We start from the raw sequence: 56,814 nt of genomic DNA, 5'->3' as shown, positions 1-56,814 counted from the left end.
CTGCAATTTGTGGGAGAGTATGTCGCCGCCTTCTTTTAGAAACCCTTCATCTAACGATGAGGGGTTTTTTGTTTTTACATTTTTGCCACTAAGTTAAGAAGGCACAAAGATAAGGATGATTAAAAGCTGAGAACTGCGAACCATTTTGGAGTTTACTTTTTATTAAAAAAGTTTTAATTGCTGTTCACTAAATTTGAATTCAGCTATGAAATCAGAATATTGTTTGTTAGTTTCATTGAATTTTCTGAGTGTAAAACCATCACATAAAAATTTAAAATCTGCATCGTGATTTTTAAATAATTTAGAGGCTCTTTCCATTCTTACTTCATCCAACTCACGAGCTATGGTCATGTGTGATTTAGGATTTTTTATTTTAAAACCAAAATGATGATGGATGTTTCTGATTAAATTATTAAGATATTTTTCTGAACTATTATCAGGTTTAATATAATATGCATAAGAACCAAAGGAAGCAAAACCATTGAAACCAATATCATGATTAGGTTGATTGTTACAAAAGGTTGAAATTCCATTAATCCAATGAGGTAATTGATTTGAATCGGAGTTAAAACTCATTATAGTGATATGGGCTAGAGAATTATCACTTCCAAATCTACCAATTTCTTTTCCTAATAATTGTTTCCACTCCTTCACACAACTTGAAATTTCTGCACTAGGCATAACAGCTAGTAAATATTGCGGTTTTTCTTCATTCATAAATTTGAAAGAGTAAAAGTTTTAGTTTGGTTATATTGTCTTAAATGGATACTGACAATCTTTTACAATAATGCATTGATCACATTTTGGATTGGTTGGACGACAAGTTTCTCTTCCGTGAAAAGAAATTGCCATTCCGATTTCGTTCCATATTTCAGATGGAAGAACTTTCATGAGTTGTTTTTCGATTTTTATACCATCTTTACTATCGTCAGTTAAACCAATTCTTGGAGCGACTCGGATAACGTGTAAATCCGCAATAATTCCTTCTGCTTTTTGATTGGTTTCACGGAGAATTACGTTGGCAGATTTTCTGCCGATTCCTTTTAGAGCTATTAGATTATCAAGATTTGTTGGGATATTTTTATCTTCTTTGACTGTTTTGGCAATTTCAATGAGCCAGTTTGCCTTAGTACCATAATTTCTAACTTTGCTAATAAATGGAAATAAAGATTCCGGATTTGATTCTGCTAACACATCTATACTAGGAAAATTTTTAAATAGCTCTGGTGCGATTTTGTTGATATTGGCATCTGAATCTTGAGCAGAAAGCACAACCATAATTAGTAATTGATATGCATTTTGGTAATCCAATGGATGCTTTTTTCCTTTGTATTGGTTAATTAAAGGGGTTAATTTTTCTTTCCAATTAGGTGTTTCTTCAAAAAGATTCATAGTTTATTCCTTAAAATCAATCGACAACGAATTTACACAATAACGAATTCCGGTTTCTGTAGGACCATCATCGAAAACGTGGCCGAGATGACTTCCGCAGCTAGCACAAAGAATTTCGGTACGAATCATTCCGTGTGATGCATCTTTGATGTATTCTACTTTTCCTGGGATGGATTGATCGAAAGATGGCCAACCACAATGAGCATCGAATTTGGAATCGCTTTCAAATAGAACTTCGCCACAAGCTGCACAACCATACTTTCCTTTTTCAAAATGGAGGTTGTAATGTCCGGTGTGCGGAAATTCAGTTCCTTTTTGACGAAGGATTTTATATTTTTCTAAGCCTAATTGGGCTTTCCATTCTTCTTCGGTTTTTTGGATTTTGTAACTCATTTGGTTTTTGGTTTGAATTTGACAGAAACAGAGTTGGTACAAAAACGTTTTCCGGTTGTTTCTTTTGGACCGTCGTTGAAAACGTGACCGAGGTGACCGCCACAGTTTGCACACATGACTTCTACACGTGACATGCCATAACTGTAATCATTTTCATAGATTACAGAACCTTTGATGGCTTGGTCAAACGATGGCCAACCGCAATCGGATTCGAATTTGGTTTCGGAAACAAATAATGGATTTTCACAAGCGGCACATACGTATTGTCCTTCTTCAAAGTGATTCCAGTATTCTCCGGTGAAAGCTCTTTCTGTTCCTTTTTTACGTATTACTTCGTATTGTTCGGGAGTGAGTTCGGCTTTCCATTCGGCTTCGGTTTTGACAACTTTTAAGGGTTTTTTAGTTTCTTTTTTTTGTCCTTGACACGCTGTTAAGGTAAAGATTGACAGGATTAAAATTAATTTTTTCATAGTTTTTTATTTTTTTTGACACGAATTTCAAGAATTGACACGGATTATGAATTTCACAGAGCTTAGCTTTGGTTATATTTTTTAAACGGATTTACTTCGTTTGTTCGCTTTGCTCGGGTCACTAATTATCACGGATTAAAATTTCATAGAGCTTAACTTTTTTATTTAGCCACGAATTACACTAATTAGCACTAATTTAAAACGAATAAAATTTGTGAAATTCGTGTAATTCGTGGCTAAACCTAAATTATCATAATTAGTCCTTTTTAGCACATATTCTAGCCCAGATAGTAGCGGAAACCCCGCAGGACTGAAAGCCAATTTTTCTTCGCTTTTTGGGGCGACCAAAGAAGCCACGAAAAAGCGTTAGAAAAATGGCTTGAAGGCCGAGGAGTTGCAGCGAAAAGCTGGATTAGCTTCTGATAAAGTTACTAATTTCATTGATTACTTTTTCGTTTCCTAGTATTTTTCTATGTCCTAAATGATTGGTTATCATTAATTTACTGTTTTTTAAATGGCTATGAATGTTGTGAGCACATTTTACATTTACATCGTGATCGTCGTTGTCGTGGATGATAAAAACCGGTGTTTCGATGTTTTTGGACACGACCGATGTGGAATAATTGTTCATTGGTTCGCCGAATTTCTTTTCAAAATGTTCTCGCATTCTGTCGCCAATTTGTGGTTTTAGACCTAAATTTCGAATAAAATCGGAGATAATATCCTGAATTAAATCACCACTACCTATAATTACGGCTTTTTTGACATTCAGGTTTTGTTTGATGGCGTTGATGATGGCCATTCCGCCCAACGAATGACCGATGGCAAATTCAAACGGACCATACTGTTTTTCGAGGACGAGAATACTGGCGATAAATTCGGTCATAATAGACGAATTTCCTTTGCTTTTGCCGTGTGCCGGAGCATCAAAACTGATGATGGAATAACCTTGCTCAATGAGTTCGTCAGCAATTTTGACTAATTGTGTGCCACGACCTGACCAACCGTGAACGAGCAAAATCTTTTTCGGGCTGTTACCGTATTGGTAAGTTTTGATGGTTTTATTGATGGACGGAATTACAACATCGTGTTGGATACTTTGTTTATCCATTTGAAATTCACGTTTCGGAATTTTGTGTTTTATGGGTGTTGTAAAAAGTTTTGCAGCAAATAGAGTGGCTAATTTTGGTGAAATTGCTTGCAAAAATTTAGCGGTTATGAGAATTGGCTTCGGAATCTGCAAGGATTGATTGTCAGATTTGGTTTTTTTTGACATTTCAATAAATTTTAACGCAAGGTATGATTTAAAATTATTTTTTATAAATTTAGAGTTCATAAAAATTACTTAAAATGCAAAATCAGACGCGTATCATTATTGAAAGTGTGAAGCCTCAGTTAGATGGAGGTTCTTTTTATATTAAACGTATTGTAAATCAAAAAGTTATTGTATCAGCTCACCTTTTTGCCGACGGTCACGATGTGGTGGAATGTTGTGTGAAATTTAAACACGAAAAAGATAAGAAATGGAGCGAAGTGCGAATGTCACCCACCGAAAATGATGAATGGGAAGCCGAATTTACGGTTGAAAAACAAGGTTTTTATTCTTATTTTATTGAAGGTTGGGTAGATTATGCGTTAAATTGGCAACACGGAACGGAACGAAAAATTAACGATAATCAACACGTTAAATCGGAGTTGTTGGAAGGAGCTGAGTACTGCCAAGCCATTTTGAAAGAAGTTACAAAAGAAGAAAAAGTATATTTGAATACAGCCATCAAAGCGTTCCAAGATGCCAAATTATACGATTCAGCGATAGCCATTGCGTTGTCGGATGAATTGCATCAAATTTTTAAAAAATATCCAACTCGAACATTAGCAAATTCTTCTGCAGAATTGAAGGTTTATGTAGATCGAAAAAAAGCGTTATTCAGCACTTGGTATGAATTTTTCCCGCGTTCGGCCTCAGAAACTCCCGGCAAGCACGGAACGTTTAAAGATTGCGAACGATTGTTGCCACGAGTGGTGGAAATGGGTTTTGATACGTTGTATTTTCCGCCGATTCATCCGATTGGAGAAGTAAATCGCAAAGGGAAAAATAATGCTACTACGGCTGAAAAAGGCGATGTGGGTTCGCCGTGGGGAATTGGTTCAAAGTTTGGCGGACATAAATCGACGCATCCGGAATTGGGTACAATTGATGAATTTAAGGCATTGGTTAAAAAAGCCCAATCGATGGGAATTGAAATTGCGATGGATTATGCGTTGCAAGCCGCTCCTGATCATCCGTATGTGAAGGATTTTCCGCAATGGTTTAAATGGCGACCGGACGGAACGGTGCAATATGCCGAAAATCCACCTAAAAAATACCAGGATATTCAACCGATTTATTTTGAAAGCGGCGATTGGAAAAATTTATGGAAAGAATTGTTAGACGTGGCTTTGTTTTGGATTGAAGAATGCGGAATTAAAGTCTATCGTGTTGATAATCCACACACGAAACCCTTTTATTTTTGGGGATGGTTGATTGGAGAGATTAAGAAAAAACATCCGGATGTGTTGTTTCTGTCGGAAGCTTTTACGCGTCCGAAAATTATGAATGAATTGGCGAAACAAGGTTTTTCGCAATCATATACTTATTTTACTTGGCGAAATACGAAAGCTGAACTGATTGAATATATTACTGAATTAACGCAAACCGAACAAAAGGAATTTTTTCGACCGAATTTCTGGCCAAATACGCCTGATATCCTGCCATTTGCGTTGCAAACCGGAAATGAATCGGTTTATTTACAGAAATATTTTTTAGCGGCTACCTTGAGTTCAAGTGTTGGGATTTATGGTCCGGCTTATGAATTTTTGGTTCATCAACCGATGGCAAAAGGAAAAGAAGAATATTTGAATTCAGAAAAATACGAAGTATATCATTGGGATTGGGAAGCGAAAAATAAATTGACTACGTTGATTACTCGCATCAATCACCTGCGAAAACAGCAAGAATCATTGCAACAAACCAATAATATTGTGTTTTGTAAAACGGATAGCGAACAGTTGATTGCGTATTATAAATTTAATGATGCCAAAACCGATCATACGTTGATGGTTTGTAGTTTGAATGCACAAAATCCATTGCAAGCTGTGGTTCGTTTACCTTTGGATGAAATTGGAAATCAACCGGTTAAAGTTACTGATTTAATCACCGGAAACAGTTATTATTGGGATAGAGAATGGAATTTTGTTGAATTACATCCTGCCTTACCTTTTCATTTATTTAAAATTGAACGATAATGAATACAACCAACCAAGATACTTTTACCAGTACATTCGAATTTAAAACAACGTGGGAAACTTGTTTTGAAGATGATGATTTTGTCAAGGTTTTTTCTTCGGATATTTTAGAAAATTATATCATCAACAAACGATGGTATGGCGGAAAAGCGAGTACGTTAAAGTACATCGAGGTGGTTGATCAGTTTAAGATAACTTCAAAGAAAAACACCTATTATGGTGTGTTGTTGGAAGTGAATTTCAAAGAAGCTTTTTACCAACATTATTTTATGCCGTTGGCTTTTATGTCCAAAGATGAATTGGATACGAGCACTGTAATTGCTCCTGTTGTAATGGGAAAACAAACCGGTTATTTAGTTGATGCATTACATCAAGAAGATTTTCGTAAGTTGTTGTTTGATAATATTGTAAAGTCAAAAGAAACACCCGGATTGAAATTGGTTTTTCACAAAGGTTCAACTATAGAAAAAGAGGATTATCAATCTTCTCGTTTTATGGGATTGGAGCAAAGCAACACGTCAATTATTTACAATGATTCGTTTGTGTTGAAGATTTTCAGACGCATTTATGTCAGCACAAATCCCGATTATGAAATCAGTCGTTTTTTGACGGAACGCATGCATTTTGAAAATACACCACGCTATACCGGAAGTATTAATTTGGCTTTGGCCGAAGGAAATATTACGCTCGGTTTGATGCAAGAATTGGTTTCGAATCAAGGCGATGCGTGGAAATTTATGCTCGAACAAATTGATGGTGTTTTTGATAATTTGAAACGCAAAAAAATCAAAATCGATAAATTACCCGATATTGCGATGTTTAAGCGGTTGCGAATAAATGAAATTCCGCCCGAAATTATTGATTGGGTGGGATTGAGTTTGTTTTTACGCATTCAAACATTGGCTTTGAGAACAGCAGAAATGCACATTGCGTTGGGAAGCGATATTCACGAAACGGCATTTACACCAACTACTTACAACGGTGATTATACGGTTTGGTTAAAGAACAGAATGTTGTATCAGTTTCAAAACCGATTGAATATCATTGAAAACAGTTTGCATAAATTAGATGGATTGGCGTTGGAATTGGCTCATCAGTTTATGGAAAATAAGAAGTTAGTTCGGAAACATTTTGTTGATTTCGATTGGACAAAGATGAAATCGGAACGCATTCGTATTCACGGCGATTATCATTTGGGACAAGTGTTAGTGAATGGCGATGATTTCTATATTTTAGATTTTGAAGGCGAACCTGAAAGCACTATTCGCGACAGAAAAGTAAAACAACCTCCGTTGAAAGATGTGGCAGGAATGTTCCGTTCGTTTCATTATGCCATTTATGCGACGATTTTTAACAACAAGGAAAAATATCCGTTTGAACAAGAAGAATTGTTTAAAGCCGGAGAAATTCTGTATAAATATTTTGTGGGTGTCTTTTTGGAAACCTACATCGAAAAAGCTCAATCCGGCAATTTAAACATTGGTTATAACCACGAAATCGACTTTTTATTGAAGTATTGTTTGCTTGAAAAAGCGGTTTACGAGTTGGGTTACGAATTGAATTCGAGACCACGATGGGCAGTGATACCGTTGCGGGGGATTCAGAGTATTATGAATTATTAAGTTAGAATTTAGAAATCAGAATTTAGAAATCAGAATTTAGAAATCAGAATTTAGAAATCAGAATTTAGAAATGGATTTAAAGTATTTTTACATATTATACACCTTCACTCAAATATTTATATATATAATATTCTACTATCTATTTTTATCATTAGAAATTTTTAATTTTAATTTATCTCTTGGAATAACTTCTCACTATTTTTTTTATGTTGTAATATTATTGTCCGTATTAATAAATTTTACATTTTATCTATTAAATAAACTCAACTTTACCGTAGTTTATGTTTTTATTGGATTACTATTACTCATAACATCATTGAACTTTTTACATTCTCCTAAACTTGTATTTATTTTATGGATTATTACATCAATAAGTACATTTTTATCCTATAAAGTATCTATTAAATTGAAAAATAGATATGAATATTAATAACAATAATATGAACCAAGTACAACCACATTCCTTATTCACCGATTTTGACATCGCATTATTCAAAGCCGGAAAACATTTTAGATTATACGAAAAATTAGGAGCTCATCTCACAGAAGTCAATGGCGTAAAAGGCGTTTATTTTGCCGTTTGGGCACCGTCGGCACGTTCGGTATCTGTCGTGGGCGATTTTAATTATTGGATTCAGGGCGAACATCAGCTGAATGTGCGTTGGGATGCTTCCGGAATTTGGGAAGGATTCATTCCAAACATTGATAAAGGAACAAAATACAAATATAAAATACAGTCCAATAACAACGGCATCATCACTGAAAAAGCGGATCCGTTTGCGTTGTATTGTCAAAAACCACCGGAAACTGCGTCAGTTATTTGGGATTTGGAATACAAATGGAAAGACAAAAAATGGATGGATTCCCGAAAGGATAAAAATGGTTTAGACAAACCGTATTCGGTGTATGAAGTGCATTTGGGTTCGTGGAAACGCAATTTAGAGCAAGATCGTTCGCTGACGTATTTAGAATTGGCGGAAGATTTGGTGAATTATGTCAAAGAAACCGGTTTCACGCACGTGGAATTTATGCCAATTATGGAATATCCGTATGATCCTTCTTGGGGTTATCAGTTGATTGGCTATTTTGCCCCAACTTCCCGATTTGGAAAACCCCAGGATTTTATGTTTTTGGTCGATAAATTGCACCAAGCCGGAATTGGTGTGATTTTAGACTGGGTTCCGTCGCATTTTCCCGACGATGCTCACGGTTTAGGATTTTTTGACGGTTCCAATTTATATGAACATCCCGATCGAAGAAAAGGCTATCATCCCGATTGGAAAAGTTTAGTTTTTAATTATGGTAGAAATGAAGTGCGTTCGTTTTTGATTTCCAACGCCTTATTTTGGTTGGATTATTATCACGCCGATGGTCTTCGTGTTGATGCCGTAGCTTCGATGTTGTATTTGGATTATTCCAGAAAAGAAGGAGAGTGGGAGCCGAATATTTTTGGCGGAAGAGAAAATTTAGACACGATTAGTTTCTTAAAAGATTTTAACGAAGCGGTTTATTCCAATTATGAAGGAGTTCAGACAATTGCAGAAGAAAGTACTTCGTTTCCAATGGTTTCCAGACCAACATCGGTGGGCGGATTAGGATTTGGTATGAAATGGATGATGGGATGGATGCACGACACACTGCAATATTTCAAACGCGAATCGATTTACCGAAAATACCATCAAAATGATTTGACTTTTTCGATGACGTATGCGTTTTCCGAAAATTTTATGTTACCGCTTTCGCACGATGAAGTTGTTTACGGAAAAAAATCCATTTTAGGACGAATGACAGGCGACGAATGGCAGCAATTTGCCAATTTACGTTTGCTTTACGGTTATATGTTCACGCATCCGGGAACAAATTTATTGTTTATGGGATCTGAATTCGGTCAGCGTGCCGAGTGGAAATTTGACGGAAGTTTAGACTGGCATCTGTTAGAATACGGTTATCACGAAGGTACACGAAAATGTATTTCAGAGTTGAATGAATTGTATAAAACGAATCCCGCTTTATTTGAAAATCAATTTAGCCCCGAAGGTTTTGAATGGATTAATTATTCCGATCATCAAAATGCGGTGCTGAGTTACATCCGTAAAGGAAAAAATGAAAAAGAAAATTTAGTGGTGGTTTGTAATTTCACACCGGTTGTTCGAGAGAAGTATCGAATCGGATTGCCTTCCAAAGGAAAACTAACTGAAATTTTTAATTCTGATAAAGTTGAATATGGCGGAAGCGGCATCAACAATAAAAAAGCAATCAAAATTGAAAAAGAACCTTGGAATGGTAGAGATTTTTCGGCAGAATTGACTTTGCCGCCGTTGGGTGTTACTGTTTTTAAAATATCATAATGTATAAAATCCCTCTGAATAAGAGGGATTTCCATTTTATCCATAAACGCAAACGTTTGAGTTAATAAAACCTCAAATTAAAAAGTGATTAAAAGTTTCAACTTTGTAAATTTGACAATTATAATCCAATTACTATGATTACAAATACTGAATTAGAACATAAAGGCGATCAGTTTCCTTCCAAGATAGTGTCATTCAATCAAGATGTTGACAATGTTTTTTTCTACACAGAAAATAATGTGGTACTTAAAATCACCATTCTTCGTGATAGTATGATTCGATTTCGCTATACAACCAAAGGTTATTTCAACAAAGACTTTTCGTATGCTATTGACAAAGGTCAGTCGCATGGTTACAATGAATTGGCTGTGGAGGAACACAAAGCTTTTTATACGATTACGACCAGCAAAATAGTTTGCAAAATCAATAAACAGAATGCAAAAGTTTCGATTTTTGATTTAGAAGGTTTTCAAATTTTGGATGATGAAATTGGTTTTCATTGGGAAGAAAGTTATGAATTTGGTGGAAACATAGTAAAAATGAGTAAGAAAGCCAATGATGGCGAATGTTATTATGGGATGGGCGACAAAGCTACGCATCTTAATTTAAAAGGAAAACGAGTTGAAAACTGGGCAACCGATCAATATGCGTTTCATAGAGAACAAGAACCTTTGTACAAAGTAGTTCCGTTTTATATCGGTTTACATCATAACAATGCATACGGAATATTTTTTGACAATACCTTCAGAACATTTTTCGATTTTTGTCACGAACGCAGAAATGTAACCAGTTTTTGGGCTGAAGGTGGCGAGATGAATTACTATTTCATCTACGGTCCGAAAATGAAAGATGTGGTCACAAATTATACGCATTTAACAGGAAAACCGGAGCTTCCGCCAATGTGGACGTTGGGTTATCATCAATGTAAATGGAGTTATTATCCTGAGAGTAAAGTAAAAGAAATTACTTCAACTTTCAGAAAATTGCAAATTCCGTGTGATGCCATTTATTTGGATATTGATTATATGGAAGGATTTCGTTGTTTCACTTGGAGCAAAGAATATTTTCCCGATCCAAAACGAATGGTCGCTGAATTGGCGAAAGACGGATTTAAAACCGTTGTAATTATTGATCCCGGAATTAAAATTGATAAGGATTACTGGGTTTATCAAGAAGCTTTAGAAAAAGATTATTTCTGTAAACGTGCCGACGGACCTTATATGAAAGGTAAAGTTTGGCCCGGCGAATGTAATTTCCCAGACTATACAAATCCCGAAGTCCGTGAATGGTGGGCAGGGTTATTCAAAGAATTAATTTCGGATATTGGTGTAAAAGGTGTTTGGAACGATATGAATGAGCCAGCCGTAATGGATGTTCCGGGAAAAACCTTTCCAATGGATGTCCGTCATGATTACGATGGAAATCCGTGTAGTCACCGAAAAGCTCACAATATTTATGGAACGCAAATGGCAAGAGCAACCTATGAAGGTGTGAAGCGATTTGCTTATCCAAAACGACCGTTCATCATTACTCGTTCGGCTTATTCAGGTGCTCAACGTTACTCTTCATCATGGACAGGTGATAACGTAGCAACTTGGGAACATTTGTGGATTGCCAATATTCAAATGCAACGCATGTCAATCAGCGGAATGGGTTTTACCGGTTCTGATATTGGCGGTTTTGCCGAACAACCTTCGGGCGAATTATATGCTCGTTGGATTCAGTTAGGCGTGTTTCATCCGTTTTGCAGAACACATTCTTCAGGAGATCACGGCGAACAAGAACCTTGGTCGTTTGGCGAAGAAGTAGTAGATATTACTCGAAAATTTGTCAATCTTCGTTACCAATTGCTTCCATATTTATATACGATGTTTTGGAAATATGTGAATGAAGGCGAAGCGATGCTGAAACCTTTAGTTTACTTTGATCAGGAAGATGTTCAAACCTTATATAGAACAGACGAATTCATTTTCGGTAATCAAATTTTGGTTTGTCCGATTTTAGAACCAAATGCAGTAGGACGACGAATGTATCTTCCGAAAGGAAATTGGTATAATTTTTGGACTAATGAAGTTGTTGAAGGTAAAAGGGAATTATGGGTGGCGACCGATTATGATCAAATTCCGATTTTCATTAAAGAAGGAGCCATCATTCCAAAATATCCTGTTCAACAATATGTAGGAGAAAAAGAGTTTGAAGAAATAACATTGGATGTTTATTATAAATTCGGCAAAGAAAAATCCGTTTTATATGAAGATGCTCAAGATGGTTACGATTATAATAAAGGAAGGTTTTCATTAAAGACGTTCAACCTTACCGGAAAAGAAAAAGAACTCATTATTCAGTTGCATCAGGTGGGAGAATTTTTGACTAATTATTCAAAATTTAGAATTAATATAATTGGTTTACCGTTTAAAATTTCTTCCATCGAAATTGATAATGAGAAGGTTTCATTAGAATCGGCTTCTTATGATGGAAAAAATTCGTTGTTAGTTGATAAATTCTTTACGGAATTGCATATTGTTGGCAAATAGATTACTAATTTTGTAAAAATATTAGCCAAATTATGAATAAAATGAAAAGAATTATTGCGTTTAGTTCGTTTAGTGCTTTAGTACTAACTATGGGGTGTGCCACCAATCCGTTAACCGGAAAAAGCACATTAGCTTTGGTGGATAATAGTTCTATTTTTCCATCTGCATTTCAACAGTACGACACTTTTTTGAAAGAAAATAAAGTGGTCACTGGAACTGCGGAGTCAAAGAGGGTAGAAGCTGTTGGTATAAAAATTAAATTAGCTGCCGAAAAATGGTTAGCTGCAGTAGGTCAATCAGATTATTTGAAGGATTATCAATGGGAATACAAATTAGTAAAAGATGACGCTGTAAATGCTTGGTGTATGCCAGGAGGAAAAATTGTTGTGTACACTGGAATTTTACCTGTTACGAAAGATGAAGCAGGTTTAGCAACAGTAATGGGTCATGAAGTTGCTCACGCACTTTTAAACCACGGTCAGCAAAGAATGAGTGCAGGAATGTTACAACAAGCCGGAGCAGTAGGAGTTGGTTTGGCTGTTGGTCAAAAAAATGAACAAACTCAGGCCATTGCTATGACGGCTTATGGAGCTGGATCTCAAATGTTTGGGATGTTACCATTTAGCCGAAGTCACGAAAGTGAAGCCGACAAAATTGGTTTGATATTAATGGCAATCGCTGGTTATAATCCCGAAGCATCGGTTCCTTTTTGGGAAAGAATGGGAGCAGCGTCGGGCGGACAAGCTCCGGCAGAATTCATGAGTACGCACCCTTCACATAACACTAGAGTTTCAAATCTAAGAAAATGGATTCCTGAAGCAAAGGCGGAAGCTGCAAAATACGGTGTCGTTTTCAAATAAAAAAATAGTATCTTCGAAGCTGTTCTGAAAAGAGCAGCTTTTTTTATGACCAAAAATTTCATCTATGGCAATACTTGCAAAAGGAAGTAAGAAATTAACCAACGCTTGGGCTTTTTATGATTGGGCCAATTCGGTTTATCCATTAGTTATTTCATCATCCATTTTTCCGTTGTATTACGGGTTTTTATTTCCGAAAGAAAATCCGAATATTCTTTTTTTAGGGTATGAGTTTAAAAGTACGGCACTCATTAGTTTTGTCACAGCGTTTGCATTTTTATGTGTTGCTTTTATTTCTCCCATTTTATCAGGAATTGCCGATTTTGCAGGGAACAAAAAGCGATTTATGCAGTTTTTCTGCTATTTAGGAGCCATTTCTTGCATTGGAATGTATTGGTTTACAGCGGATAATATTTATTTTGGAATAGGGTGTTTCTTTTTTGGATTGATTGGTTTTTGGGGAAGTTTGGTGTTTTATAATTCGTATTTACCCGATATTGCATACAAAGAACAACAAGACAGTTTGAGTGCAAAAGGGTATTCGTTTGGATATGTGGGAAGTGTTATTTTACTGGTCATTAATTTGATGATGATATTAGGTAAAGATGGAGAAGAAGCCTTACAAGCCATGCGAATGGCATTTGCAATGACCGGAATTTGGTGGATTCTTTTTGCTCAATATGCTTTTTATTTCCTTCCGAAAGGAAATAAAAACGAAGATAAAATTACGAAAGATGTTGTTTTAAACGGATTTCGAGAACTGAAAAAAGTCCAAAGTCAATTATACCAAAACCTAAGACTTTATCGCTACTTGGTTGCTTTTTTTGTGTATAGTATGGCAGTACAAACGGTGATGTTAGTTGCGACTTATTTTGGAGAACAAGAAATTAATTGGTCAACCGATAGTGAAAAAACAACCGGTTTAATCATTAGTATTTTAGTGATTCAATTGGTTGCTGTTGTGGGTGCGACTTTAACTTCCAAAGCTTCAGAAAAATTTGGAAATATTCCAACGTTGATCGTGATTAACGCCATTTGGGCAATCATTTGTGTGTTTGCTTATTTTGTAACTGAACCCATTCATTTTTATGTCACAGCAGGTTTTGTGGGATTAGTGATGGGCGGGATTCAAGCACTTTCTCGTTCTACCTATTCTAAATTTTTACCAAAAACAGAAGATACAGCTTCTTTCTTTAGTTTTTATGATGTAGCCGAAAAAATCGGAATTGTGATTGGAATGGCGATTTATGGAACAATTGATCAAATAACAGGAAGTATGCGAAATGCCATTGTATTTTTGATGGTTTTCTTTGTAGCCGGATTGTTATTGTTGCTACGAGTACCAAAAAATGAAACTATTGAAGTAGAATAATTTTTCAGAAGATAGTTCACAAATGTTAAATAAAATAAGCCACGAATTTCACGAATTAGCACGAATTAATCTATTCAATTTCGTGTAATTTGTGTAATTCGTGGCAAAAAACTTGATATGCTTTAAGTTTTTAGTGATGAACTTAAATCATCTTAATTTTCCCCGAACCAGCCACTTTTGTGTCAATTTTTTTAGGATTTCCTTTGTATTCAATATCTCCTGAACCGGCTACACGGGCTTCAATTAATTCTGAACAAGTGGTTGAGATATTTCCTGAACCGGAAAGCGTTGCTTTGCTGTTTTCAGATTGTAAACCAAACGCTTCGATATCTCCTGAACCGGAAACAGCTAATTCTAAACTTTTAGTTTTTCCGTTTAGAACAATATCTCCTGAACCGGATAATCGGGCTTCTATATTTTGCGAATTAACACTTAATTTAATATCTCCTGAACCTGATAAATTTGCTTCAAAATTTGCTACATTGATTATAAAATTAGAAACAATTCCACCAGAACCAGCCAAACTTACTTTTGAAATTTCTTGAACCGGAACTGTAATTTCAATTTTTTTTCCTTTAGAAGGATTTAGATTATATCCTTTTTCTGTACGAATTTTCAAGTCGCTTCCTTCGTTTTCAACAATTATAAATTCAAGTAGATTTTCTTCTCCTTTAATGGATATTTTACCTTCTTTTCCTTCCACTAAAGTCACATTGAAAAATCCTGCGACACTTATCGATTCGTAATCAGAAGTTGTAATTTCTTTGGAAGCTACAGTTCCATTCCCATTAATTTTTTCTTGTCCCCATTGTGCCGAAACAATTGAAACGGTAAAAACAGCTACTAATGTGATAAATTTTTGCATTTTGTTTGATTTTTGATTGATTAATTAGATAAATTTAAGTTTACATTTCCGTAGTTTGATGAAATTGTCATTTTATTGGATCCACTTTTTTTGTAATAACCTTTGTATGATTTGGCGGATTGCGTTTCCACTCTTGCACTATATTCCAACGGGGCTTCACTTTTAAAATTGGCATATTTAGTAGAAACATCAAAGTCAAAATGATAATTGACACTATGATTCACTTTAATATTGGTGTAACCCGATGAAATTGATATGTTACTCGCTTTTGCCGAAACGCCATTCAATGAAAAATTACTGTAATTTGTAGTTAGTTTCAAATTATTTTCAATTTCATCAATTTTAATGGTTAAGTAATTCCCGCTTCCTTCCACATTATTCACTTTCCCCATGGCAATTTTTCCGTAATTACTATCGTATTTTAAGTTATTTCCGTTAAGAACAACCACATCCGTGTAACTGGAATTCAAATCTAAATTGTTAAAAGAGCCAACATTTAAACTCGAATATTTAGCAGTAACTACTGCATTTTTTAAACTCTCAATGGTTGATTTTGAACAATAATCAATTTTGATGTTATTGGAAGAATTATTTAATTTTCCCATCGAAATCTTTCCGTACTTGCAAAGAATATCGGTACTTCCGTTTAAATCGTGCGTGACAATATTACCGTACTGATTTTCAATTTTCACACTTCCGTTTTTCGGAATTTTCACGGTATAATTCACTTCCATACTGGTTCTTCTGCCTGAACTACTTACTTTATCAAAGATCGTTTTAGCCGAATAAAGACTTTTAGTTCCGCCAAATTCAATTGAAATGGAAGCCAATTTTTTGTCAACCCAACTTTCATCGTCACCGCTGACGGTAATGACTACGTCAATTTCAATTTGATCTTCTGCCCAAGTAGTTACAAACACATTTCCGTATTTGTTGTCAATGTCAACAGTAGCATCAGAATTTACGATTACTGCTTTTTTAGCCGTTTTTTGCTTCGTATATTTTCCGTTGTGTTCCTTTGCAAAACTTGATGAAACAACAAAACAAATTAGTAATAAACTATATAGATTTTTCATTTTCGATGTTTTTTTGATGATTAATAATTTCAATTTTTTTAATTACTTCTTCCAGAAATGAAATTCTCGTTTGAAAATTCAGAATCATAGCGTGAAGCAATTGTTTGGTGTCTCCGTTTTTTTGTAATTCGTTAATGATTTTTTGATAATCTTGTTCAAATACTTTCATTTGAGTGAGAGCATCATTGATAATTTGTTCCGTTTCCCGAGTTTGTTTTGATTTTAAATCGGTCAACTCTTTTTCAACCACAGAAGCAAAGTAATCGTGGGTTTCTTTGGTCTGAGCCGATGCATTCTGCCATTGATTAGTTGGCTGATTGACATCTTTTAGTTGATAAAAACCGATAATTCCGGCAATTAATAGGAGTGAAGCTGCCAACGAAAGCGGCATCCAATTTTTCTTTTTCGTTTGAACTTGTTCTGCGTTTAGTTTTTTCAAAAATCGATCAGAATGACCTAACCGTGGAGTTTCGGTATCCCACTGATTTTCTAATTGACTAAACAACGTTTCGATTGAATCTTTTTTCTCTTTCATAGTCTTTTATTTTGATGCTAATTGCATTCGTAAACTTTCTTTTGCTCTGCTCAAAGTTGTTCGACAATTGGCATAACTGATGTTGATAATCTCGCAAACTTCTTCTAAATCATAGCCTTCTATTAAAACCAAAGTCAAAATCATCCGATAACTTTCTTTTAGTTTTTGCATCGCGTTCATAATTTCCTGAACTTTCAAATTGCTATGATCGATTGGTTCGTCTTCTTTTACATCTTCAATTTTGTATGCTTTTGCTTCATAATCATCGTGGTTAAAAAAGCTGTTTTTTTTATAAAAATAAATACTGTAATTAATCACAATTCGTTTTAACCAAGCTCCAAAAGCGACTTCACCTTTGAATGTTTCGAGTTTATGAAACGCTTTCAAAAAAGCTTCTTGCATCACATCTTCGGCAAAATGTTCGTCTTTCACAATGCGAAGAGCCACGTTATACATCGCTTTGCAATAGCGATTATACACTTCTAGTTGTGCTTTTTGGTTATTTTGCTTGCAGAGCGATATCAGTTGCTCAATATTTTCGTTTGCTAAACTCAATCGGTTGACTTTGATTTGATATAATGACTGCCTGTTTTTTGAAATGTTACAGTTTTGTAAAAATAAAATATTAAAATTTCCTAGTAAGCTGAAAGTAATTTTTATATTTGGAAAAATTTAATACAATGAAGAAGCATAATTTACTGACCTATTTATTTATTTTTTGTACAACATTATTCACTTCATGTACGGAAGAATTTGAGCCTATTGATCCGGCAATTCAGATTCCGAGCGGAGTTGGAAACACGGCAGCTGTTTTTAGTGTTGATTTTAATGGATCAACCTTTGTTGCAAGTACTTACCAAGCAGTGATTACCGGTGGTTCAATTGTTGTTTCGGGAATTAGAGCGTCCAATGGCGATAGCGTTTCTTTTATTGTTGATGGAACAACAACAGGTTCTTATTCTGCCAATGAAAATATTATTATATATCAACCAGCCGGTACAGAATACGGATATGTAGGGATAAATTATTCTAATCCAGATTCAAATACGGGATCAATTGTTATAACGTCTATAAATACCACAAACAATACGATTTCCGGAACATTTAATTTCACCGGATATTGGTCTGATTTAGATGAAGAAGGCGTATTACCAATTGCGTTTACAAACGGTGTTTTTAATAATATCCCATTCACTAGTGAAAATTTTACGGAAGATACTTTTTTTGCCAAAGTTAACGGACAAGATTTTGTAGATGTTGATATATTTACGGCTATTTCTTCTGCGGGAGATGTAGAATTGATTTCAGTTGCAGGTCATGATGCTGGAAATAATTCTATAACAGTGAGTGTGAGAAGCAATATTACACCGGGAACTTATGAAATTACAGGGAGTAATTCAGATTTAGTTCAAATGTTTTATGAAAGAGAAGGAGATGATTTTTGGGAAAGATGTTTGAGCGGAACAGTAACCGTTGAAGAACGAACCGCTACTCAGTTAAAATGTACTTTTAGTGGAGTTGTTACAGATGGAGAAACAAGTTATTCAATTACTCAGGGAGCTTTTGATGTCCAATACGAGGATTAAAGATTAAAAATTGATATTTAAATCCCGCCTGTCGGGATTTTTTTATGGCATGTATTTTGACTATTTAAAGTATAGAAAATGCATTTCATCGTTTTTGTAAGTTTTTGTAACTCATTATCAACAAGATGAATTATATTTGATATCCATTATCAGAAAATTATTAATGACAAATTGACCCTAATTAGTATATGTCAAACCACAATATAAAAACTCTTGACAAAATGTCACTTCATGATTTCGATGCCGAAGCCGATTTGATTCCGCTTCTTACACCCGAAGATGAAGAAGAAATGGCTAATGAAGAATTGCCAAATTCAATTGCTATTTTACCGCTTAGAAACACAGTGCTTTTTCCGGGTGTTGTAATTCCAATAACAGCAGGAAGAGATAAATCGATAAAATTGATTAACGATGCCAATGCTGCAGGAAAAGTAATTGGTGTTGTTGCTCAAAAAGACGAAGATATTGAAGATCCAACCCGAGATGACATTCATCAAGTTGGAACAGTGGCTCAAATTCTTCGTGTATTGAAAATGCCTGATGGTAATGTAACGGTGATTTTACAAGGAAAAAAACGTTTTCAAATCAGTAAAGTTATTTCAGAAGAACCCTATATCAATGCGTTGATTAAAGAAGTTCCTGAAAAAAGACCAAGCGTTACCGATACAGAATTCGGTGCCATTATTGATTCTGTCAAGGAAATTGCTATAAAGATTATCAAAGAGAGTCCGAATATTCCATCCGAGGCTACTTTTGCTATCAAAAATATTGAAAGTCAATCGTTCTTGATAAATTTTGTTTCTTCCAACATGAATTTAGATGTGAAAGAAAAACAAGATTTATTATCGATGAATATATTGAAAGAACGAGCACTTTCTACTTTGCGGTACATGAATACTGAACTGCAAAAGTTAGAATTGAAAAACGATATTCAGTCCAAAGTTCGTGTTGATTTAGACCAACAGCAAAGAGAATATTTCCTTCATCAGCAAATGAAAACCATTCAGGAAGAATTGGGTGGTGTTTCCTATGATCAGGAAATTGATGAAATGCGTGCAAAAGCAAAAGGAAAAAAATGGGACGAAAAAGTTGAAAAACATTTTGAAAAAGAAATTTCCAAATTACAACGAACTAATCCGCAATCACCAGATTTTGGTATACTTCGTAACTATTTAGAACTTTTTCTGGAATTACCATGGAATAATTTTTCCAAAGATAATTTTGATTTAAAAAGAGCTCAAAAAATATTAGACAAAGATCATTTCGGTCTTGAAGATGTAAAAAAGCGTATCATCGAGCATTTAGCAGTTTTGAAATTGCGAAATGATATGAAATCGCCAATAATCTGTTTAACAGGTCCTCCGGGAGTTGGAAAAACATCCATTGGTAAATCGATTGCCAAAGCATTGGGTAGAGAATATGTTCGCATGTCATTAGGTGGATTGAGAGATGAAGCAGAAATTCGTGGTCACAGAAAAACCTACATTGGAGCAATGCCGGGAAGAATTTTGCAAAGTTTGAAAAAAGCAGGAACTTCTAATCCGGTTTTTGTGTTAGATGAAATTGATAAATTGTCTGTCAGCCATTCCGGAGATCCGTCTTCTGCTTTGTTAGAAGTACTGGATCCTGAACAAAACAAGGAATTTTATGATAATTTCCTTGAAATGGGATTTGATTTGTCTAAAGTGATGTTTATTGCTACTTCCAACACAATGACAACCATTCAGCCTGCGTTGAAAGACAGAATGGAAGTAATTAAAATGACAGGCTACACGATTGAAGAAAAAGTGGAAATTGCTCGTCAACATTTATTTCCAAAACAATTAAAAGAACATGGTTTAACCACCAAACACTTAACTATTGGAAAACGTCAGTTAGAAAAAATAATTGAAGGTTATACTCGTGAATCCGGTGTTAGAGCATTAGAACAAAAATTAGCACAAGTTATCCGAAATGCAGCGAAATCAGTTGCCATGGAGGAAGAATATAACGTGAAAGTTACCGATGAAGACATCATCAAAACGTTAGGAGCACCTCGTTTAGAAAGAGATAAATCCGAAGGAAATGAAGTGGCTGGTGTTGTTACTGGTTTAGCATGGACAAGCGTAGGTGGAGATATTTTATTTATTGAATCCTTGATTTCTAAAGGAAAAGGAACACTTACCTTAACCGGAAATTTAGGTACAGTGATGAAAGAATCGGCTACGATTGCTATGGAATATATTAAGTCGAATGCGGAATTACTGGGTGTTAACCAAGAAATTCTTCAGAATTATAATATTCACATTCACGTTCCGGAAGGAGCCACGCCAAAAGACGGACCAAGTGCCGGAATCGCAATGCTAACTTCGTTAGTATCTGTTTTAACGCAAAAAAGAGTGAAAAAGAGTTTGGCTATGACAGGAGAAATCACGCTTCGCGGAAAAGTACTTCCTGTGGGCGGAATTAAAGAAAAAATCTTGGCTGCCAAAAGAGCAAACATCAAAGAGATTATTTTGTGTGCAGATAATAAGTACGATATTGATGAGATAAAAGCTGAATATTTAGAAGGTTTGACTTTTCATTATGTGAAAGAAATGAGTGAAGTCGTAGCTTTGGCAATCACAAATCAAAAAGCTAAGAACGCTAAAACACTTTAATAAATAAAATACTATTTTAAAAAGTTGGTGTCATAAAAAGCACCAACTTTTTTATTGGCTTATTTTTATTTTAAGATTAATTTACTGAGCAAAAAATAATATCTTCGCATTACCGTTATCATTAAGCTAACTGAGTTCCGTTTATAATGTTTAAAAACCTTTTACGTCTTTTCATTGTTCTTTTTTGTTCTGTGAGCTACAGCCAAATTGGTGGACAATCCGTGTATCAGTTTTTGAACCTAGTTACTTCTCCAAGACAAGCAGCTTTGGGCGGAAAAGTTATAACTCATTATGATTATGATGTAAATGCCGGAATCTTTAATCCAGCAAGCATCAATAATCAAATGGATAATCATCTTTCGGTTAATTATGGAAATTATTTTGGCGAGATTACATACGGAACAGCTGCTTACGCTTATACGTACGATCGTCATGTGCAAACTTTTCATGCAGGCGTGAGTTATGTGAACTATGGAACTTTTGAAGGTTATGATGAAAACGGACAACAAACAGCCGATTTTACAGGAAGTGAAGCTGCTCTATCCTTCGGATATTCTTATAATTTACCTTTTACCGATTTTTATATTGGAGCTAACGCCAAATTAATTACCTCAACCTTAGAAAGTTATAATTCGTTTGGTGGAGCATTGGATCTTGGTGCTTTGTATATTGATGAACGAAACGATATTAATTTTGCCTTAGTAATCCGAAACATTGGAACTCAATTTACAACCTATGCCGGAACACAAGAAAAATTACCATTAGAAATCTTAGCCGGAATTTCGCAGGAAGTTGAAAATGTTCCGATTAGATGGCATATTACTTTAGAGAATTTACAACAATGGAATATTGCATTTTCCAATCCTGCCCGAGCGGAAGGTAACTTAGATGGGGGTGAGCAGGAAGAAAAAGTTTCTTTTTTCAATAACGCACTTCGTCACGTGATTTTAGGTGCCGAATTATTTCCGGGAAGAGCATTTAACCTTCGTGTAGGTTATAATTTTAGAAGAAGTGAAGAACTACGAATTGTAGATCAACGCCATTTCTCCGGTATTTCTGCAGGTTTTAGCTTGCGATTTAATAAAGTTCGTTTTGATTATTCTTACTCCAGATATACTGTGGCGGCTAATACGAGTTTGTTTGGGTTGATGATTAATTTGCAGTAATACTGGTTGCGGGTTGTGGGTTACGAGTTTCGGGTTAATAAGAAGCTATTAAAATCAGCGAAAATCAGCGTTTTGCAAAGCAAATCAGTCAGATCAGCGTTCCATTTTTATGTTTAGTGAAGAGGATTTCCATTGAAATGCGAAGTTTCACTGAATTGTGTGAGGGATAGCAGCGGAAAGCCCACAGAGAGGAGGCACGACGAACGAGGACTTGCAGCGGAAAGCCCGACCCGTAGCTTGTCGGAGGGGCACACCCACTTAAAAATTAGTTTAAAAGTTTAAGGTTTAAAGTTTAAAAAGTTGAGAAATTTTGATTTTTTAAATTGCTATTGATTTTTGAAAAAACGTATCTTAGCCACTCAGAAACTTAGCGACTCAGCATCTCAAAAAATGAACAACATTACCATTGCCATCGACGGATTTTCTTCTACAGGGAAAAGTACTTTAGCCAAACAACTTGCAAACCATTTGGGTTATGTTTATGTGGATACAGGTGCAATGTACCGTGCTGTGACGTATTTTGCTATGCAGAATAATTTGGTTTCAGAAGATTTTTTTGATGTTGATGGTTTGATAAAAAAATTACCTGAAATCAAACTTCATTTTCAGTTTAATGCCGATTTAGGATTTGGCGAAATGTTTTTGAACGATGTAAATGTTGAAAATGAAATCCGCACCATCGATGTTTCGCGTTTGGTAAGCAAGATTGCCGAAATCTCGGAAGTGAGAGCCAAATTGGTTGAGCAGCAACAAGCCATGGGCAAAAATAAAGGTATTGTGATGGATGGTCGGGATATTGGAACGGTCGTTTTTCCGGATGCAGAACTGAAATTGTTCATGACTGCCAGTGCTCACACGCGAGCGAAACGCCGTTTTGATGAATTGGCAGAAAAAGGGCAATTGGTGACGTATGAAGAAGTGCTTCAAAACGTGCAAGAACGCGATTATATTGATACACATCGTGATGATTCTCCATTAGTAAAAGCTCATGATGCAATTGAAATTGATAATTCTACCTTAACTAAAAAGGAGCAATTTGACTTGGTATTGGATTTAATCCACAAGTTTTTTGCTTAGCTCTGTTTTGGTAGAAAGATTTCCGTTTATCATAAAATACTTTAAATTCAGGATATTTTCGTTCGATATATCTTTCTGAATTTCATATTGAAAAGAAAATAAACAATTTCCAAAACAATTTGTTCCGTAGCCTTGATAGATGAGGTTTAGCGTATCGTCTACAATTTCGATTTCGCCTAAAAAGGAATAGCCGCAGTTGCTAGGAGCACTAAATTTTACTAAACAATGATTTTCTTCTAATACTATTTTTTCAATAGAAGTTGGAATCATTTCTTCCGAATAGTCAAGTGCTATGTTTTTCACCTCAAACCCAAGAAAAGCCATTCCGGCATTTTTTGCTTCACGGATTTTTTGGCTGTTATGCAAAATTGAATTTCCTTTTAGTTCATTATTGATTGTCAAAGGTTTTGACACTTCTTCAAAATGAGTCTGACCCGCCACAAAAATCGGCAAAAAAAGCAATAGAAGTATAGCTGATAAGGTTCTCATTATTAAGTAATTTACACTCAAATGTAGAAAATTGAATTGCCAACACCTATTTTTTTCGTTCAAGTGCAGGAAATGCCGATATAATTTTAGTTGATGGAACAATCAATACTTTCCATTTTTGCGTAGATGATTTTTGGGAATCAATTTGTATTTTTGAATTCATTTCTGATACTTTTAAATATAAAAAATAATTTTCTCGCAAAGACGCAAAGTCGCTAAGAATACATTCTAAACTTTGCGTCTCTGCGTCTTTGCGAGAAAACAAATCAAATAATTATGAAAATCGTTATATCTCCTGCCAAATCATTGGATTACGAAAGTCCGCTACCAACCACTCAATCAACTATTTCCTGCTTTTTGAAAGAAGCAAACACAATAAACCGTCAATTAAAAAAGCAAAAGCCGAAAAAGTTGATGGAATTAATGGACATTTCAGATAAATTGGCCGATTTGAATTGGCAACGCAACCAAGAACGTGATTTGGATAATTTTACGGCAGAAAACTCACGACAAGCGATTTATGCTTTTAACGGAGATGTGTATATTGGTTTGGATATTAAAACCTTACCAACTGAAAAATTAGAGGTTTTGCAAGACAAACTCCGCATTCTTTCCGGATTGTATGGTTTGTTGAAACCATTGGATTTGATGCAACCGTATCGATTGGAAATGGGAACTAAATTTCCGATTGGCAAAAGCAAGAACTTATATGAATTTTGGAAAACAAAAATCACTAAAGAATTAAATAAAGAACTGACAAAAGGGGAACTTTTTATCAATTTAGCTAGTAATGAGTATTTTGATGCCGTTGATGTAAAAGCTTTGAAAGTTCCCGTAATCACACCTGAATTCAAAGATTACAAAGACGGAAAATTAAAAATGATTAGCTTTTTTGCTAAGAAAGCGAGAGGGATGATGGTGCGATACATCATCGATACAAATGCTGAAACCATTGATGATTTAAAAGGTTTTAATTATGATGGGTATGCTTTTGATGGGAATTTGAGTAAGGGGAATACGTTGGTTTTTACTAGATAATTTTGTTTCAAGTTTCAGGTTTCAAGTCGCAGTTATCAGTCCCAATTTTCACTCAATTTTGTCATTCTGACGAAGGAAGAATCTCTGAAACAATTTTAAATTGAAATACTATCAAAATAAAGGTATCAAATGAAGAAAATAGTTTTATTTATGTTTTTAGGATTATTTGTTTCTTGTTCGAACTACGTTGAGTTTAAGCCGTTATATTTCAATGGAGATGAATTAGTTGAAATGTCAAAGTCATTCAATGAGAAACAAATCAATAATTTAATTGATGTGCTTGATTATTATGGAGAAGATTATCAATTGATTGATGGTAAAATTTATATTCACAAGAAAATTGATAAAGAATTAATTTGGAATTATACAACCAAGGCAAATGATTCATTATGGTTATTAGATCATAAAGTTGTACATTAAATCGTCCTTATTCTTTAATTTCAAGTACATACCCAATCCCATGCACATTGGTCAACTTAATGCTTTCATCGTCACTCAGTTTTTTTCGCAATTTAGAAATATACGTATCCAAACTTCTTCCCACAAAAACACCGTGATCTTCCCAGACTTTTTTGGAGAGTTCTTCCCGTTTGATTATTTTGTTGGGATTTTCTATAAATAGCGAAAGCAATTCCACCTCTTTTTTGGAAAGACTGATTTCATTTGAAACCAGTAGTAATTTACTTTCTTCAGGATAAAACTGAAATTTGCCCAAAGGAATAAAACGTTCGTTAGTGGAATCAAGTTGTTTCGTTTCTTTCTTTTTGGGGAAGAAAACAAAAGATGAAATTAGGCTAACAATAAGTAAACCTATCCAATAGTATTGTGTTGTATTGGTTTTTACGTTTAAAAATTGTACTTCAATTGAATAGCATTTTTTTGGTATTATCCTTCCGCTACACGGGATAATATCTTGAATTAACGCATTACTTTTTTGATAACTATAGGACACTTCAGAATCTTGACATTGTTTCACTTCAATTTGATAAAGTGGTGAGAGATTAGCTTTTTTGAAACTTTTTTCTACAATGTAAACTAAACTGTCCGGATGAATGATTAGTTCTTTTTCAAATGTAAGTTGGTACTTTGACTGTTCTATTTTCTTTACCGGCAAAATGAGCGAAGTACTATCGCCATTGGCTAACAACAATTTATTGCCCACATCTCGCAAGGCAATTTTTGTCAATGCTGTCTTTACTTCATTATTATTTTGAGAAATGACAAGAAGTAAAGCACATGAAATGGCAATCAAAAGACTACCATAAAAATAAATTTTTCGTTGATTCATAAGTTCTGCAAATAACATACAATTTTGTGATTTTTTAAAACTGTTGACACTTCTTTTACATTTTTTTTGCATTTCAACAGATTGATTGGGGTAGTTTTACATTGAATTCAAAGGAATTTGTGTAAATCGATAAATATAAAAAATCAATGTATGATAAAAAGTAGTATCATTAGTTTCATAGTTTTAATTCATTGTATGTTTTCTGCTTGTGGAAGAAATACTTCAAATACCACTTCAGTGAACCATTTGCAAGAAATTGATATACAAAATAAGAAGAAATCCATTGTTGAAAAACTAAAAGAAAATAATCATTTGCCTGTCAATGAAAGAATTGCATTGTATTATCAATTGAAGAAAGACCATTTTGAATTGTATGATTTTGGAAATGAAACAGAATTGACATTATATGGTTACAATTTTTTATGGGAAAACAATTTGGTTGATGCTTTGGCCGTTTTTGAACTCATTGTGGCTGAATTTCCCTCTTCTGCCAATGCCTATGACAGTTTGGGAGAAGCTTATCTTCAGGCAAAAGACAGTAGTAAATCACTTGAGAATTATCAAAAGTCTTTCCGGATGAACCCTGATAATTTTTATGCGGAAGATGTTATTCGACAAATTAAATATCCGTCGATTAAACCGATTTCAAGCGTAGAAAAATTTTCAAAGGTCTATTCTAAAAAAGAGTATTGGGATGATTTGGATCAGCTGGGACAAAAATTAAGCACTGTTCATTCTCATCCTTTTAAGTTTATTTCAAAGGAGAATTTTTTTAAAAACATTGAAGCCAAAAAGTTATTGATTACAGAAAATACTACTTACGCAGAATTTGCATGGCATTGCAACGCAATTATTGCTAGCATTGGGTGTTCGCACACGACTTCTTCCACTATGCAAAATGATTACCACGAATTCGGAATCGTTCCTTTGGAGAAAACTTTTCCACTCCGAGTGAGGTTTATTGAAGGCAAGTTGTTTGTTGTAGACCCAATGAATAATGCTGATCAAGTAAAAGTAAAAGATGAAATTTTAAGTATTAATGGTGTTGAAACACCAAAACTTATAGCAGATATTTTTGTTCACATTGCTGCACAAGCGAATATTCAAACCTACAAACGCCAAAAATTCAATACGCATTTTGCTTTGATGATTCCTTATGCGGTAGGATTTCCGGAAACCTTTAAAGTACAAATAAAAGGGAGTAACGATTCCATTACCTTGAAATCTGCAGAAAATTTTGCATCGGAATTGAATGACCTTTCTTTGAATACTTGTTCAGACAATTTGTGCTTTGAAATTATTGATACAAACACCGCCGTTCTTACGATAGCTTCATTTAATTATTATGACTGGAATGATCAGCATCTGGTATTCAATGCTTTCATAGACAAAAGTTTTCAAAAAATGCATCAAAAGAAAATTAAAAATTTAATTATTGACGTAAGATACAACGGTGGTGGTTCTCAATACCCGAGTATTTACTTGCTTCAACATCTTTTTGATACATCATTTACGTATTATTCTAAAGCAGAATTTGAAGGGAAAACACAAAACTTGTATGGAGAGGAAGTTTTTTATCCACATAAAAATCGTTTTAAGGGGAACGTCTATTTTCTAATTGATGGAAAAGGAAATTCAACCACCGGTCATTTCATGAGTTTAGTGAAAGCACACAATTTAGGCACGATAATAGGAGAGGAGTTGGGGTCTAATCAATTTTGTACAGCAGGACAAACGCTCTTTCGATTAAAAAATACAAAATATGTCATCTCTACTGCCAACAATACACATATTTCTACTGCGACAGCATTGAAGGATAACCAAGGAATTTTACCGGATATTTATGTTTCGCAAAGTATTGATGATTATTTAAATAAAAACGATATTGTAAAGAAGCAAACTTTGAAACTAATAAACAATAGTAAGTAACTGTGATGATTCGCTTTGTAGACTATCAATCAACTGCTTAAATCAAGCAATTTTGTGATTTTTTAAAACTGTTGACACTTTTTTTACCTATTTTTTACATTTTAAACAATTGATACGACTAGTTTTACATCAAGTTTGATCGAATAGATGAACTTCATTTTACACACACTCTATAATATTAAGAAACAACAATGAAACACATTCAATTAACTATTTTCAAAACAAAATCAATTTGTCTCTCAATTCTATGTTCGTTATGTATGACATCTCTATGTTCGTTATGTATGACATCGTGTGCCGGGCAAATTGAAAAAAATGCTACACCATTAAAATTTATACCGGAACAAACGAAAATACATGCCGATAGTATCAGTTTAAAAGCAGAAACTTTGCCCGAATTTAGAGTGGACATACATGACAAAGACTACCAAGGAAACCAAATCAGTGGCGTGATTCGCACTGTTTTTCAGGATAGTAAGGGAAATTTTTGGTTTGGGACACAAAGTGGACTTTGTCGAAAGGATAAAAATGGACTTGTTTACTTTGGTCTTAAAAACCGTACAGGTCAGGAAGTAACGGTACATGTTATTCTTGAAGACAAAACAGGTGCGATTTGGATTGGTTATGGCGGTGGAATTGCGAAATATGACGGAACGTATTTTACCAATTATCATGAAAAAGATATCCTGACAACCGGCGGACTTTGGAGCATGCTAATGGACTCAAAAGGAACGCTTTGGATTGGAACTACACAAGGTGTCTTTACTTTTGATGGCAAAGCATTTACTCCGTTTGAAATTCCGGAAGGAAAAGTAAACCCAAACTTTGGAGTTAGTACTTCTAAAATGATACACGCCATTACCGAGGACAGCAAAGGCAATATGTGGTTTGCCACCAACGGCGGAGCGTATAGGTTTGACGGAAATACATTAACAAACATCTCCGCGAAAGACAAATTGCTTTCCAATTTTGTAAATCAAATTATTGAAAGAGCAGATGGAACGTATTGGATTTCCACCGTAAACGGACTTTTTCTCTACAATGGAACTTCGTTTAAAAGCATCACTGAAAAATTATTAGGCAAGGATGAAGGAGTAGGCTGTATTTTTGAAGACAAAACCGGTACGATTTGGTTTACTGCGAATAAGCGTGATATCTATAATTATAATGGCAAAACATTTCAGAAAATTGAAGCTAAAATTAAAATAAGCGATTATACAGTATTGCCCTTTGAAGTTAATCAAGACCAACAAAAGCAAGGGAGTAATTTTTCACCTTTCCCTTTTCATATCTACCAAGACCGACAACAGCGACTTTGGTTTGTTGGGTTTAAAGGAGCATATCGTTTTGAAAACAATGCTTTTGTTAATGTTACAAGAAACGGACCGTGGTAACGGTAAACAATAAACAATTTTATTATAAATCATTAAAATCATCAATCATGAACAACAAGTTATTTTTTGGCTTAATCCTTCTTTCGTTCAATTACAATTGTGCGGAAGTCAACTCACAAGACATGGCCCAAAACACCACAGCGGTTGACAGCGTGTATGTTGGGCAAACTCATTTTTACGATGATGTGGTGCGGGAAGATCCGCTTTACACCGCTATCGTTCGTGTTGACAAACAAAGCGATAAGGAACATTTACTTTCCATCCAAATGAATTTAAAAAAGAATGGCTATTTTGTTTCGCCTACAGAAAGTGGAGCTTTTACAGGAAAATTTACGATTGTACTTACTGAACCACAACATTTACAAACCAATGGAGCAATCATTGAAGCACCTTTATCAAAAGTAGATGAAAACGAAGGTTTTGTAAAATTGGTTCGAGAAAACACACATTACAAACAATCGTTAAGAGTACTTTCTAAAGAAAATTTTGAAGTCTATGGATATATTCAATTTACGATAGAACCGCGTTGCACGTTAGAGAAAGTACCTTTTATTCTCTCGTATGTGGATGGAAAGTTGAGTGTGAAGATGGATGGGTGTTAACTGTTATCGGTTGTCTGTTATCAGTTGTCTGTTGTCAGTTCTCAGTAGTTATAAGAAAAAAAATAGTATTTAATCCATTAATAACATGAAAAAAATCATTTCAATATCCATCCTTACGTTGGTAATAGTTGGCGGACTGGTGTTTAGCTTTACTCAGTTCAACAACGACAAGATTGCCAGTAATGAAATTAAAACGGAGACTTCTAATAAGTCAAAACAAAAGCCCCTTTCAGCGGAAGAAAGAAAAGCAGAATTGAAAAAATGGGAGGCAAGTCCGGATGGGATTGCATTCAAAAAATGGGAAGACTCTCCCGCCGGTAAAAAAGTGTATGCTGCTGAAGCTAAAATCATGCAATCTATTAAAAAGAATGCTCCTATGGAAGCCGTTGTCACTTCTCTATCTCTCCCTGAAGGTTCGAGACTCGGTTTTGGCGTAATGGTTCAAATCGAAGGGGAAGATTACATTCTTTCTTTTGGTATTGAACAACCCGGTAAAAACAGTTTGAACTTAAAAAGAGAATTTGACCTTTTGCGAACGCTTAAAGTAAACGACAAGATTAGCATAAAAAGTAAAAATGTATCGCATGCTCCAAAGTATGCCTATCCAATAATTGCAGGCGACTATGTAGAACGAGAGGGTAAACTAATTTATAAACGTACAGCTCGCAAAGGCGGTTGTTAAGTATGTTCACCTATACGCTTTGCTGACTATCACGGACTTTGTGCGTACTTATTCGAACTTTGTCTATATTAACTCAGAACTTTCCAATGCTCATTCGGAGCTTTCCCATGCCTTTTCGAACTTTTCCCATAGCTTTTCGAACTTTTCCCATGTCGTTTCGGAGGTGGCGGATGTCTTTTCGAAGTTTTCCCATGTCGTTTCGGAGGTGGCGGATGTCTTTTCAGAGTTTACCGATAGCTTTTCAAACATTTCCCATGTCGTTTCGGAGGTGGCGGATGTCTTTTCGAACTTTTCCCATGTCGTTTCGGAGGTGGCGGATGCCTTTTCAGAGTTTACCGATAGCTTTTCAAACATTTCCCATTGCTTTTCAGAGTTTACCGATTGCTTTTCAGAGTTTACCGATAGCTTTTCGGAGTTGGCGGATGTTCTTTCACTCGTTGTCCATTGCTTTTCACTCGTTAACGATGTCTTTTCACGCTTTTTGGATAAAGGATTATTTTTTGATGTGGTTACGAGTGGGGCAAACTAAGTATTTTTTGTAACAATTTTATAAATTCCATATCCTAAAATCCCACCAACACAAAGAGAAACTATACAATTTAATAAATTTGGAGCGGGATGTCCATTATCTGCTGGTCCGGCACTATAAAACAGACTCATAAATGAATTCATTTCATTTGTGTGATAATAGCAAACATCAGGAATCAATAAATCATAGATAAGTGTTAAAGCTTATTAAGAACATCATAATTCCACCTAAGCCAATAAAAATCCATTTTAAAGTATTACTTTTTTTCATTTAGTAATTTGTTGTGAATACTATCGTTTTGACTTTGATTTTGTGCAAATTATTTTAGTTACTAAAATATCTATTTTTTTAAAATTTAAAAAGTTGATTTGTTGTGAAGTTGGTCGACATTCTAAGAGTAGTGTGCAATAAGTTAAGATCCATGGAGAGCTTATACTTTTTTTAAGACTATTGTTATGTTATCAATCCTCGACTCTGAAAGATATTCTTTTTGTTTTTTCTCAATAGCTACAGAATCATTTCTATTCCAAATTTTGGTATGAATTTGTTTAATCCAATCTTTAATAAATTCTCTATTTTCATTATCTAACTGATATTGTTTTTCTTCAACATATAAATATTGAAATTGTTTTTTTGGGAAGAGTTTATAAAAATCAGATTTTGAATAAAAATGTTTAAAATAATCTTTTTCTTTTTTGTTACCATGATGTTTCCATGAATGTGCGGTTATAACTACAACTCCATTTTTACTTAAAGATTTAATTATGCTTTTTGAAAATATCTCAGCTTCTTTGAATGTATAAAACTGCAATACATTCGACAATATAATGCCAGAAAATTCTAGATTGCCGAAATCGTTATTAGGAAATTTATCTGTCGAATAATTTATTCTATTTATCTGAAAATCCAAGTCTTCAACTCTCTTCTTTAAATATTCAATTTGGACAGGTTCTATGTCGACTGCGTAAAGTTCATAACTTGATTCTAATAAGTCCAATAAATAAGGACTTTGACCACAACCAATATCAATAACTTTTCCCTTCTCTAATTCCAAATATTTGGTCAGCAAATTTTTTAAATCTGCTTTAATTTTATTTGTTGGAAATCTTTTATAATATAATTCCCAATGTAGTTTAAACTCTTCCGTCATAGCATTTTTCACAACTTGTGTATATTATAATCATCATACATTATCTTTCAAATATAAACAAAAAATGAATTAACAAAACTTACCTCTCCCCACCAAAAATCTCATTCACCGCTTCCACATAACTTCTTGGATTTTGAGCTTTTTTAATCTTTTTCAACGTCTTTTGTGGGTTGGAGAAGGAATTGGAAAAGTATTCCCAAAAACCTAACATTTTCATTTTGATAGGCGTGGGGCCGGAAAGAGCGGCATCGTATTCTTGGTAAATCGTGTCATGAAATTCCTTGAAGATTTGCCAACGGTTGGTTGGGTATTCTGTGGTGTTGTTTTTAATCATGCTTGGCAAAAACGGGTCGGCAATCAAACCGCGACCAATCATAAAATGATCAATACTCTGGAAACGTTCTTGCATTTCTTTAAACTTGGCTACCGAAGTGATATCGCCGTTGTAATATAATTTATGTTTGGTGTTTTCGGTGCAGCGTTGAAAGGCTTCTAAATTTACACCGCCGTTGTACAATTGCTTGCCAATTCTAGCGTGAATAGCAATGTTTTTTATTGGGTATTTATCCAAAATAGGAAAAACATCTAAAATTTCTTCTGGATGTTCGTAACCCATTCGCATTTTCATCGAAACAATGACGTCGGTTTCGTTGTGCACACGGTTTAAAATATGGTCGATTCGTTGAGGTTCGCAAATTAACCCTGAACCCATTCCTTTTTTGGTCACCATCGGATAGGGACAACCTAAATTCCAGTTCAGTTCTTTGTAACCCAATTCCTGAATGTATTTCACGACAAACAAAAACTCATCGGCATCATTCGTCATTACTTGCGGAATCAATTCAGAGACTTTATTGTTTTCGGGTTGCAAATCACGTTGGTACGAATTTTTAATCACCAATTTTCCATCCAAACGAATATATGGAGCATAAAACGTATCGATGCCACCAAAATAGTGATGAAACGCATTCCGAAATCGGAAATCGGTAAAACCTTGCAAAGGCGAAGAAAGTAGGGTTGGACTCATGCTTAAAATTGAGTCGTAAAGATAAGCGAAAAGGAATTAATTTTATTCCAACTCAATTTTATCCAAAACCAATTGAAACGATTCGTTCTTTTTGTTACCGATTAAAAAGAAGATTTCTTCAAAAGAAGTACTATCAAAATTCGGTAAATTCAAGGTTTGTCCTCTAAACGAAGGATACAATTCACTCAGTTTAATTTCAATGGTTTCCCAATCGCCGGAAGTTTTAAAAGTCGTGATGTACGAATAATAGGAAGTTGCTTTGTCTTTGATTCTGAATTGATAGTTTTTGCCATCGCCTTTCAAACGAATGCGAACTTTACTGTCTTTGGTTACCTTCACTTTATCGCATTGATAACGGACGGACGAAAAACCACCATTATTTTCTAACGAAACAGTTCCTGCAAAAACGCCATTTCCTTCCGCATCAATGGAAAATTTGCCTTGCGATAGACCGCCCATGACACCATCGTCAATTATTCGCCAATCGCGTGGGGATGAGTTTTGGTTGAAGTCGTATATCGTGTTTGTCGTCATAAATAGTAAAACAATAAGCAAATATTTCATCGTTTTTTTGATAAAGATAAAAATTTGATGAAATCTGTTTAAGTAATTAACAGCAAGTTATCACTTGTTGAATGCGGTAATTCATTGAAAAAGGAATTTGCTTTTAGGATAAAAAAAATCCAAACCCTGAAATGAATCAAGGCTTGGATATCAATAATGTATAAAAAATTATTTCGTTTCAGAAGTTGAAGATTCATCAAGCGATGATTTCACATCCTCTACCTTATCTTCACCTTTTAAATACGTTGGTAGGTTCAATCCGGCCATGTTAAACAAATCATTTAAAGGCGGAACGGTTTTCATCATACCTGATACAAAATTGGCAGTAGAACCGTTTCCATCTCCATTATTTCCTGAATCCCAAACGGTAATTTTATCAATTTTAATGTTTTTCACCGCTTCCACTTGTGTTTTCACTAACTCAGGAAGTTTTTCAATTAATAATAACTGGAAAGCTTTGGTTGGATCGCCACCGGCAGCATTCACTACTTCTCGATAACCTTCTGCTTGTTTGGTCAAAATTTCATACAAACCTTTTGCTTCGGCTTCCATTTTTGCAAAAATTGCATCGGCTTCTCCTTTGGCTTGCAAACGTGTTTTTTCAGCTTCAGCTTGAGCATCAATAATGGCTTTTTGTTTGGCAATTTCCGCCGGAATTACAATGTTTGCATTTTGAGTAGAACGTTCTCTTTCGGCACGTGCTTGCTCTGCTTTTTGTTCCGCAACATACGATTCTTCTAATGCTCTTGCACTTTGCACTTTTTCAGAAGCTAAGGCAATTCTCAAAGCTTCTGCTTCACGTTCACGACGGGTTGCATCGGATTGAGCAATGGCAATTTTTGCTTCGTTTTCTCCTTTAATCGCAATCGCATTGGCTTCGGATGTAGCCACACGAGTATCTCTTTGAGCTTCGGCTTTACCAATGCTTTCGTCTTTAAACGCCTCGGCAATACTTACTTCTTTATCTTTATTAGTGATGGCAATTTTTACGTCACGATCTCTGTGTGTTTCGGCAATTTGAACGTCTTTTTCACGATCGGCCATTGCTTTACCGGTTTCCCCGATTTTTTCTTGTTCAGCTACCGAAATCTTTGCTTCGTTGATGGCTTTGGCTGCAGCTTCTTTTCCTAACGCTTCAATATATCCGGATTCGTCTTTAATATCGGTAACGTTTACGTTGATTAACTTCAAACCAATTTTTTTCAACTCAGAATCCACGTTTTTAGAAATATTATCCAAAAATTTGTCACGATCAGAGTTAATTTCTTCAATCGTCATTGTTGCAATCACTAAACGCAATTGACCGAAAAGAATATCTTTGGCTAACTCTTGAATTTGCTCTGGAGAAAGTCCTAACAAACGTTCTGCAGCTGTATTCATGCTATCTGTTTCTGTTGAAATGGCAATCGTAAAACGACAAGGAACGTCTACACGAATATTTTGTCTTGAAAGTGCATTGGTTAGATTGGCTTCAATGGAAAGCGGTTTTAAATCCAAATACTGATAATCTTGAATAACCGGCCAGATGAAAGCACCACCACCGTGTACACATTTGGCAGAAGAACCGCCCGTTTTTCCATAAATAACAAGAATTTTGTCTGAAGGACATCGCTTGTAACGCGAAACTAAAGTAACAAAAAGAACAAAGACAATAAAAACAGCAACAACAATAATAATTAACTGGGTCATATGGTTAGAGTTTAAAGTTTATCGACGATTAGGATATTATTTTCAATATTTTTAATTTTTACGAGGCTTCCGGTTGCTATTTTTTCGGAGGCTTCTGTCATGGCTTGCAATTCGTGAAACGAACCTTTTACACTTATTTGTACTTTTCCGACACCTGATTTTGATTCGGGAATTGTTAAATATACCGTAGCCGTTTGATTGATGGTATTTTCAAATTTAAACGAATTGTCTTCTCCTAGTTTTAGTATTTGTTTGATAAGGAAAAAGAAAAGAGCAATAAAAATAATTCCCACCACAACTGAGATGATAATTAAAACAGTTTTGTTTTCGATGCTGTCATACAACGAAATTCCGGTCCAACTGAAACCCAATAAAAAGTTGATGAGGTTTCTAAGTGAAAACAATTCAAAAGGAGCATCTGCCGAATCGTGTCCTTCTACCATATCAACATCTGCATCTGCTCCGCCAAAGCCGATAAAAGTTAAAATGGTTTGTAGTAAAAAGAATAAACTTGTTGGCAACGCAATGTACCAGTAGCTTTTTAATAACGGATCTAATCCTTCAAGAAATTCCATAAATTGAGTTTTGGTTTGGTTACAACTTTTATACGTGCACTTTTACAAAAAGTTACAAGAAAATGTTAAATTAATTTTTGAAAGATTTTTTTTGAAACGAGAAATTTTTTTTAAAAAAAGACGAAAATATAGCTTTAAAATGTTAATTTTTCAATATAGACAAAATTTATAGTGATAATTTATGTAATTGATTATTAAATATTTATTTCTATTTATTTAAAGTAATTTTTTGATGTAATCAGAAATGCTTTCGACAGAATTATTTTTGATAAAATTGATAAAATCACTACCAATAATTGCTCCTTTTTGATGTTTCGTTGCTTGTTGAAAAGTAGTTTTATCTGAAATTCCAAAGCCAATAATTTGAGGATTTTTTAAATTCATTGATGCAATTCGTTCAAAATAATGTTCCTGAATTTCATTAAATCCAATTTGATTTCCGGTTACACTTGAAGAGCTAACCATGTAAATAAAACTGTTCGATAAGTCATCAATTTTCAGAATTCGTTCCTCAGAAGTTTGTGGTGTGATTAAAAAGATGTTGTTTAAATTGTGTTTTTCAAATAATTCTTTATAGTTTGATTCGTAGATTTCAAGTGGTAAATCGGGAATAATTAAACCATCAATACCAATTTCTTCACACTTTTGACAGAAGTTCTCCACGCCAAATTGCATTATCGGATTAAAATAACCCATAATAATCAGCGGAATTTCAACCGTTTTTCGAATGCCTGCCAGTTGTTCGAATAGTATTTCAGTTGTCATTCCGTTTCGCAATGCTTGTGTGGAACTCGTTTGTATAGTTGGACCATCAGCCAATGGATCGCTGAAAGGCAATCCGATTTCAATCATATCGACTCCGCTTTTTTCTAATTCTGATATGATTTTGGTGGTATCATCCAAATTCGGGTAACCCGCTGTAAAATAGATGGATAACAACTTTTTGTCTTCTTGCAATTTTTTATTTATTCGATTCATTTTATTAATTTCATTGTATTAATTTCTCTACACTCCAAACTCCAAACTCCCAACTCCCAACTCCTAACTCAAACCAAAATAATCAATATACGTGCTCAAATCTTTATCGCCACGTCCTGAAAGATTAATCACCACAATATCAGTTGATTTGAATTGTTTTTTATCTAAAACAGCAAAAGCGTGAGCAGTTTCGATTGCCGGAATAATTCCTTCTGTTTGTGATAATTTCCAACCCGATTGCATTGCTTCGTAATCGGTAATTGCAATGAATTTGGCTCTTTTGGTTTGATGTAAATGCGAATGTAGCGGACCCACACCCGGATAATCTAAACCTGCAGAAATCGAGTATGGTTCTGTAATTTGCCCATCGTTCGATTGCATCAAAAGCGTTTTACTTCCGTGAATGATGCCGATTTTACCTAAAATAGAAGTCGCTGCACTTTCGCCGGATTCAACACCTTTTCCGGCAGCTTCAACAGCAATCAATTTCACGTTTTCATCTTCTAAAAAATGATAAAAAGCTCCGGCTGCATTGCTTCCGCCACCAACACATGCAATCACGTAGTTTGGAAATTCTGTTCCTTCTTTTTCGTATAATTGAGCTTTGATTTCCTCAGAAATTACGGCTTGAAAACGTGCGACCATATCCGGATAAGGATGAGGTCCAACCACAGAACCAATAATGTAATAGGTATTTTCGGGATTGTTAATCCAATCGCGAATGGCTTCATTTGTCGCATCTTTCAAGGTTTTTGAACCCGAAGTGGCGGGCCTGACTTCTGCTCCGAGCATTTTCATTCGAGCAACGTTTGGAGATTGCCGTTTAATATCGATTTCGCCCATATAAATTACGCATTCTAAACCCATTAACGCACAAACGGTTGCGGTGGCAACACCATGCTGACCAGCACCTGTTTCGGCAATGATTCGGGTTTTTCCTAATCGTTTGGCAATCAGTATTTGACCAATCGTATTATTGATTTTATGTGCTCCGGTATGGCACAAATCTTCTCTTTTCAAATAGATTTTGGTATTGTATTTTTCGGATAAACGTTTTGCAAAATAGAGTGGAGTAGGCCGACCGACATAATCCACCAGCAATTCCATAAATTCTTTTTTAAAGCTTGGTTCAGCTGTAATCTTCAAATAATTTATCCGAAGTTCTTCAATATTTGGGTACAACATTTCGGGAATGAACGCTCCACCAAAATCGCCATAAAATCCTTTTTCATCTACTTGATAATTCATCGTATTTGATTTAATTTTTCTTGAAATTCTTTAATTTTTTGTTTGTTTTTGATGCCGGGTTCGTCTTCAAATTGACTGTTAATATCAATGGCATAACACTTTTTTGCAGCGTTAGATTGAAGAAATTTCTCCAATTTTGGTAGTTCATTCAACCCGATTCCGCCACTTAAAAAGTACGGAATATCTTCTTTATACTGGTTTAAAATTTCCCAATTAAAAGTAGTTCCGTTTCCACCGGGCAAATCTCCTTTTGTATCAAATAAAAAATAATCTACACACTCTGCGTTGTATTCTAATGCATTGAAATTAAAATTGTTATCAATGGTTATTGCTTTAATTACTTTACTGTTAGTTTTCTTCAATTCTAAACAAAAGTTAGCTGATTCATTACCATGTAACTGTACAAAATTTAGTTTGTGAGAAATGATTTTATCTACAATTTCGTTATAATTAGCATCCACAAAAACACCTACTTTCTGAATTGTACTCGGAATATTTTCTATGACATTTTCGCAATAACGTTTGGAATTTTCCCAAAAAATAAATCCTAAAAAGTCAGGTTGCAATTCACTGATGGAAAGTACATTTTCCTGATCTTTCATCCCACAAATTTTTAATTTCATATTTTTATTTTATTGATAAATTTCTTCATTTCACTTTCAGGGTTTTGGCTTTTCATAAAAAATTCACCCATCAAAAAGCCTTTAAATCCATATTCTTTTAGTTCTAAAATCTCTTCAGCAGAATCAATTCCGCTTTCAGAAATCCTAATAAAATCATTCGGAATTTGTTCTGCCAATTGTTTGCTGTAGTCTAAATTAACTTCAAATGTTTTTAAATTTCGGTTGTTAACGCCAATTAAATCTAAACTTGACATAATCGATTTATCCAGTTCTTCTTGGTTGTGAACTTCTAATAATACTTCTAATTTAAGTGACTTTGCCAATTCAGATAAATTTTTGATTTCTTCTCGAGTCAAAACCGCTGCAATCAACAAAATTACATCCGCTCCAAAGGATTTGGCTTCAATGATTTGGAATTCATCCACCATAAAATCCTTTCGCAAAAGCGGTAAATGGGTTGTGGCTCTGGCTAAAATTAAATCGTCTAATGATCCACCAAAATACTGATTATCAGTTAGAATAGAAATTCCGGTTGCACCACCATTTTCATAACATTTCACAATTTCTTCTACCGAATTAGATTGATTGATGACTGATTTGGAAGGCGATCGGCGTTTATGTTCAGCAATTATTCCACTTGAACTATTCAATAAACGATGAACCAATGAATTCGTTTTTCGTTCAAACAAAACTGATTGTTCCAATTGTTTTATTGGTATAATGGATTTTTTCAACGCTACTTCTCGTTTTTTAGAAGCAATTATTTGATCTAAAATGTTCATGAGCGACTCAAGTTTTGTAGTGTTTTTAATTTATCGAGAGCTTTTCCGCTCATCAAACTTTCTTTAGCGATGGCTAAGCTTTCTTCTATCGACGTTTTTTTCATCATCGAAATGGCCAATGCCGCATTAGCACAAACCACCTCGTTTTGCATTTGTGTTCCGTTGCCGGAAAGGATTGTCATGAAAATGTTCGCTGCTTCTTCAACGGTTTCACCGCCTCTGATTTGATATAAAGTGACCGATTTGGTGTTGAAATCTTCCGGTTTCAGAATTTTTTCCGATGAATTTGAAATAATCTTGACATTTCCTGTCAATGAAACTTCGTCAAAACCTTCTAAATCGTATAAAATAGAGAAATTTGTCGTCGTATTTTGATACAAATAAGCATACATTCGAGCCAATTCCAAACTAAATACGCCAACCAATTGATTTTTGGGAAAGGACGGATTTACCATCGGACCGAGCATATTAAAGAATGTTTTTACGCCTAATTCTTTTCGAATTGGGCCCACATTTTTCATCGCCGGATGAAATAACGGAGCGTGAAGAATGGCAATATTGGCTTCTTCCAAACACTTGTCCAAATAATCTTGCTGGTTGCTGAATTTTACCCCTAAATTTTCCATTACATTGCTCGAACCTGAAATAGATGAAACACCGTAATTTCCGTGCTTTGCGACTTTAATTCCTGATCCGGCAACCACGAAGGAAGCTAATGTTGAAATGTTGAATGTATCTTTTCCATCACCACCGGTTCCACACAAATCGATTGTTTCATAGTTTGAAAAATCGATTGGGATGCAAAGTTCCAATAAGGCCTCCCGAAAACCGGTTAGCTCTTCGATGGTAATGCTTCGCATCATAAAAACGGTCATAAATGCAGCCATTTGACTCGCATTGTATTGTCCGGAAGAAAGGTTAATCAGCACGTTTTTCGCTTCTTCTTTCGTCAGCGTTTTATGATTGATTAATTGATTGAGTATATTTTTCATAGTTTTTTTAGTGATTAGTAAACGGTAATTAGTCAACCTTCAACAGACAACTGAGAACCGACAACAGATAACGGACTAACTCTCCAGCCAATTCTCTAAAATCTTCTTCCCATTCGGCGTTAAAATGCTTTCGGGATGGTATTGAACACCTTTTACATCCAATGTTTTGTGTCGAATTGACATAATTTCGCCGTTTTCATCCACGGAAGTGATTTCTAAATCTTCAGGAAAATCATCAGGATTGATGACCCAAGAATGGTAGCGACCGACTTCAAATTCTAAAGACAAATCATTGAAAAGAGAATCTTCTTTGGTAATTTTTACTTTAGAAGCCACACCGTGATACACTTTTTCGAGATTGATTAAACTTCCGCCGAAAACTTCGCCAATAGCTTGCTGACCCAAACAAATGCCGAGAATGCTTTTGGTTGAAGCATATTTTTTGATGACATCCAACAACAAACCGGCTTCTTCTGGAATTCCGGGGCCAGGCGAAAGTAGAATTTTATCGAACTTTTCTAATTCATTCAACTCAAATTCATCGTTTCTAAAAACGGTAACTTCGGCATTCAAATCTTCTAAATAGTGAACCAAATTGTAGGTAAAACTATCGTAGTTGTCGATAATAATAATTTTTTTCATAAATTATATTTTTTCTGCCATTTCTAAGGCTTTGTTTAACGCATTTAATTTATTGTAGACTTCTTGCATTTCGCTTTCTTCGGAAGAACTTTCTACAATTCCGGCTCCGGCTTGGTAGTGCAATTGATGGTTTTTACTCAAAAATGTTCGAATCAGAATTGCGTGATTGAAGTTACCATTAAAATCCATAAAACCAATGGCTCCGCCGTAAAAACTTCGGTTGGTGTTTTCAATTTTTTCGATTAACTGCATCGCTTTATGTTTTGGAGCTCCCGTTAAAGTTCCTGCAGGAAACGTGGAAGCTACTAAATCCATTGTTTTAGCTTCAGGTTTTAGCTTGCCAATGACTTTTGAAACCAAGTGAATGACATGCGAAAAGAACTGAATTTCTTTGTATTTTTCAATTTTCACTTGATTGCAGTTTCGACTTAAATCGTTTCTGGCCAAATCGACTAACATCACGTGTTCGCTGTTTTCTTTGACATCTTCGGCTAATTTTTTGGCTTGAATGGCATCGTTTTCATCATTTCCGGTTCGCTTAAACGTCCCGGCGATGGGATGAATTTCGGCTTCACCGTTTTTTACAATCAAATGAGCTTCGGGCGAAGAACCAAATAATTTGAAATTGCCATAATCAAAATAGAATAAATAGGGTGAAGGGTTGATGTTTCGAAGAGCACGATACACATTAAACTCGTCGCCTTTGAATTCTTGAGAAAATCTGCGAGATAAAACTAACTGAAAAACATCACCACGATGACAATGCTTTTTGGCTAAAGTAACGTGTTCTTTGAAATCTTCATCGGTTAAATTAGAAATCGTTTTTCCCACTTTTGAAAAGGAAAAAGAAGCAAAATTTTTCACTTGAAGCAATTGCTCCATTTCATCAATATTTGAATAGTCAGAAATGCTGTGGCAAAAAAGATATGCTTCATTGTTAAAATGATTTATGGCGATAACGTTTTGATAAATAGCGTAATACATTTCAGGAATTACAATGGAATCATCCTTTTTTGAAATTTCAATTTTCTCAAAATAACGAATGGCTTCATAGCTTGTAAAACCAAATAATCCATTGTATGCAAATTTTAAATTAGGACCATTTATGGAAAATCTTTGCATAAAGCTTGAAATTTCATTTGTGATTGAAGTTTCATTTTTTATAGGATGATTTTCAGAACTTCCATCCGGAAAATGAGTTGTAATCAGACTATTTTCAATCTTAAAACTCGCAATCGGATTACAGCAGATGTAGGATAAGCTGTTATCGCTCGTATGATAATCGGAACTTTCCAGCAAAATACTGTTTGGGAATTTATCCCGAATTTTCAAGTAAACACTCACTGGCGTGATGGTGTCGGCTAAAACCGATTTATACGTAGTATTTAATTTGTATTGCTTCATTTTTTTATTGAATTAAAAAGAAAAAGGGCTTGTCGTGTTTGACAAGCCCTTTTGAATATTTTGAAAAATATAACTATAGGTAGCTAGCTCACGACGACTGACGTAAGTTGTTCCACCACCAAGCTGTATTTAAAAATGTGTTCATTGTTTTATTTTGAATTACAAATGTAGGGATGTAATTTGAATAAGCAAACGAATTTTTTAAAATTAATAATTTTTATGATTTGTTTAAACAAAAAAATCCTGACACTTTCGCATCAGGATTTAGCAATTTTTCCCATTTATTTTTTAGTAAACTAACGATACTGTTAATTCGAAATCGTCATTGATAGCTTTGTCACCTAAGCTATCAAAAAAGCTACCTGAACCATATTCAATTCCGTATTTAGTTCTGTTTACTTTAAAAGCTGTTTTCGCAGTTCCAGCTCCAAGAGCTAAATCAAATGTTACCGGTAGCGTTTTTCCTTTGATGGTTAAATCTGCAGTTACAGTATAAACATCACTTCCTTTTGAAGCTATGGTTTTGAATTCTAACGTTGAAGAAGGGTGTTTATCTACTCCAAAGAAATCATCTGCTTTTAAGTGACCTTCTAATTTTTCTTTACCTTTTCCGGCTTGCAAATCGGCAACTGCGATGGTAGTCATATTAACTTCAAAAGATCCACCTTTCAATTTTTTTCCATCAAAAACCAATGTTCCTGAACTAAAATTGATTGTTCCGTCATGTTGACCGGTTACTTTTTTTCCAACCCACGTAATTTTACTTTTTTCTACGTTGATTTTTTTGTTTTGAGCAGTAGCAGTAAATGATCCTGCAGCTACTATAAATGCTAATGCAATTGTTTTTAAATTTTTCATTGATTTAATTGTTTAAGGTTATTGATTATAAATTGATAAATAGTTCGTTTTTTGGTTTACGCACTTTCTTATAATGTTGCGTGGCATCTTCTTCATGACGGTAACCGATTGTGGCAAGCAAAGAAGCATTTAAACCTAATGCATTTAGACCTAACACTTCGTTTACATTTTCCGGCTCAAAACCTTCCATTGGTGTAACGTCAATTTTTAGTTCGGCTGCAGCGTTTAGTAAATTTCCTAAAGCTAAATAGGTTTGCTTAGATGTCCAGTTATTTCTGTCTTCTTCTGTTAAAGCAGTAATTTTCATTTTCATGAAATCGGCGTATCCTTTTACGCTCTCTGCAGGAATACCTCTTGTTTCTGCCATATTAGCAATGTACTGATCTATTTCTGTTTCTCCAAAGTTAGTGATATTTGCGAAAACCAATAATTGAGAAGCATCTACAATTTGCGATTGTCCCCATGCAAAAGGTTGAATTTTAGCTCTTAACTCAGGATTTTCGATGATAAATACTTTGTAGGGTTGCAATCCGTAAGAAGAAGTGCTCAATTGAATTGCCTCTTTTAATGTTTCCAAATCTTCCGAAGAGATTTTTTTGGTGGCATCAAATTTTTTGGTGGCATAACGCCAATTTTGATTACTAATAAAGTCGCTCATTTTTTTTAAATAAATTAAATCGTTCTATATTTTTCTAACAAGTTGTTCAAATTTTCTAATTCTTCTGAAGTTAAATTAGTGGAAAATAAAGTTTCATGTGCTTCAATTTTCGGATCTAATTCGGCTAATAATTTTAATCCTTTTTCGGTGATGGTGATTTCCATTTTGCGTCTATTTTCTTCGCAAACTTCACGATTTACTAAATCTTTCAATAGTAATTTATCTACCAATCGAGTGGTGTTGCTGGTTTTAGCAATCATTCGTTCTTGAATCACACACATGTTAGCCGGTTTTCCTTTCTGGCCACGAAGGATTCGCAAAACATTAAATTGTTCAACCGACAAATCAAAGGATTTTAAAATATCATTAAAAGCATCTGCAATAACATTTTGAGTGAACATGATGTTTAACACAGTCCGCTTTTCAATGCTTATTGGTGAATTGGATTTTATGATTTCTTCTATCTTCATTTGTAATTACAAAATTTGTATGTACAAATGTAGTTCTATTTTTTAATTGTATATACAAATGTCTATTAAATTTTTGTTAAAGATTTTTAAGAGGAAGGCGGAAGGCTTAATTTTATGAGATAATTTTATTTAATGGTTAAGTATAAATACATTTTTTTCTTACTGTTTTTATTTGATACGATAGTTGCACAAGACGAAAGTATAAGTGGTTCAGTTATAGATTTAGAGAATAATTCAGAAATTCAATATGTCAATATTGGAATTATGAATAAAAGTATTGGAACAGTTTCTAATTCTAAAGGTGTTTTTACCTTAAAATTAAATGATAAATCTAATTTAAAAGATACGCTTGTCTTTTCGCATATTGGTTATAAAACGAAGAAAATGCTCGTAAGTTCTTTGATTGGAAAAAATAATTTTATTGAATTAGAACCACTTTCAAATGAGTTAAAAGAAGTGGTCGTAACATTCAAACAACCTAAATCAAAACGATTTGGAAGAAGTGTAAAAGGATTATCGTTAATGCATTTTAATTTTTATTCGTATTATGAAAAAGATGTTGATGATCGTTTAAGCAAAGAGATTGGAATAAAATTTAAATTGAAAAAAGATTGTAAAATTGAAAATTTGAATTTCAATATTACTCAAAATGATTTTAAATCGTTGAAATTCAGACTTAATTTTTATAAAATTGAAAATGGTTTACCAACTGAATTACTAAATGAAAAAGATATTATTTTTGAAGTTAAAGAAAATTTCACCGGATGGTATAGTTTTGATTTAAAGCCTTTTGATGTTTTTCTTAACAAAGAAAATGAAGATGTGGCTGCCACAATTCAATGGATAGAAAGTCTAAAAAAAGATGAAAAAAGTAAATATTTTTCCATTTCAACGGCTCTTTCAGCAACAGAAACAGCATTTTACAGAGAAAAAGCAATGGATGTTTGGATAAAAACTGGGCAAGGATTAAGTTTCTATTTGAACGCAATGTGTAAATGAAAAGTATGATAAAAAAAGTAACAACAGCGTTATTCTTAATTGGTTTTATGATGGTAGGCTTTTCGCAAAGCAAATCCACATCAAAACCATTAAAAGTCTATGAGAAAGATGGGATCAAATTGAAATCGTATAATTTTGATGGATTACAACCGTATTTGAATAAAAAGAATGATACAATTTATGTCATTAACTTTTGGGCAACTTGGTGTGTTCCTTGTATCAAAGAATTACCTCATTTTGAAAAACTAAATCAAAAATACAAATCAGGAAAATTCAAAATGATTTTGGTGAGTTTAGATTTTCCTAAGATGATTGAAAGTCGAGTTATTCCATTCATTAAAAATAAAAATCTGGAATCAGAAGTTATTGTTCTAAATGATCCCGATGCCAATTCCTGGATTGAAAAAGTAGCGAAAGAGTGGTCAGGTGCCATTCCCGCAACAGTTATTTATAAAAATGATAGGCGAAAGTTTTATGAACAATCGTTCACAGAAGAAGAATTAGAATCAGAAATAAAATCATTCATCAACTAAAATTAAAAACTATGAAAAAATTCAAAATTGCCTTTTTAGTACTTGCAGCCGGATTGATTACAGCGTTCACTACAAACAATCCAGCCGGTTACGAAATTGGTTCAATCGCTACCGATTTTTCCCTAAAAAATGTAGACAATAAAAATGTATCGTTAAAGGATTATAAAGATGCTAAAGGTTTTATTGTAATTTTTACATGTAATCACTGTCCGTATGCCATTGCTTATGAAGACAGGATTATGGATTTGGATAAAAAATATAAAAAGTTAGGTTATCCAGTGATTGCCATTAATCCAAATAATCCTGAAAAACAAAAAGACGACAGTTTTGATAAAATGCAAGTGCGTGCCAAAGAAAAAGGATTTACTTTTCCTTATTTGTTTGATGAAGGGCAAAAAATTTATCCGCAATACGGAGCAACTAAAACGCCTCATGTTTACATTTTACAAAAAACAGACAAAGGAAATGTTGTCAAATATATTGGTGCAATAGACGATAATCACTCAGATGAAACGGCTGTTGAACAAAAATATGTTGAAAATGCGGTGGATGCGTTATTAAAAAAACAAGAAGTAAAAATTAAAACAACAAAAGCAATCGGCTGCTCGATAAAAGCTTAGGGAAGTAGCTGAGAAGCTGAGCTGCTGAGTGCCTGAGTATTTTTCTCAGCACCTCAGCACCTCAGCATCTCAGCATTTCAATAACTCAGCAACTCAGAGAAAAATGAATTTACAACAAGAAAAATGGTGGGTAGATGCCCAAAACGATGAAAACGCCGTTATATTAGATGTGCGAACACCGGAAGAATTTGAGCGTGGCATTATTCCAAATGCAATCAACATCGATATTTATAAAGGTCAAGGTTTTATTTATATGATTGAAGAATTAGATAAATCTAAAACCTATTATGTCTATTGCCATGCCGGAAGTAGAAGTGCAAAAGCATGCGAAGTGATGCAACAATTGGGTTTTGAGAAAACATTTAATCTGGTTGGGGGCATTTCAGAATGGAACGGACCAATTGTTGAGCCAAACTAAATTTGCATTAATTACATTTTTAAAGCTTTTTTTTCCTATTTTTATAATCCAAAACCAAAAATTTAGAGATTATGAAAAAAAATGTAGGCAATACCGATCGATTTGTTAGAGTAATGTTTGGCATTATTCTTTTGATTCTTTTTATGTCCGGAGCTATTGAAAATAATTTAGTACAATGGATTGTTTTAGGTGTAAGTATGATTTTAATTATCACAGCCTTTGCTACATTTTGTCCGCTTTATGCTTTGGTTGGGAAGAGTACCTGTGAAGTTAAGAGAAAGAAATAAAAACGAAATTTCAATAAATATAAAACCACGGATTTCGTGGTTTTTTTATACAAGAATTTACCAAAAAAATAAAAACGATTTCCTATTTTAGCCATTCGATACAAATTTTAGTTATGATTACACAAGCCCAATTTCAAAACGAACTACAGCTCATCATCCAAAACGGAATAAGAGAAGATATTGGTGAAGGCGATCACAGTTCGCTCGCTTGCATTCCAAAATCAGCCGTTGGCAAAGCAAAATTGTTGGTAAAAGACAAAGGAATTATTGCCGGAGTAGAATTTGCTAAACTAATTTTTAAACATGTTGATTCTGGATTAGAAGTGGAGACATTTATTCAAGACGGTAGTTCAGTAGACTATGGCGATATTGTTTTTCATGTTTCCGGAAGTTCGCAATCTATTTTGAAAGCCGAACGGTTGGTGCTCAATTCAATGCAACGCATGAGTGCAATTGCAACCAAAACAAAAATGTATGTTGATTTGTTGGAAGGAACATCTACCAAAGTATTAGATACCAGAAAAACAACACCCGGATTTCGTGCCGCAGAAAAATGGGCGGTGAAGATTGGCGGTGGCGAAAATCATCGGTTTGCGTTGTATGATATGATTATGTTAAAAGATAATCACAATGATTTTGCGGGCGGAATTTCGAAAGCGATTCAAAAAACAAAAGATTATTTACATGAAAATAAGTTGGATTTAAAAATAATCGTAGAAGCCAGAAACTTAAATGAAGTTGAAGAAATTCTGAATAGTGGCGGCGTTTACCGAATTTTGTTAGACAATTTTGATTACGAAATGACAAAAGAAGCCGTAAAGTGTATTGGCAATAAATGCTTAACCGAAAGTTCCGGCAACATCAACGAAAAAACAATTCGTCATTATGCAGAATGTGGCGTGAATTACATTTCATCCGGTGCTTTGACGCACTCGGTTTATAATATGGATTTGAGTTTGAAGGCTTTTTAGGGAAGATGAGAGATGGAAGATGGAAGATGGAAGATGGAAGATGGAAGATGGAAGATGGAAGATGGAAGATGGGAGATGGGAGATGAGAGTTTTCAGTTTTCAGATAGTCCGTGAAAATCTTTTATAGCGAAGCTATCAGAATCTGTGCAAAGCAGCGTTTAGCATTAGCAAATCCGTTAAATCCGTGTTCCAAAATAAAAATTAAATAAAATAAATTGACTTAGACAAAAATATGTCAGTAGAAATAGAGCAAAAACTCGATAAAATTCCGGTAATCAAACACATCGTTAGATTTACTAAAAACATAAAACTACCTTGGTTAGAAGGCTTGTCGTTTTATGATATGATGGAATTATACATCATCGGAATTGCTCAAGGAGCTTTTTCCTATCGAGCAGGTGCGATTGCCTTTAGCTTTTTTATGGCTTTATTTCCGTTTGCATTATTCATTTTAAATCTAATTCCATTTATTCCCATTGAAGGATTTCAAGAAGATTTTCTGCAATTTGTAGAAGAAGGAGTTCCGCCAAATACCTTTGAAGCCATCAAAACCATCATCGACGACATTTTAAACAACAGTTATCAAGGATTATTATCTTCCGGATTTATTTTGTCTATCTTTTTGATGTCCAACGGAATAAATGCTATTTTAGGCGGATTTGAAACTTCCTATCACATCACGATTTCCAGAAGTTTTTTCAGACAGTATTTTGTTGCATTGATCATGTCATTACTATTTTCGATGATTCTAATTATTACTGTCGCGGCCATTGTAATTTCTGAAGTAATCATTCAACAGATTCAATTCCAACAATTTGCCTACACCGATATTACTCTAATTCAAATTACCCGATACAGTTTTGTAATTTTAATGGTTTTAATATCATCTTCGCTTCTCTTCAAATTTGGAGCAAAAGAAACGTCAAAGATCCCTTTTATCAGTATCGGATCGGTATTTACAACCATTTTGATACTTTTATCTTCGTATGTTTTTGGAATTTATGTTGTGAAATTTGCCAAGTATAACGAACTTTACGGTTCAATTGGAACTTTGCTAATTCTGATGTTTTATATTTGGATTAACTGTATGATTCTATTACTCGGTTTTGAATTGAATGCCACCATAAACAAATTAAAAAGGAAAAATCTATTTGATTAAGTCCTTTTTCTGATGAAATAATAGCCAATTTATGTCGTACTTCGTAGAAGTTATTTTGCCCTTAGCACTCGATAAAACCTTTACTTATCAAGTTTCTGAAGCTGAGTTTAACTATATTAAACCCGGAATGCGAATTGCTGTTCCGTTCGGAAAAAGTAAAATGTACACCGCTTTGGCGATAGAAACGCATCAAAACCCACCTACTTTATACGAAGCTAAAGAAATTCATCAAATTTTGGATGAAAATTCCATTGTAAATGAAGTACAGTTGAAGCATTGGCAATGGATTTCGTCCTATTATATGTGTTCCATCGGAGAAGTTTTTCGAGCTGCTTTGCCTTCCGGATTTTTGTTGGAAAGTGAGACGGTTATTTCATTGATGCAAGGAGAATTAGTCGATGAAAAAGAATTATCCGATGATGAATTTTTGGTATTTGAAGCTCTTCAGCACCAAAGTTCATTAAAAGTAAGCGATGTCATTTCTATTCTGAGTAAGAAAAATGTTTTCCCCGTTCTTCAAAAATTAATTGATAAAAGCGTGGTTTCTCTGCAAGAAGAAATGCATGAATCGTATAAACCAAAATTAGTCAGATACATCAAACTTCATCAAAATTATGCAACCGATGAACTTTTGAATGAACTGTTGAATTCCATGAAAGCCGAAAAACAAAAGGAACTTTTGCTCGGCTATTTTCAATTAAGTGCTACGGAAAAGAAACCAATTTCTGCGAAACAATTAATTGATTTTTCATCTTCAACATCGGCTGTTTTAAAAAAACTGATTGAAAAAGAAATTTTTGAAGAATATCATCTCATTCATGATCGAACCGATTTTAACGATGATGAAAAAGCTAAAGTTCTTTCATTAAGTCAACCCCAACAAATCGCTTTAAAAGAAATTAAGAAGCATTTTGAATCCAAAGATGTTTGTTTGTTACATGGTGTAACATCTAGTGGTAAAACGGAAATTTATAGCAAACTTATTCAGGAAAAGATGCAAACCGGAAAGCAAATTTTGTTTCTTTTGCCTGAAATTGCTCTAACTACACAATTAGTTTCTCGTTTGCGAAAGTTCTTTGGCAACAAAGTAGCCGTTTTCCATTCCAAATACAGTAACAATGAACGAGTGGAGGTGTGGAATCAGGTTTTGCAGAATTCTCCGAAAGCACAAGTGGTTATTGGTGCACGATCGGCTATGTTTTTACCTTTTTCTGATTTGGGATTAGTGATTGTAGATGAAGAGCATGAACAAAATTTCAAACAAACCGATCCTGCTCCACGTTATCATGCTCGCGATGCAGTGACGGTTTTGGCTAAATTTCACAATGCAAAAGTGCTTTTAGGTTCGGCCACACCGAGTTTGGAGACCTATTATAATACCCAAAATCAAAAATATGCGTTGGTTGAACTTTTTGAACGCTTCAACAACACACCTTTACCGGAAGTTATTTTAGTTGATTTAAAAGATAAGTATTTCCGCAAGCGAATGAATGGTCATTTTAGTGATACGTTGATTGAAGAGATTACGTCTGCTTTGTCTTTGGGAGAACAGGTGATACTTTTTCAGAACAGAAGAGGTTATGCTCCTTTATTGGAGTGCATGACGTGCGGCCACATTCCGCAGTGCCCGAATTGCGATGTGAGTTTAACGTATCACAAATATAAAAATCAACTCAGATGTCATTATTGCGGACATTCGATTGCGAAGCCAACTAATTGTCATCAATGTTCCAGTGTCGATTTAACTACAAAAGGTTTTGGAACCGAGCAAATTGAATTGGAATTGGCCACGCTTTTTCCCAACAAAAAAATCCTCCGCATGGATCAAGATACCACAAGAGGAAAATTTGGTTATGATACGATTATCGATAAATTCCAAAATCGGGAAGTTGATATTTTGGTTGGTACGCAAATGCTCGCCAAAGGATTGGATTTTGATAATGTGAGTTTGGTTGGAATTTTAAATGCCGACAATATGCTTTATTTCCCGGATTTTAGAGCTTTTGAACGTAGTTATCAAATGATGGCACAAGTATCGGGTAGGGCAGGAAGAGCGGAGAAAAGAGGTAAAGTTGTGATTCAAACTTATAATCCAAATCACAATACGATTCAGCAAGTAACGCATAATGATTATGTTGGAATGTATAAAGAACAGTTGTATGAGCGACAGATTTTTAAATATCCGCCTTTTTTCAAGTTAATCAAAATCACACTTCGTCATAAAGAATATGAAAAAGTGAAAGAAAGTTCGATGTGGTTGTATCAAGTTTTGAGTCAGCACCTAAAAATGCCGGTTTTAGGGCCGGAAGAACCGGCTGTAAGCAAAATTAGAAATGAATATATCAGAACCATCGTGATTAAAATTCCGGATGATATTTCGCCACAAGGCACAAAAAAAACTATCCAAAAGATATTGAATAGTTTTGATGTTATTTCGCAATATAGATCTGTAAAGCTTGTAGTAAATGTTGATTTTGGTTAGGCGATAGCAAGAGCTTTCTTCAAATCGTCTTTCTTGTTTCTACTTAAAGGAATTTTGGTTACACCAATTTCCGCAAACTTACTATTGAAACGTTCAATTTTGTCGATGTTCACAATAAACGATTTGTGTACACGTAAGAATCTGTCTTTCGACAAATCATTTTCAAACGATTTCATAGTAGAAAGCACTAAGTTGCTGTCTTCGTCGGTTACTACTTTTACATAGTCGCCATACGCTTCAATCCACTTAATTTTAGAAGTGAATACTTTTAGTTTTTTTAGATTACTTTTAATAAAGATGTAATCACCTTCTTCTTCAGAAACTTCATGTCTCAATTTGTGCATATCGATTGCTCTTTTTACAGCAGAATCGAAACGATCAACAGAAATTGGTTTTTGTAAGTAATCAGTGGCATCATAATCAAAAGCTTTTACGGCATAATCCGCTTTTGATGTGATAAAAATGATTTGTGGTTTGTTTTTTAAACCATCAAGAAAATCGAAACCATTAATAATTGGCATTTCGATATCGAGAAAAATAAGGTCAACAGAGTGTATAGACATACAACTCTTTGCTTCAATAGCGTTAGAGAAATCACCCACGAGATGTAAACTCTGGTGATTATTCACTAACTTTGTGATGATCATTCTTTGGATAGAACTGTCATCGACTACGACACAATTTAGTTTCATAATTCGATTTATTATAGATTTGGTAAAACAAACGTAGTGCATTTCATCGATAAAAACTAATTTTTTTCGAACTTTTTTACCTTATGTCGATTATTTTGGTATTAAGCTTGGATATTAAAATTAAATTCTTACTTTTGCACCCAATTTAACAATTTTAAAGTAAATTATTATGAATCATTATGAAGCTGTTTTCATCTTGAATCCCGTTTTATCTGAACAACAGGTAAAGGAAACAGTAAGCAAATTCGAAGATTTTCTTACAGCCAAAGGGGCAGAGATGGTATCAAAAGAGGATTGGGGACTTAAAAAGTTAGCCTATGAAATCCAACACAAGAAAAGTGGTTTTTACCATTTATTCGAATTCAAAGCTCCTGCGGATAGCATCTTAAGTTTTGAAACTGAATTAAGACGTGACGAGAGAATTATGCGTTTCTTAACTGTAAGTTTAGATAAACACGCAATTTCTTGGGCTGAGAGAAGAAGAGAAAAATTAAAAGTTAAAGCATAATTACTATGTCAACAATCGAGCAATCAGCAAAAGGAAAAAAAGAAGGGGATATCAGATATCTTACTCCTTTAAATATAGATACTAACAAAACTAAAAAGTATTGTCGTTTTAAAAAATCAGGTATTAAATACATTGATTATAAAGATGCAGACTTTTTATTGAAATTTGTAAACGAGCAAGGTAAAATTTTACCAAGACGTTTAACCGGAACTTCATTAAAATACCAAAGAAAAGTGTCTGTTGCCGTTAAAAGAGCAAGACATTTAGCTTTAATGCCATATGTGGCGGATTTATTAAAATAATAATTAATTAAGTTGTTGCCTCGTCATTGGCGGGCTAACTTCTATAAAAAAAGGACAACAACATGGAACTAATCTTAAAACAAGACGTTCAAAATTTAGGTTTTAAAGACGATATCGTATCAGTAAAACCAGGTTACGGAAGAAACTTTTTGATTCCTCAAGGATTTGCTGCATTAGCAACGCCATCAGCTAAAAAAGTATTGGCTGAAAACTTGAAACAAAAAGCACACAAAGAGCAAAAAGTTGTTGATGATGCTAAGAAATTGGCTGAAACATTAAAAGCTCTTGATATTAAAATTACTGCAAAAGCAGGTGGTGAAAAGTTATTTGGTTCTGTAACCAATATTGATATTGTTGAAGCTTTGGAAAAAGCCGGACAACCAATCGATAGAAAATTTGTTACTTCTGGAACAGTAAAAAGAACTGGAAAATACAACGCAACTATTCGTTTACACAGAAACGTTGTGATTGATTTGCCATATGAAATTATTGCTGAGCAATAACATTCAAACACATGAAACTTTAAAACCCTGCTTCGGTAGGGTTTTTTTATGCTTTCTATTTTGAAAAAATACATTAAAAATTATCTTGTATAAGTATTAACTTGTTTAAATTTGTCCTATGGCTCAATTTATTAAAATATATCCGGAGAATCCCAATGAAGCTGCTATTGCTAAAGTAGTTAAAGTTTTAAAAGATGGCGGATTAGTAATTTATCCTACCGATACCGTTTATGGTTTGGGTTGCGATATTACCAACACCAAAGCTTTGGAACGTATTGCAAAAATTAAAGGAATAAAACTCGAAAAAGCTAATTTTTCATTCATTTGCCATGATTTGAGCAACATTTCAGATTATGTAAGACAAATTGACACGGCTACTTTTAAGATTCTGAAACGTGCGTTGCCGGGACCTTATACTTTTATTCTTCCGGGAAATAACAATTTACCAAAAGAATTTAAAAAGAAAAAAACGGTCGGTATTCGTGTACCGGACAACAATATTGTACTTGAAATAGTGAAACTTTTAGGCAATCCTATTGTGTCCACTTCGATTCACGATGATGATGAAGTGTTGGAATATTCCACAGATCCGGAACTCATTTTTGAAAAATGGCAAAACCTTGTTGAAGTTGTGGTTGATGGTGGTTATGGTGATAATCAACCCTCTACCATTATCGATTTATCAGATGGCGAACCGGTTGTGATTCGAGAGGGTAAAGGGGATAGTGCTATTTTTTAAAAAGTATTTGATGAATAGTTGTTCTAATATTTTCTTTAAACATCCAAATTAACTTTATATGAAATCTATTTTTATCCTTTTTATTTTCTTGACTTCTATATTAGGATTTTCACAAACAGACAGTACCAAAGTAGCCTTTGTTTCCTATTGGTCAGTGGGAGATAGTTATGATTTTAAAATCTCCAAAATCACCAAGAAATGGGATAAGGACAATCAAGAAAAAGAAGATAGAGAAGAATATGTAGCTAATTTCACCGTAATCGATTCAACGGATGATTCGTATACTATTCGATGGAAATATGAAAATGAACTCAAAAATACATATCAAATTCCAGATGAATTAGCAGAAAAATTTTCTAAATATTCGGTAACAGAAATTATTTATAAAACCTCTGAAGTTGGTGATTTTGTAGAAGTTGTGAATTGGAAAGAAATAAGCAAAAGCATGAACGGTATGTTTAATGATATGATTTCTGTTTTAGGACAAAAGGATAAAAAACTAAAAAAGTTTTTAGAAGAAAGATTTGAACCTATGAAGGAAATGTATAGTTCTAAGGAAGGTATCGAAGGTCTTGTTTTAAAAGAACTTCAGTATTTTCATTACCCAATGGGTGTAGAATTTGACTATTCTGAACCTTTATTATATGATGATGAAATTCCAAATCTATTGGGTGGAGGTCTTATCAAAGCTAAAGGAAAATTAACCATTTCAAGCGTTGATCATGAAGAAGGTTTTTGTATCATGAAACAAGAACTTAATTTAGATCCGGAAGATACGAAGAAGCTCATTCTTGATGTTTTTAAAACGTTAAAAATTGAAGGTGCAGAAGCCGATAAAATGCTTAAAACCGCTGTTTTCACAATTAATGATAACAATGTTTTTGAATATTATTTTTATCCGGGTATTCCGCATAGAATTGAAACATTGCGTGAAATGAATGTTGATATCAATGATACAAAAATGAAACGAACCGATCAGGTTATCATTGAATTATTGTATAATGAAGAAGAAAGCGAGTAATTCTGACCAACATAAAAATCGAAAGGCCATCATTGCTGATGACCCTTCAATAACTATTGGTTTGAAAAATGCTTAGTTTTTTACAAACTTTTGGTTAAAACTAAGATCGTTGAGGGTTATATTCAAGATATACATACCACTATTTAAATCGCTTACGTCAATATTATTTGGATTTGAAACGGTTTTCACTTGTCTTCCGCTTAAATCGTAAATCGTTGCTTTAAAATTTTCATACTCAAACGGTATAGAAAGTGAAATAGTTTCTTTTGCCGGATTGGGATATAACGAAACAGAACTTAAATCAAAATCATTTACACTTAAAGGTATTTGCGGTAGCGGAATTAAATTACCACCCGAAGCCAAAGCAACCCAAAGTCCAAACGCCGGTCCGTTACTATTTACTGATGGATCAAGGAAACCACTGGCCAAAACAGTAATTGCAGCACCGTCTAATCCTAACGCTTGAAGCGGAGCTTGGTAAGAAGCCACAGTAACTGTTCCCGTTGCATCACGAACATCTAATGTAAAGTCAAGATTTGGTAATTCTAAATATCCTTGAAATTCCGGGAAAGAAATGTTGTCTACAATTGTTCCGGCTGGAACAGAAGTTTCCACCACATCAACCGTTGGAGCATCAGGTGAACCATGATTTACTAAAACGTCAGTATTTGTTGCAACTGAAGCCGTTTCACGACCTTGAGCAAATACATTAATTGCAAAGTTTGGACCTACAGAATATCCTGTTGGACTCA

The 56,814-nt window shown here is 34.3% G+C and carries 59 protein-coding genes; 30 read left to right on the top strand and 29 right to left on the bottom strand.

From position 1 onward, the window contains the following. Positions 1-162: 162 nt before the first annotated feature. The 5 genes from AC23MC_RS07985 to AC23MC_RS07965 all read right to left on the bottom strand — a co-directional run bounded on the left by AC23MC_RS07985 (position 163) and on the right by AC23MC_RS07965 (position 3,531). Complete coding sequence (locus AC23MC_RS07985) at positions 163-717, bottom strand: 2'-5' RNA ligase family protein (protein WP_487567873.1); 555 nt, start codon at positions 715-717, stop codon at positions 163-165. A 30-nt stretch (positions 718-747) separates the two neighbouring features. Then, the gene (locus tag AC23MC_RS07980) at positions 748-1,392 is read right to left on the bottom strand and encodes an endonuclease III domain-containing protein (RefSeq protein ID WP_487567872.1); all 645 of its coding nucleotides are present in this window, start codon (positions 1,390-1,392) and stop codon (positions 748-750) included. A 3-nt stretch (positions 1,393-1,395) separates the two neighbouring features. Further along, positions 1,396-1,785: a peptide-methionine (R)-S-oxide reductase MsrB gene (gene msrB / locus AC23MC_RS07975; RefSeq protein ID WP_487567871.1), complete on the bottom strand. Its 390-nt coding sequence runs from the start codon at positions 1,783-1,785 to the stop codon at positions 1,396-1,398. Continuing rightward, entirely contained in the window at positions 1,782-2,255 is a 474-nt protein-coding gene (gene msrB, locus AC23MC_RS07970; RefSeq protein ID WP_487567870.1) for a peptide-methionine (R)-S-oxide reductase MsrB, read from the bottom strand. Before msrB (AC23MC_RS07970) ends, msrB (AC23MC_RS07975) begins: the two co-directional genes overlap by 4 nt. Positions 2,256-2,667: 412 nt before the next feature. Continuing rightward, complete coding sequence (locus AC23MC_RS07965; protein ID WP_487567869.1) at positions 2,668-3,531, bottom strand: alpha/beta fold hydrolase; 864 nt, start codon at positions 3,529-3,531, stop codon at positions 2,668-2,670. Between the two features lie 74 nt (positions 3,532-3,605). Here AC23MC_RS07965 and AC23MC_RS07960 point away from each other — a divergent pair, with 74 nt between their 5' ends. From AC23MC_RS07960 to AC23MC_RS07935, 6 genes are all read left to right on the top strand, one after another. Next, positions 3,606-5,540 carry an alpha-1,4-glucan--maltose-1-phosphate maltosyltransferase gene (locus AC23MC_RS07960; RefSeq protein ID WP_487567868.1) on the top strand — a complete coding sequence of 645 codons (1,935 nt, stop codon included), beginning with the start codon at positions 3,606-3,608 and terminating at the stop codon, positions 5,538-5,540. Further along, positions 5,540-7,162, top strand: coding sequence for a maltokinase N-terminal cap-like domain-containing protein (locus AC23MC_RS07955; protein WP_487567867.1), 1,623 nt, complete (start codon positions 5,540-5,542; stop codon positions 7,160-7,162). The genes AC23MC_RS07960 and AC23MC_RS07955 overlap by 1 nt, the downstream gene beginning before the upstream one ends. A gap of 440 nt (positions 7,163-7,602) precedes the next feature. Beyond that, the gene (gene glgB / locus AC23MC_RS07950; protein ID WP_487567866.1) at positions 7,603-9,510 is read left to right on the top strand and encodes a 1,4-alpha-glucan branching protein GlgB; all 1,908 of its coding nucleotides are present in this window, start codon (positions 7,603-7,605) and stop codon (positions 9,508-9,510) included. A gap of 134 nt (positions 9,511-9,644) precedes the next feature. Next, positions 9,645-12,044 (top strand): glycoside hydrolase family 31 protein, encoded by a 2,400-nt coding sequence (locus AC23MC_RS07945; RefSeq protein ID WP_487567865.1) that lies wholly within the window; start codon positions 9,645-9,647, stop codon positions 12,042-12,044. 41 nt (positions 12,045-12,085) lie between these two features. After that, entirely contained in the window at positions 12,086-12,904 is an 819-nt protein-coding gene (locus AC23MC_RS07940) for a M48 family metallopeptidase (protein WP_487567864.1), read from the top strand. Positions 12,905-12,968: 64 nt separating this feature from the next. Then, entirely contained in the window at positions 12,969-14,273 is a 1,305-nt protein-coding gene (locus AC23MC_RS07935) for an MFS transporter (protein ID WP_487567863.1), read from the top strand. Positions 14,274-14,415: 142 nt separating this feature from the next. Here the strand turns inward: AC23MC_RS07935 and AC23MC_RS07930 are convergent, their stop codons facing one another. From AC23MC_RS07930 to AC23MC_RS07915, 4 genes are read right to left on the bottom strand one after another with little or no spacing between them, the layout of a single operon-like run. After that, positions 14,416-15,138, bottom strand: coding sequence for a head GIN domain-containing protein (locus tag AC23MC_RS07930; RefSeq protein WP_487567862.1), 723 nt, complete (start codon positions 15,136-15,138; stop codon positions 14,416-14,418). A gap of 20 nt (positions 15,139-15,158) precedes the next feature. Continuing rightward, positions 15,159-16,214, bottom strand: a complete 1,056-nt coding sequence (locus AC23MC_RS07925) for a hypothetical protein (protein ID WP_487567861.1) — start codon at positions 16,212-16,214, stop codon at positions 15,159-15,161. After that, the gene (locus AC23MC_RS07920; RefSeq protein WP_487567860.1) at positions 16,198-16,749 is read right to left on the bottom strand and encodes an anti-sigma factor; all 552 of its coding nucleotides are present in this window, start codon (positions 16,747-16,749) and stop codon (positions 16,198-16,200) included. The genes AC23MC_RS07925 and AC23MC_RS07920 overlap by 17 nt, the downstream gene beginning before the upstream one ends. Before the next feature lie 6 nt (positions 16,750-16,755). Next, complete coding sequence (locus tag AC23MC_RS07915) at positions 16,756-17,304, bottom strand: RNA polymerase sigma factor (protein ID WP_487567859.1); 549 nt, start codon at positions 17,302-17,304, stop codon at positions 16,756-16,758. A gap of 125 nt (positions 17,305-17,429) precedes the next feature. On the opposite strand from AC23MC_RS07915, the gene AC23MC_RS07910 reads away from it, so the two are divergent. The 4 genes from AC23MC_RS07910 (at position 17,430) to cmk (ending at position 23,217) form a co-directional block, all read left to right on the top strand. Next, positions 17,430-18,335 (top strand): DUF6252 domain-containing protein, encoded by a 906-nt coding sequence (locus AC23MC_RS07910; protein WP_487567858.1) that lies wholly within the window; start codon positions 17,430-17,432, stop codon positions 18,333-18,335. 188 nt (positions 18,336-18,523) lie between these two features. Then, a complete protein-coding gene (gene lon, locus AC23MC_RS07905) occupies positions 18,524-20,974 on the top strand; it encodes an endopeptidase La (protein ID WP_487567857.1) in 2,451 nt (816 codons plus the stop codon). Between the two features lie 146 nt (positions 20,975-21,120). Beyond that, positions 21,121-22,140 carry a type IX secretion system protein PorQ gene (gene porQ / locus AC23MC_RS07900; protein ID WP_487567856.1) on the top strand — a complete coding sequence of 340 codons (1,020 nt, stop codon included), beginning with the start codon at positions 21,121-21,123 and terminating at the stop codon, positions 22,138-22,140. Between the two features lie 390 nt (positions 22,141-22,530). Then, a complete protein-coding gene (gene cmk / locus AC23MC_RS07895; protein ID WP_487567855.1) occupies positions 22,531-23,217 on the top strand; it encodes a (d)CMP kinase in 687 nt (228 codons plus the stop codon). Here the strand turns inward: cmk and AC23MC_RS07890 are convergent. After that, positions 23,194-23,706 (bottom strand): VOC family protein, encoded by a 513-nt coding sequence (locus tag AC23MC_RS07890; RefSeq protein ID WP_487567854.1) that lies wholly within the window; start codon positions 23,704-23,706, stop codon positions 23,194-23,196. The genes cmk and AC23MC_RS07890 overlap by 24 nt on opposite strands. Positions 23,707-23,982: 276 nt before the next feature. Here AC23MC_RS07890 and yaaA point away from each other — a divergent pair, with 276 nt between their 5' ends. Then, entirely contained in the window at positions 23,983-24,744 is a 762-nt protein-coding gene (yaaA, locus tag AC23MC_RS07885; RefSeq protein ID WP_487567853.1) for a peroxide stress protein YaaA, read from the top strand. 129 nt (positions 24,745-24,873) lie between these two features. Next, complete coding sequence (locus AC23MC_RS07880) at positions 24,874-25,164, top strand: hypothetical protein (RefSeq protein ID WP_487567852.1); 291 nt, start codon at positions 24,874-24,876, stop codon at positions 25,162-25,164. Positions 25,165-25,171: 7 nt separating this feature from the next. On the opposite strand, the gene AC23MC_RS07875 is transcribed toward AC23MC_RS07880, so the two are convergent. Beyond that, complete coding sequence (locus AC23MC_RS07875; protein WP_487567851.1) at positions 25,172-26,032, bottom strand: winged helix-turn-helix domain-containing protein; 861 nt, start codon at positions 26,030-26,032, stop codon at positions 25,172-25,174. A gap of 150 nt (positions 26,033-26,182) precedes the next feature. On the opposite strand from AC23MC_RS07875, the gene AC23MC_RS07870 reads away from it, so the two are divergent. From AC23MC_RS07870 to AC23MC_RS07850, 5 genes are all read left to right on the top strand, one after another. Continuing rightward, on the top strand, positions 26,183-27,961 hold the full coding sequence (locus tag AC23MC_RS07870; RefSeq protein ID WP_487567850.1) for a S41 family peptidase: 1,779 nt from the start codon (positions 26,183-26,185) through the stop codon (positions 27,959-27,961). A 191-nt stretch (positions 27,962-28,152) separates the two neighbouring features. Further along, positions 28,153-29,355 (top strand): ligand-binding sensor domain-containing protein, encoded by a 1,203-nt coding sequence (locus AC23MC_RS07865; RefSeq protein ID WP_487567849.1) that lies wholly within the window; start codon positions 28,153-28,155, stop codon positions 29,353-29,355. A 47-nt stretch (positions 29,356-29,402) separates the two neighbouring features. After that, positions 29,403-29,957 (top strand): hypothetical protein, encoded by a 555-nt coding sequence (locus AC23MC_RS07860; protein ID WP_487567848.1) that lies wholly within the window; start codon positions 29,403-29,405, stop codon positions 29,955-29,957. Between the two features lie 85 nt (positions 29,958-30,042). Beyond that, positions 30,043-30,639 carry a hypothetical protein gene (locus AC23MC_RS07855; protein ID WP_487567847.1) on the top strand — a complete coding sequence of 199 codons (597 nt, stop codon included), beginning with the start codon at positions 30,043-30,045 and terminating at the stop codon, positions 30,637-30,639. A gap of 19 nt (positions 30,640-30,658) precedes the next feature. After that, the gene (locus AC23MC_RS07850; RefSeq protein ID WP_487567846.1) at positions 30,659-31,168 is read left to right on the top strand and encodes a hypothetical protein; all 510 of its coding nucleotides are present in this window, start codon (positions 30,659-30,661) and stop codon (positions 31,166-31,168) included. On the opposite strand, the gene AC23MC_RS07845 is transcribed toward AC23MC_RS07850, so the two are convergent. The 16 genes from AC23MC_RS07845 to AC23MC_RS07770 all read right to left on the bottom strand — a co-directional run bounded on the left by AC23MC_RS07845 (position 31,165) and on the right by AC23MC_RS07770 (position 44,828). Then, positions 31,165-31,299 carry a hypothetical protein gene (locus AC23MC_RS07845; protein ID WP_487570640.1) on the bottom strand — a complete coding sequence of 45 codons (135 nt, stop codon included), beginning with the start codon at positions 31,297-31,299 and terminating at the stop codon, positions 31,165-31,167. The two genes, AC23MC_RS07850 and AC23MC_RS07845, sit on opposite strands and share 4 nt — an antisense overlap. Before the next feature lie 299 nt (positions 31,300-31,598). Further along, on the bottom strand, positions 31,599-32,330 hold the full coding sequence (locus AC23MC_RS07840) for a class I SAM-dependent methyltransferase (protein WP_487567844.1): 732 nt from the start codon (positions 32,328-32,330) through the stop codon (positions 31,599-31,601). A gap of 67 nt (positions 32,331-32,397) precedes the next feature. Further along, positions 32,398-33,345 (bottom strand): tRNA dihydrouridine synthase, encoded by a 948-nt coding sequence (locus tag AC23MC_RS07835; protein ID WP_487567843.1) that lies wholly within the window; start codon positions 33,343-33,345, stop codon positions 32,398-32,400. A 42-nt stretch (positions 33,346-33,387) separates the two neighbouring features. Continuing rightward, complete coding sequence (locus tag AC23MC_RS07830) at positions 33,388-33,909, bottom strand: CIA30 family protein (protein WP_487567842.1); 522 nt, start codon at positions 33,907-33,909, stop codon at positions 33,388-33,390. 168 nt (positions 33,910-34,077) lie between these two features. Then, positions 34,078-35,598, bottom strand: a complete 1,521-nt coding sequence (locus tag AC23MC_RS07825) for a flotillin family protein (RefSeq protein ID WP_487567841.1) — start codon at positions 35,596-35,598, stop codon at positions 34,078-34,080. A gap of 11 nt (positions 35,599-35,609) precedes the next feature. Continuing rightward, positions 35,610-36,173: a serine protease gene (locus AC23MC_RS07820; protein ID WP_487567840.1), complete on the bottom strand. Its 564-nt coding sequence runs from the start codon at positions 36,171-36,173 to the stop codon at positions 35,610-35,612. Positions 36,174-36,389: 216 nt separating this feature from the next. Beyond that, the gene (gene trpA, locus AC23MC_RS07815; protein ID WP_487567839.1) at positions 36,390-37,151 is read right to left on the bottom strand and encodes a tryptophan synthase subunit alpha; all 762 of its coding nucleotides are present in this window, start codon (positions 37,149-37,151) and stop codon (positions 36,390-36,392) included. A gap of 63 nt (positions 37,152-37,214) precedes the next feature. Then, on the bottom strand, positions 37,215-38,399 hold the full coding sequence (gene trpB / locus AC23MC_RS07810) for a tryptophan synthase subunit beta (RefSeq protein WP_487567838.1): 1,185 nt from the start codon (positions 38,397-38,399) through the stop codon (positions 37,215-37,217). Continuing rightward, positions 38,396-39,022 (bottom strand): phosphoribosylanthranilate isomerase, encoded by a 627-nt coding sequence (locus AC23MC_RS07805; protein ID WP_487567837.1) that lies wholly within the window; start codon positions 39,020-39,022, stop codon positions 38,396-38,398. Before AC23MC_RS07805 ends, trpB begins: the two co-directional genes overlap by 4 nt. Next, a complete protein-coding gene (gene trpC, locus AC23MC_RS07800) occupies positions 39,019-39,804 on the bottom strand; it encodes an indole-3-glycerol phosphate synthase TrpC (RefSeq protein ID WP_487567836.1) in 786 nt (261 codons plus the stop codon). The genes AC23MC_RS07805 and trpC overlap by 4 nt, the downstream gene beginning before the upstream one ends. Then, complete coding sequence (gene trpD / locus AC23MC_RS07795) at positions 39,801-40,796, bottom strand: anthranilate phosphoribosyltransferase (protein ID WP_487567835.1); 996 nt, start codon at positions 40,794-40,796, stop codon at positions 39,801-39,803. Before trpD ends, trpC begins: the two co-directional genes overlap by 4 nt. Positions 40,797-40,871: 75 nt before the next feature. After that, positions 40,872-41,438, bottom strand: a complete 567-nt coding sequence (locus AC23MC_RS07790) for an anthranilate synthase component II (RefSeq protein ID WP_487567834.1) — start codon at positions 41,436-41,438, stop codon at positions 40,872-40,874. 3 nt (positions 41,439-41,441) lie between these two features. Beyond that, a complete protein-coding gene (locus tag AC23MC_RS07785) occupies positions 41,442-42,842 on the bottom strand; it encodes an anthranilate synthase component I family protein (RefSeq protein WP_487567833.1) in 1,401 nt (466 codons plus the stop codon). A gap of 288 nt (positions 42,843-43,130) precedes the next feature. Next, the gene (locus AC23MC_RS07780; RefSeq protein ID WP_487567832.1) at positions 43,131-43,700 is read right to left on the bottom strand and encodes a YceI family protein; all 570 of its coding nucleotides are present in this window, start codon (positions 43,698-43,700) and stop codon (positions 43,131-43,133) included. A gap of 25 nt (positions 43,701-43,725) precedes the next feature. Beyond that, positions 43,726-44,358 carry an NAD(P)H-dependent oxidoreductase gene (locus tag AC23MC_RS07775; protein ID WP_487567831.1) on the bottom strand — a complete coding sequence of 211 codons (633 nt, stop codon included), beginning with the start codon at positions 44,356-44,358 and terminating at the stop codon, positions 43,726-43,728. Positions 44,359-44,372: 14 nt separating this feature from the next. Then, entirely contained in the window at positions 44,373-44,828 is a 456-nt protein-coding gene (locus tag AC23MC_RS07770) for a MarR family winged helix-turn-helix transcriptional regulator (RefSeq protein WP_487567830.1), read from the bottom strand. A 132-nt stretch (positions 44,829-44,960) separates the two neighbouring features. On the opposite strand from AC23MC_RS07770, the gene AC23MC_RS07765 reads away from it, so the two are divergent. The 8 genes from AC23MC_RS07765 to priA all read left to right on the top strand — a co-directional run bounded on the left by AC23MC_RS07765 (position 44,961) and on the right by priA (position 52,297). After that, a complete protein-coding gene (locus AC23MC_RS07765; protein WP_487567829.1) occupies positions 44,961-45,827 on the top strand; it encodes a carboxypeptidase-like regulatory domain-containing protein in 867 nt (288 codons plus the stop codon). A gap of 5 nt (positions 45,828-45,832) precedes the next feature. Next, positions 45,833-46,360, top strand: coding sequence for a TlpA disulfide reductase family protein (locus AC23MC_RS07760; RefSeq protein WP_487567828.1), 528 nt, complete (start codon positions 45,833-45,835; stop codon positions 46,358-46,360). Between the two features lie 11 nt (positions 46,361-46,371). Further along, positions 46,372-46,980 carry a thioredoxin family protein gene (locus AC23MC_RS07755; RefSeq protein ID WP_487567827.1) on the top strand — a complete coding sequence of 203 codons (609 nt, stop codon included), beginning with the start codon at positions 46,372-46,374 and terminating at the stop codon, positions 46,978-46,980. Positions 46,981-47,083: 103 nt separating this feature from the next. Next, positions 47,084-47,398, top strand: coding sequence for a rhodanese-like domain-containing protein (locus tag AC23MC_RS07750; protein ID WP_248434023.1), 315 nt, complete (start codon positions 47,084-47,086; stop codon positions 47,396-47,398). 71 nt (positions 47,399-47,469) lie between these two features. After that, positions 47,470-47,685, top strand: a complete 216-nt coding sequence (locus AC23MC_RS07745) for a YgaP family membrane protein (protein WP_112087389.1) — start codon at positions 47,470-47,472, stop codon at positions 47,683-47,685. Between the two features lie 113 nt (positions 47,686-47,798). After that, positions 47,799-48,656, top strand: a complete 858-nt coding sequence (gene nadC / locus AC23MC_RS07740) for a carboxylating nicotinate-nucleotide diphosphorylase (protein WP_487567826.1) — start codon at positions 47,799-47,801, stop codon at positions 48,654-48,656. Between the two features lie 232 nt (positions 48,657-48,888). Beyond that, positions 48,889-49,815 (top strand): YihY/virulence factor BrkB family protein, encoded by a 927-nt coding sequence (locus AC23MC_RS07735; protein WP_487567825.1) that lies wholly within the window; start codon positions 48,889-48,891, stop codon positions 49,813-49,815. Positions 49,816-49,846: 31 nt separating this feature from the next. After that, positions 49,847-52,297 carry a replication restart helicase PriA gene (gene priA / locus AC23MC_RS07730; protein ID WP_487567824.1) on the top strand — a complete coding sequence of 817 codons (2,451 nt, stop codon included), beginning with the start codon at positions 49,847-49,849 and terminating at the stop codon, positions 52,295-52,297. Here the strand turns inward: priA and AC23MC_RS07725 are convergent. Then, the gene (locus AC23MC_RS07725) at positions 52,294-52,989 is read right to left on the bottom strand and encodes a LytR/AlgR family response regulator transcription factor (protein WP_248434018.1); all 696 of its coding nucleotides are present in this window, start codon (positions 52,987-52,989) and stop codon (positions 52,294-52,296) included. The two genes, priA and AC23MC_RS07725, sit on opposite strands and share 4 nt — an antisense overlap. Positions 52,990-53,158: 169 nt before the next feature. Here AC23MC_RS07725 and rpsF point away from each other — a divergent pair, with 169 nt between their 5' ends. The 5 genes from rpsF to AC23MC_RS07700 all read left to right on the top strand — a co-directional run bounded on the left by rpsF (position 53,159) and on the right by AC23MC_RS07700 (position 56,062). Next, positions 53,159-53,497 (top strand): 30S ribosomal protein S6, encoded by a 339-nt coding sequence (gene rpsF, locus AC23MC_RS07720; protein WP_487567823.1) that lies wholly within the window; start codon positions 53,159-53,161, stop codon positions 53,495-53,497. A gap of 5 nt (positions 53,498-53,502) precedes the next feature. Next, positions 53,503-53,799 carry a 30S ribosomal protein S18 gene (rpsR, locus tag AC23MC_RS07715; protein WP_112087383.1) on the top strand — a complete coding sequence of 99 codons (297 nt, stop codon included), beginning with the start codon at positions 53,503-53,505 and terminating at the stop codon, positions 53,797-53,799. Between the two features lie 62 nt (positions 53,800-53,861). Further along, positions 53,862-54,302: a 50S ribosomal protein L9 gene (rplI, locus tag AC23MC_RS07710; RefSeq protein WP_291095177.1), complete on the top strand. Its 441-nt coding sequence runs from the start codon at positions 53,862-53,864 to the stop codon at positions 54,300-54,302. A gap of 118 nt (positions 54,303-54,420) precedes the next feature. Continuing rightward, positions 54,421-55,041 (top strand): L-threonylcarbamoyladenylate synthase, encoded by a 621-nt coding sequence (locus AC23MC_RS07705; protein ID WP_487567822.1) that lies wholly within the window; start codon positions 54,421-54,423, stop codon positions 55,039-55,041. 58 nt (positions 55,042-55,099) lie between these two features. Further along, entirely contained in the window at positions 55,100-56,062 is a 963-nt protein-coding gene (locus AC23MC_RS07700) for a hypothetical protein (RefSeq protein ID WP_487567821.1), read from the top strand. Between the two features lie 72 nt (positions 56,063-56,134). Here AC23MC_RS07700 and AC23MC_RS07695 read toward each other — a convergent pair. Beyond that, the coding region (locus AC23MC_RS07695; protein WP_487567820.1) for a T9SS type A sorting domain-containing protein at positions 56,135-56,814 on the bottom strand (680 nt) is incomplete at its 5' end.

The sequence above is a fragment of the Flavobacterium sp. T50_26 genome (assembly GCF_057652995.1).
The sequence above is the reverse complement of the archived record's forward strand: the minus strand, read 5'-3'. Positions and strand labels throughout refer to the sequence as shown.

Excerpts from the sequence above, each read along its gene's own strand:
- AC23MC_RS07880 (WP_487567852.1), top strand. The coding sequence starts at position 24,874 with ATGAAGAAAATAGTTTTATTTATGTTTTTAGGATTATTTGTTTCTTGT.
- trpC (WP_487567836.1), bottom strand. The coding sequence starts at position 39,804 with ATGAACATTTTAGATCAAATAATTGCTTCTAAAAAACGAGAAGTAGCG.
- AC23MC_RS07760 (WP_487567828.1), top strand. The coding sequence starts at position 45,833 with ATGATAAAAAAAGTAACAACAGCGTTATTCTTAATTGGTTTTATGATG.
- AC23MC_RS07910 (WP_487567858.1), top strand. The coding sequence starts at position 17,430 with ATGAAGAAGCATAATTTACTGACCTATTTATTTATTTTTTGTACAACA.
- AC23MC_RS07980 (WP_487567872.1), bottom strand. The coding sequence starts at position 1,392 with ATGAATCTTTTTGAAGAAACACCTAATTGGAAAGAAAAATTAACCCCT.
- AC23MC_RS07960 (WP_487567868.1), top strand. The coding sequence starts at position 3,606 with ATGCAAAATCAGACGCGTATCATTATTGAAAGTGTGAAGCCTCAGTTA.
- trpA (WP_487567839.1), bottom strand. The coding sequence starts at position 37,151 with ATGAATCGAATAAATAAAAAATTGCAAGAAGACAAAAAGTTGTTATCC.
- AC23MC_RS07700 (WP_487567821.1), top strand. The coding sequence starts at position 55,100 with ATGAAATCTATTTTTATCCTTTTTATTTTCTTGACTTCTATATTAGGA.
- AC23MC_RS07955 (WP_487567867.1), top strand. The coding sequence starts at position 5,540 with ATGAATACAACCAACCAAGATACTTTTACCAGTACATTCGAATTTAAA.
- porQ (WP_487567856.1), top strand. The coding sequence starts at position 21,121 with ATGTTTAAAAACCTTTTACGTCTTTTCATTGTTCTTTTTTGTTCTGTG.
- glgB (WP_487567866.1), top strand. The coding sequence starts at position 7,603 with ATGAACCAAGTACAACCACATTCCTTATTCACCGATTTTGACATCGCA.
- AC23MC_RS07865 (WP_487567849.1), top strand. The coding sequence starts at position 28,153 with ATGAAACACATTCAATTAACTATTTTCAAAACAAAATCAATTTGTCTC.
- rpsF (WP_487567823.1), top strand. The coding sequence starts at position 53,159 with ATGAATCATTATGAAGCTGTTTTCATCTTGAATCCCGTTTTATCTGAA.
- AC23MC_RS07935 (WP_487567863.1), top strand. The coding sequence starts at position 12,969 with ATGGCAATACTTGCAAAAGGAAGTAAGAAATTAACCAACGCTTGGGCT.
- AC23MC_RS07775 (WP_487567831.1), bottom strand. The coding sequence starts at position 44,358 with ATGAGCGACTTTATTAGTAATCAAAATTGGCGTTATGCCACCAAAAAA.
- AC23MC_RS07860 (WP_487567848.1), top strand. The coding sequence starts at position 29,403 with ATGAACAACAAGTTATTTTTTGGCTTAATCCTTCTTTCGTTCAATTAC.
- priA (WP_487567824.1), top strand. The coding sequence starts at position 49,847 with ATGTCGTACTTCGTAGAAGTTATTTTGCCCTTAGCACTCGATAAAACC.
- msrB (WP_487567871.1), bottom strand. The coding sequence starts at position 1,785 with ATGAGTTACAAAATCCAAAAAACCGAAGAAGAATGGAAAGCCCAATTA.
- AC23MC_RS07985 (WP_487567873.1), bottom strand. The coding sequence starts at position 717 with ATGAATGAAGAAAAACCGCAATATTTACTAGCTGTTATGCCTAGTGCA.
- AC23MC_RS07855 (WP_487567847.1), top strand. The coding sequence starts at position 30,043 with ATGAAAAAAATCATTTCAATATCCATCCTTACGTTGGTAATAGTTGGC.
- nadC (WP_487567826.1), top strand. The coding sequence starts at position 47,799 with ATGATTACACAAGCCCAATTTCAAAACGAACTACAGCTCATCATCCAA.
- yaaA (WP_487567853.1), top strand. The coding sequence starts at position 23,983 with ATGAAAATCGTTATATCTCCTGCCAAATCATTGGATTACGAAAGTCCG.
- AC23MC_RS07750 (WP_248434023.1), top strand. The coding sequence starts at position 47,084 with ATGAATTTACAACAAGAAAAATGGTGGGTAGATGCCCAAAACGATGAA.
- AC23MC_RS07945 (WP_487567865.1), top strand. The coding sequence starts at position 9,645 with ATGATTACAAATACTGAATTAGAACATAAAGGCGATCAGTTTCCTTCC.
- AC23MC_RS07930 (WP_487567862.1), bottom strand. The coding sequence starts at position 15,138 with ATGCAAAAATTTATCACATTAGTAGCTGTTTTTACCGTTTCAATTGTT.
- rpsR (WP_112087383.1), top strand. The coding sequence starts at position 53,503 with ATGTCAACAATCGAGCAATCAGCAAAAGGAAAAAAAGAAGGGGATATC.
- AC23MC_RS07890 (WP_487567854.1), bottom strand. The coding sequence starts at position 23,706 with ATGAGAACCTTATCAGCTATACTTCTATTGCTTTTTTTGCCGATTTTT.
- AC23MC_RS07830 (WP_487567842.1), bottom strand. The coding sequence starts at position 33,909 with ATGAAATATTTGCTTATTGTTTTACTATTTATGACGACAAACACGATA.
- AC23MC_RS07835 (WP_487567843.1), bottom strand. The coding sequence starts at position 33,345 with ATGAGTCCAACCCTACTTTCTTCGCCTTTGCAAGGTTTTACCGATTTC.
- AC23MC_RS07770 (WP_487567830.1), bottom strand. The coding sequence starts at position 44,828 with ATGAAGATAGAAGAAATCATAAAATCCAATTCACCAATAAGCATTGAA.
- AC23MC_RS07825 (WP_487567841.1), bottom strand. The coding sequence starts at position 35,598 with ATGACCCAGTTAATTATTATTGTTGTTGCTGTTTTTATTGTCTTTGTT.
- rplI (WP_291095177.1), top strand. The coding sequence starts at position 53,862 with ATGGAACTAATCTTAAAACAAGACGTTCAAAATTTAGGTTTTAAAGAC.
- AC23MC_RS07735 (WP_487567825.1), top strand. The coding sequence starts at position 48,889 with ATGTCAGTAGAAATAGAGCAAAAACTCGATAAAATTCCGGTAATCAAA.
- AC23MC_RS07845 (WP_487570640.1), bottom strand. The coding sequence starts at position 31,299 with ATGAGTCTGTTTTATAGTGCCGGACCAGCAGATAATGGACATCCCGCT.
- AC23MC_RS07870 (WP_487567850.1), top strand. The coding sequence starts at position 26,183 with ATGATAAAAAGTAGTATCATTAGTTTCATAGTTTTAATTCATTGTATG.
- AC23MC_RS07820 (WP_487567840.1), bottom strand. The coding sequence starts at position 36,173 with ATGGAATTTCTTGAAGGATTAGATCCGTTATTAAAAAGCTACTGGTAC.
- AC23MC_RS07785 (WP_487567833.1), bottom strand. The coding sequence starts at position 42,842 with ATGAAGCAATACAAATTAAATACTACGTATAAATCGGTTTTAGCCGAC.
- AC23MC_RS07925 (WP_487567861.1), bottom strand. The coding sequence starts at position 16,214 with ATGAAAAATCTATATAGTTTATTACTAATTTGTTTTGTTGTTTCATCA.
- AC23MC_RS07705 (WP_487567822.1), top strand. The coding sequence starts at position 54,421 with ATGGCTCAATTTATTAAAATATATCCGGAGAATCCCAATGAAGCTGCT.
- AC23MC_RS07765 (WP_487567829.1), top strand. The coding sequence starts at position 44,961 with ATGGTTAAGTATAAATACATTTTTTTCTTACTGTTTTTATTTGATACG.
- AC23MC_RS07920 (WP_487567860.1), bottom strand. The coding sequence starts at position 16,749 with ATGAAAGAGAAAAAAGATTCAATCGAAACGTTGTTTAGTCAATTAGAA.
- AC23MC_RS07965 (WP_487567869.1), bottom strand. The coding sequence starts at position 3,531 with ATGTCAAAAAAAACCAAATCTGACAATCAATCCTTGCAGATTCCGAAG.
- lon (WP_487567857.1), top strand. The coding sequence starts at position 18,524 with ATGTCAAACCACAATATAAAAACTCTTGACAAAATGTCACTTCATGAT.
- msrB (WP_487567870.1), bottom strand. The coding sequence starts at position 2,255 with ATGAAAAAATTAATTTTAATCCTGTCAATCTTTACCTTAACAGCGTGT.
- AC23MC_RS07755 (WP_487567827.1), top strand. The coding sequence starts at position 46,372 with ATGAAAAAATTCAAAATTGCCTTTTTAGTACTTGCAGCCGGATTGATT.
- AC23MC_RS07940 (WP_487567864.1), top strand. The coding sequence starts at position 12,086 with ATGAAAAGAATTATTGCGTTTAGTTCGTTTAGTGCTTTAGTACTAACT.
- trpD (WP_487567835.1), bottom strand. The coding sequence starts at position 40,796 with ATGAAAAATATACTCAATCAATTAATCAATCATAAAACGCTGACGAAA.
- AC23MC_RS07875 (WP_487567851.1), bottom strand. The coding sequence starts at position 26,032 with ATGAATCAACGAAAAATTTATTTTTATGGTAGTCTTTTGATTGCCATT.
- AC23MC_RS07745 (WP_112087389.1), top strand. The coding sequence starts at position 47,470 with ATGAAAAAAAATGTAGGCAATACCGATCGATTTGTTAGAGTAATGTTT.
- AC23MC_RS07725 (WP_248434018.1), bottom strand. The coding sequence starts at position 52,989 with ATGAAACTAAATTGTGTCGTAGTCGATGACAGTTCTATCCAAAGAATG.
- cmk (WP_487567855.1), top strand. The coding sequence starts at position 22,531 with ATGAACAACATTACCATTGCCATCGACGGATTTTCTTCTACAGGGAAA.
- AC23MC_RS07805 (WP_487567837.1), bottom strand. The coding sequence starts at position 39,022 with ATGAAATTAAAAATTTGTGGGATGAAAGATCAGGAAAATGTACTTTCC.
- trpB (WP_487567838.1), bottom strand. The coding sequence starts at position 38,399 with ATGAATTATCAAGTAGATGAAAAAGGATTTTATGGCGATTTTGGTGGA.
- AC23MC_RS07780 (WP_487567832.1), bottom strand. The coding sequence starts at position 43,700 with ATGAAAAATTTAAAAACAATTGCATTAGCATTTATAGTAGCTGCAGGA.
- AC23MC_RS07790 (WP_487567834.1), bottom strand. The coding sequence starts at position 41,438 with ATGAAAAAAATTATTATTATCGACAACTACGATAGTTTTACCTACAAT.